The organism is Psychromonas sp. 14N.309.X.WAT.B.A12, from assembly GCF_030397575.1.
GTDB lineage: Bacteria > Pseudomonadota > Gammaproteobacteria > Enterobacterales > Psychromonadaceae > Psychromonas.
In genome coordinates this window covers 1-47,037 of the sequence record NZ_JAPNXS010000017.1, presented here as the reverse complement: position 1 = coordinate 47,037, position 47,037 = coordinate 1, and the positions used below count along the sequence as shown (strand labels likewise).

34 protein-coding genes and 9 tRNA genes are annotated in these 47,037 nt (G+C 38.1%); 25 read left to right on the top strand and 18 right to left on the bottom strand.

Annotated elements, in window-relative coordinates; translation table 11 throughout:
• Positions 1-249: 249 nt before the first annotated feature.
• From OW492_RS16515 to OW492_RS16490, 6 genes are all read right to left on the bottom strand, one after another.
• Positions 250-334 (bottom strand) — tRNA-Leu (locus tag OW492_RS16515).
• Between the two features lie 5 nt (positions 335-339).
• Positions 340-414: transfer RNA gene (locus tag OW492_RS16510), tRNA-Gln, on the bottom strand.
• A 112-nt stretch (positions 415-526) separates the two neighbouring features.
• Positions 527-601, bottom strand: a tRNA-Gln gene (locus OW492_RS16505).
• Between the two features lie 112 nt (positions 602-713).
• Positions 714-788: transfer RNA gene (locus OW492_RS16500), tRNA-Gln, on the bottom strand.
• A 56-nt stretch (positions 789-844) separates the two neighbouring features.
• Positions 845-929, bottom strand: a tRNA-Leu gene (locus OW492_RS16495).
• Positions 930-939: 10 nt separating this feature from the next.
• Positions 940-1,016: transfer RNA gene (locus OW492_RS16490), tRNA-Met, on the bottom strand.
• 245 nt (positions 1,017-1,261) lie between these two features.
• On the opposite strand from OW492_RS16490, the gene sbcD reads away from it, so the two are divergent.
• The 4 genes from sbcD (at position 1,262) to OW492_RS16470 (ending at position 8,013) form a co-directional block, all read left to right on the top strand.
• Entirely contained in the window at positions 1,262-2,488 is a 1,227-nt protein-coding gene (gene sbcD / locus OW492_RS16485; RefSeq protein ID WP_290041585.1) for an exonuclease subunit SbcD, read from the top strand.
• Positions 2,485-6,195: an AAA family ATPase gene (locus tag OW492_RS16480; protein ID WP_290041584.1), complete on the top strand. Its 3,711-nt coding sequence runs from the start codon at positions 2,485-2,487 to the stop codon at positions 6,193-6,195. The genes sbcD and OW492_RS16480 overlap by 4 nt, the downstream gene beginning before the upstream one ends.
• Before the next feature lie 111 nt (positions 6,196-6,306).
• On the top strand, positions 6,307-7,068 hold the full coding sequence (locus OW492_RS16475) for a DeoR/GlpR family DNA-binding transcription regulator (protein WP_290041583.1): 762 nt from the start codon (positions 6,307-6,309) through the stop codon (positions 7,066-7,068).
• 63 nt (positions 7,069-7,131) lie between these two features.
• A complete protein-coding gene (locus tag OW492_RS16470; RefSeq protein WP_290041582.1) occupies positions 7,132-8,013 on the top strand; it encodes a diguanylate cyclase in 882 nt (293 codons plus the stop codon).
• 83 nt (positions 8,014-8,096) lie between these two features.
• Here the strand turns inward: OW492_RS16470 and ychF are convergent, their stop codons facing one another.
• From ychF to lolB, 6 genes are all read right to left on the bottom strand, one after another.
• On the bottom strand, positions 8,097-9,188 hold the full coding sequence (ychF, locus tag OW492_RS16465; RefSeq protein ID WP_290041580.1) for a redox-regulated ATPase YchF: 1,092 nt from the start codon (positions 9,186-9,188) through the stop codon (positions 8,097-8,099).
• A 23-nt stretch (positions 9,189-9,211) separates the two neighbouring features.
• Positions 9,212-9,802, bottom strand: a complete 591-nt coding sequence (pth, locus tag OW492_RS16460) for an aminoacyl-tRNA hydrolase (protein ID WP_113820207.1) — start codon at positions 9,800-9,802, stop codon at positions 9,212-9,214.
• A 2-nt stretch (positions 9,803-9,804) separates the two neighbouring features.
• Positions 9,805-10,434: a 50S ribosomal protein L25/general stress protein Ctc gene (locus tag OW492_RS16455; RefSeq protein ID WP_290041577.1), complete on the bottom strand. Its 630-nt coding sequence runs from the start codon at positions 10,432-10,434 to the stop codon at positions 9,805-9,807.
• 234 nt (positions 10,435-10,668) lie between these two features.
• Positions 10,669-11,616, bottom strand: a complete 948-nt coding sequence (locus OW492_RS16450; protein ID WP_290041575.1) for a ribose-phosphate pyrophosphokinase — start codon at positions 11,614-11,616, stop codon at positions 10,669-10,671.
• Positions 11,617-11,692: 76 nt separating this feature from the next.
• On the bottom strand, positions 11,693-12,547 hold the full coding sequence (ispE, locus tag OW492_RS16445) for a 4-(cytidine 5'-diphospho)-2-C-methyl-D-erythritol kinase (RefSeq protein ID WP_290041573.1): 855 nt from the start codon (positions 12,545-12,547) through the stop codon (positions 11,693-11,695).
• A gap of 9 nt (positions 12,548-12,556) precedes the next feature.
• A complete protein-coding gene (lolB, locus tag OW492_RS16440; RefSeq protein ID WP_290041571.1) occupies positions 12,557-13,168 on the bottom strand; it encodes a lipoprotein insertase outer membrane protein LolB in 612 nt (203 codons plus the stop codon).
• A 411-nt stretch (positions 13,169-13,579) separates the two neighbouring features.
• On the opposite strand from lolB, the gene OW492_RS16435 reads away from it, so the two are divergent.
• Complete coding sequence (locus tag OW492_RS16435; RefSeq protein ID WP_290041569.1) at positions 13,580-15,451, top strand: sensor domain-containing phosphodiesterase; 1,872 nt, start codon at positions 13,580-13,582, stop codon at positions 15,449-15,451.
• A 253-nt stretch (positions 15,452-15,704) separates the two neighbouring features.
• Here OW492_RS16435 and recN read toward each other — a convergent pair whose 3' ends face one another.
• Positions 15,705-17,384 (bottom strand): DNA repair protein RecN, encoded by a 1,680-nt coding sequence (gene recN, locus OW492_RS16430; protein WP_290041567.1) that lies wholly within the window; start codon positions 17,382-17,384, stop codon positions 15,705-15,707.
• A 151-nt stretch (positions 17,385-17,535) separates the two neighbouring features.
• The gene (nadK, locus tag OW492_RS16425) at positions 17,536-18,435 is read right to left on the bottom strand and encodes an NAD(+) kinase (protein ID WP_290041565.1); all 900 of its coding nucleotides are present in this window, start codon (positions 18,433-18,435) and stop codon (positions 17,536-17,538) included.
• A 140-nt stretch (positions 18,436-18,575) separates the two neighbouring features.
• Between nadK and grpE the strand changes: the two genes are divergently transcribed.
• From grpE to OW492_RS16375, 10 genes are all read left to right on the top strand, one after another.
• A complete protein-coding gene (gene grpE, locus OW492_RS16420; RefSeq protein ID WP_290041563.1) occupies positions 18,576-19,169 on the top strand; it encodes a nucleotide exchange factor GrpE in 594 nt (197 codons plus the stop codon).
• A 324-nt stretch (positions 19,170-19,493) separates the two neighbouring features.
• Complete coding sequence (gene dnaK, locus OW492_RS16415; RefSeq protein WP_290041561.1) at positions 19,494-21,410, top strand: molecular chaperone DnaK; 1,917 nt, start codon at positions 19,494-19,496, stop codon at positions 21,408-21,410.
• A gap of 161 nt (positions 21,411-21,571) precedes the next feature.
• The gene (gene dnaJ / locus OW492_RS16410; RefSeq protein WP_290041559.1) at positions 21,572-22,696 is read left to right on the top strand and encodes a molecular chaperone DnaJ; all 1,125 of its coding nucleotides are present in this window, start codon (positions 21,572-21,574) and stop codon (positions 22,694-22,696) included.
• A gap of 412 nt (positions 22,697-23,108) precedes the next feature.
• Positions 23,109-23,753, top strand: a complete 645-nt coding sequence (gene uvrY, locus OW492_RS16405; protein ID WP_290041557.1) for a UvrY/SirA/GacA family response regulator transcription factor — start codon at positions 23,109-23,111, stop codon at positions 23,751-23,753.
• Positions 23,754-23,824: 71 nt separating this feature from the next.
• Positions 23,825-25,657 (top strand): excinuclease ABC subunit UvrC, encoded by a 1,833-nt coding sequence (gene uvrC / locus OW492_RS16400; protein ID WP_290041555.1) that lies wholly within the window; start codon positions 23,825-23,827, stop codon positions 25,655-25,657.
• 166 nt (positions 25,658-25,823) lie between these two features.
• Positions 25,824-26,387, top strand: coding sequence for a CDP-diacylglycerol--glycerol-3-phosphate 3-phosphatidyltransferase (gene pgsA / locus OW492_RS16395; protein ID WP_290041553.1), 564 nt, complete (start codon positions 25,824-25,826; stop codon positions 26,385-26,387).
• A 171-nt stretch (positions 26,388-26,558) separates the two neighbouring features.
• Positions 26,559-26,634 (top strand) — tRNA-Gly (locus OW492_RS16390).
• Positions 26,635-26,642: 8 nt separating this feature from the next.
• Positions 26,643-26,716, top strand: a tRNA-Cys gene (locus OW492_RS16385).
• 11 nt (positions 26,717-26,727) lie between these two features.
• A tRNA-Leu gene (locus OW492_RS16380) sits at positions 26,728-26,813 on the top strand.
• A 638-nt stretch (positions 26,814-27,451) separates the two neighbouring features.
• Positions 27,452-28,150: a PEP-CTERM sorting domain-containing protein gene (locus tag OW492_RS16375; protein ID WP_290041551.1), complete on the top strand. Its 699-nt coding sequence runs from the start codon at positions 27,452-27,454 to the stop codon at positions 28,148-28,150.
• Positions 28,151-28,266: 116 nt separating this feature from the next.
• On the opposite strand, the gene OW492_RS16370 is transcribed toward OW492_RS16375, so the two are convergent.
• Complete coding sequence (locus tag OW492_RS16370) at positions 28,267-29,142, bottom strand: DMT family transporter (protein WP_290041550.1); 876 nt, start codon at positions 29,140-29,142, stop codon at positions 28,267-28,269.
• A gap of 216 nt (positions 29,143-29,358) precedes the next feature.
• The gene (gene tesA / locus OW492_RS16365) at positions 29,359-29,964 is read right to left on the bottom strand and encodes a multifunctional acyl-CoA thioesterase I/protease I/lysophospholipase L1 (RefSeq protein WP_290041548.1); all 606 of its coding nucleotides are present in this window, start codon (positions 29,962-29,964) and stop codon (positions 29,359-29,361) included.
• Here tesA and OW492_RS16360 point away from each other — a divergent pair.
• From OW492_RS16360 to OW492_RS16330, 7 genes are all read left to right on the top strand, one after another.
• Positions 29,963-30,649, top strand: coding sequence for an ATP-binding cassette domain-containing protein (locus tag OW492_RS16360; protein WP_290041546.1), 687 nt, complete (start codon positions 29,963-29,965; stop codon positions 30,647-30,649). The genes tesA and OW492_RS16360 overlap by 2 nt on opposite strands.
• The gene (locus OW492_RS16355) at positions 30,646-33,060 is read left to right on the top strand and encodes an FtsX-like permease family protein (protein WP_290041544.1); all 2,415 of its coding nucleotides are present in this window, start codon (positions 30,646-30,648) and stop codon (positions 33,058-33,060) included. Before OW492_RS16360 ends, OW492_RS16355 begins: the two co-directional genes overlap by 4 nt.
• Before the next feature lie 301 nt (positions 33,061-33,361).
• Positions 33,362-33,631: a 30S ribosomal protein S15 gene (gene rpsO, locus OW492_RS16350; protein ID WP_028870486.1), complete on the top strand. Its 270-nt coding sequence runs from the start codon at positions 33,362-33,364 to the stop codon at positions 33,629-33,631.
• 757 nt (positions 33,632-34,388) lie between these two features.
• Complete coding sequence (gene amt / locus OW492_RS16345) at positions 34,389-37,430, top strand: ammonium transporter (RefSeq protein ID WP_290041542.1); 3,042 nt, start codon at positions 34,389-34,391, stop codon at positions 37,428-37,430.
• 263 nt (positions 37,431-37,693) lie between these two features.
• On the top strand, positions 37,694-38,653 hold the full coding sequence (locus tag OW492_RS16340) for an ABC transporter substrate-binding protein (RefSeq protein WP_290041540.1): 960 nt from the start codon (positions 37,694-37,696) through the stop codon (positions 38,651-38,653).
• Positions 38,654-38,665: 12 nt separating this feature from the next.
• Positions 38,666-39,571, top strand: a complete 906-nt coding sequence (locus tag OW492_RS16335; RefSeq protein WP_290041538.1) for an ABC transporter permease — start codon at positions 38,666-38,668, stop codon at positions 39,569-39,571.
• Positions 39,568-40,371, top strand: a complete 804-nt coding sequence (locus tag OW492_RS16330) for an ABC transporter ATP-binding protein (protein WP_290041537.1) — start codon at positions 39,568-39,570, stop codon at positions 40,369-40,371. The genes OW492_RS16335 and OW492_RS16330 overlap by 4 nt, the downstream gene beginning before the upstream one ends.
• A 94-nt stretch (positions 40,372-40,465) precedes the next feature.
• Here OW492_RS16330 and OW492_RS16325 read toward each other — a convergent pair whose 3' ends face one another.
• On the bottom strand, positions 40,466-40,846 hold the full coding sequence (locus tag OW492_RS16325; RefSeq protein ID WP_290041536.1) for a VOC family protein: 381 nt from the start codon (positions 40,844-40,846) through the stop codon (positions 40,466-40,468).
• A gap of 263 nt (positions 40,847-41,109) precedes the next feature.
• Here OW492_RS16325 and OW492_RS16320 point away from each other — a divergent pair, with 263 nt between their 5' ends.
• Positions 41,110-41,757: a TenA family protein gene (locus OW492_RS16320; RefSeq protein WP_290041534.1), complete on the top strand. Its 648-nt coding sequence runs from the start codon at positions 41,110-41,112 to the stop codon at positions 41,755-41,757.
• Positions 41,758-41,832: 75 nt separating this feature from the next.
• On the opposite strand, the gene OW492_RS16315 is transcribed toward OW492_RS16320, so the two are convergent.
• Complete coding sequence (locus OW492_RS16315; protein ID WP_290041532.1) at positions 41,833-42,498, bottom strand: glutathione S-transferase; 666 nt, start codon at positions 42,496-42,498, stop codon at positions 41,833-41,835.
• Between the two features lie 261 nt (positions 42,499-42,759).
• Between OW492_RS16315 and pnp the strand changes: the two genes are divergently transcribed.
• The gene (gene pnp, locus OW492_RS16310; protein ID WP_290041531.1) at positions 42,760-44,877 is read left to right on the top strand and encodes a polyribonucleotide nucleotidyltransferase; all 2,118 of its coding nucleotides are present in this window, start codon (positions 42,760-42,762) and stop codon (positions 44,875-44,877) included.
• A 1,149-nt stretch (positions 44,878-46,026) separates the two neighbouring features.
• Positions 46,027-46,884 (top strand): potassium channel family protein, encoded by an 858-nt coding sequence (locus tag OW492_RS16305; protein WP_290041530.1) that lies wholly within the window; start codon positions 46,027-46,029, stop codon positions 46,882-46,884.
• Positions 46,885-47,037: the final 153 nt, after the last annotated feature.

Genomic DNA, 47,037 nt, shown 5'->3' with positions numbered 1-47,037 from the left:
CCTAAATCTAGCGCGTCTTTCAATCCATTGAATTTTAGGTATAAAAAAACCAGCAAATTAGCTGGTTTATTTATTTCTTAACGTGTGGTTAAGCATGGTGCGGAAGGAGAGACTTGAGCTCTCAGAGCTTGCGCGTTCTTTGGGAGTTGCTGAGCCTAAATCTAGCGTGTCTTTCAATTCATTGAATTTTAGGTATAAAAAAACCAGCATATTAGCTGGTTTATTTATTTCTTAACGTGTGGTTAAGAATGGTGCGGAAGGAGAGACTTGAACTCTCACACCTTGCGATACTAGAACCTAAATCTAGCGCGTCTACCAATTCCGCCACTTCCGCGAATGTGGCTGGGATAAGAGGATTTGAACCTCTGAATGCCGAGATCAAAACCCGGTGCCTTACCGCTTGGCGATATCCCAGTTGTTATTTTAAGAGTTTACTTCTCTGTAATATTTTATAACTAAATAAAACATTATTTCAAGTTTAACCTTCTTCAAGGATTCTAATTCGTTAGAAACGCATTAGATAATGTGGCTGGGATAAGAGGATTTGAACCTCTGAATGCCGAGATCAAAACCCGGTGCCTTACCGCTTGGCGATATCCCAGTTGTTATTTTAAGAGTTTACTTCTCTGTAATATTTTATAACTAAATAAAACATTATTTCAAGTTTAACCTTCTTCAAGGATTCTAATTCGTTAGAAACGCATTAGATAATGTGGCTGGGATAAGAGGATTTGAACCTCTGAATGCCGAGATCAAAACCCGGTGCCTTACCGCTTGGCGATATCCCAATTATTGATTTTAAAGAGTTGAACTTCTCTGATTGGATTCTTTATAAAATAAAGAATGGTGCGGAAGGAGAGACTTGAACTCTCACACCTTACGATACTAGAACCTAAATCTAGCGCGTCTACCAATTCCGCCACTTCCGCGTAAAGTAAATGGTGGCTACACCGGGATTTGAACCTGGGACCCCATCATTATGAGTGATGTGCTCTAACCAGCTGAGCTATGTAGCCATTTTTACTTTAATCTTAACTTGCTCTGTAAAACAGTGCGTCGTTTCGATGGGGCGCATTATGCGGATATCGACGTACCTCGTCAACTAATTTTTAAGAAAAAAAAGGTTTTTTTGTTTATTTGCCTAAATGCTAGTCAAGTTGTTTTTATTTTGTGCAAACATAACTAAAAACAGCCTTGTTGTAGAGTTTTCTATCAATGAAAAAGTTAAACTGAAGGTAATTAAACTCAATGATAGTGAACTATGAAGATATTACATACCTCAGATTGGCACCTTGGCCAGTATTTTATGATGAAAACACGTGAAAGCGAACATAAGGGATTCTTATCTTGGTTAATTGAGGTGGTCAATAAACAGGAAATTGATGCGGTTATTGTTGCTGGGGATATTTTTGATAGTGCGTCGCCTGCTTCCTATGCTCGAAAGTTATATGCAGACTTCGTTGTGCAGCTACAACAGAGTTTTTGTTCACAGTTAGTTATTGTGTCAGGTAATCACGATAGTGTTGCTGTATTAAATGAAAGTAAATCGTTGTTAAGTGCATTAAATGTATCTGTTCTCGCGGGATTAAGTGATGATTTATCTGAACACCTTATTACGTTAAAAGATCAGGAAGGTAAACAGCAGGCATTAATGTGTGCTTTACCCTTTTTACGCGCTAACGATGTCATGCTCAGTGAGCAGGGCAGTTCTGCAGAGCAAAAGCAACAATCATTACAACAAGGTATTGCTGATACTTATCAGTCACTTTACGATTTAGCAGAAAATAAGATTAAAAATGACAAGTTGCCTGTTGATACTGCAATTATTGCCAGTGGTCATTTAACCACTGTGGGATGTTCGGTATCTGATTCGGTACGTGAGATTTACATTGGTACTTTAACTGCGTTCCCTGCGGCTTTATTTCCTAAGTTCGATTACATTGCATTGGGGCACTTACATAAAGCGCAACGAGTACAAAAATCTGATGTGATCCGTTACTGCGGGTCACCTATCCCATTAAGTTTTGACGAAAGTAAACACACCAAGAAAGTCAATATTATTGAGTTTACAGATAAAAACGATTTACAAGTAAGTGAGCTTGATATTCCGTCTTTTCAGCAGCTACATATAATTAGCGGTGATTTAGAATCGATCTCAGAGCAAATAAATGACCTTAAAGCTTCGCTAAAAGATGAGACGGTTTGGGTGGAAGTAAAATTAAAACAAGCACAATATATGTCTGATTTACACACTCATTTAAGTCAATTAGTGGAAGGAACTGCGATTGATATTTTAAAAGTAAGTTGCCCGCAAATTAATGAAACTAATCAATGGCAAGAAAACGATAAAAAAAGCTTAGAAAATGTAACACCTGCGCAGTTGTTTGAACATCGCTTGGATATTGAAGACAATATAAGTGATGAACAAAAGCATCAACTTAAAGGGCTGTTTGCTGAGGTGTTATCAGCAGTGGAGCATCAATCATGAAAATTTTATCGCTGCGTTTTAAAAACTTAAACTCCTTGAAGGGTGAATGGAAAATAGATTTCCAAGATCAAGCCTTTCAAGATAACGCATTGTTCGTCATTACTGGGCAAACAGGCGCAGGTAAAAGTACAATTTTAGATGCGATATGTTTAGCTTTATATCAACAAACACCACGTTTGGATAAATTAACACAAAGCAAAAATGAGTTGATGACACGCGGAACTGGCGATTGTTTAGCGGAAGTTGAGTTTGCTGTTAAAAATAAAGCCTATCGTGTTTATTGGTCGCAAAAACGTGCGCGTAATCATGCAGATGGCAATCTACAAGCTCCTTTGTGCGAGTTAAGTGAAGTAACAGGGCAAGTGTTAGCGACAAAAAGCAGTGATGTATTAAAACAAGTTACTGAACTAACTGGACTTGATTTCTCTCGTTTTACTAAATCTATGCTTTTAGCGCAGGGTGGTTTTGCTGCATTCTTAAATGCATCTAGTGGTGAGCGCGCTGAGCTATTAGAGGAGTTAACTGGGACAGAGATCTATTGCGAAATAGCACAATATGTTTATCAGCAAAATAAACAGATACAAGCAGAGTTAACTCTATTAACAGAGCAAGCAAAAGTGTTGAGTGTATTAGATGAAGCTGACCGAGAAGCCTTAGCAGAAGAGGTCAAGCAACTTGCAGCACAACAGAAAAGCTTAACTAAGGAAGCACAAACCTTAGACAAAGCATTAAGTTGGTTACAAGAAAATGCTAAATACGACCAGGCGATTGTCGATCAAAAACAAAAGATTGAAAGTATTGAAGCTCAAAAAAATGCTTTCAAAAGCAAAGAAATAAGCTTAGTCAACGCTGAGAAAGCTGAAAAACTGACGCCTATTTATGAATCGCAACAATACGCATTGGAACAACATACAAAAATTAAAGCACAACTAGCCAATATTATTGAAAAAGAAAAACAAAACAGTGTTGCTATCGAGTCTTTACAGAAAAAACAGTTACAACAATCAAGTAGTGTGTCGCTTCAACAGGAAGAAACAATACAAGCAATTGATGAGATAAATAAAGTATTAGTACCTTTAGATATTGCGATTACTGATAAAAAAACGCAACACCAAAGTTTACAATTAGAGTTGACTAGTAAACAAAAACAAGTTGATTTGAGTCAGCATGAGCTAGGTTTAATACAGGAAAAGGTCGAAGATTATCAAGCGCAGTTAAAAGAGATCCAAGTGCTGTTGCAGGATCAGGCTTATATACCCACCCTGAGTGAGAGCCTCTCTAGTGTTACGTTACAATTAAACCAATTGGATGAAACAAAAACTAAAGCTGTCAGTCTATCGGAGTCTTTAATTGAAGCTGAACAGGCCAAACAGTTATTTGTATCGAATAATCAGAAAGCGAATCAAGAGCTACAAACACTTCTAACAAGTACTGCCCCTTTACAGGAAAAATTACAGCAATTAAGTCATGATATAAGTACAGCAAACGATACTTTACCAGGGAGTTCTTTGGAGGGAGCTAATCAGCGACTGACATTATTGCAAAGTGAATTAAAACAAATACACAGTGGGTTGCCTATATCGGAGAAATTAGATCTGATTGAAGCGGAGCTATTTAAAAAGCACAGTGATCTAACCCGTTTAGAAAACAGTATTAATGATGACAGAATTCAGTTAAACAGTTTGAAGGACCAAGGTAAGCAATTAGCGGCTGATGTAACGAATACTGAAAAGCTATTAGAACAAGAACAAATTATTCAAAGCTTAACTGAGTTGCAGTTAAAGGTACAAAAAGACCAACCATGTCCTTTATGTGGATCATTAACTCACCCTGCACTAGTGAGTTATCAAAAAATTGATGTGCCTGAGCATCAATTACGTCTACAGCAATTACAACAGGCGTTGATCAAAGCGCGATCTGCTTACAGTGAATTAAATGGTCAGTTAAAATCTAAGCTTCAGCAGTTCACTGAATTGCAAGCCTCACAACAATTACTGTTAAATGATAAAAATGAAAAACAGCAGCTTTGGTTAAATCATGAGTATTTAAAAAGTCGCTCACATGATCCAAGCAGCAGCCAGCAGTTAATTGAATTGAGTAATGAGCTTGAAAGTCAACATGCTGCTATTCAACAACAGGTTGAAAATATAAGAGCATTGCAACAAAGTCATATTGAGGTAGAGAAACAGTTACAAAGTATCTCTGAGCAGCAGCATCAACTGTCACTAAAACAGCAGCAAAATAGCTATGAAGAAAATAGACTGGTAGAACAAATTTCGTCCCTATCACAAGAGTTTACAAAAGCTAAACAGAAAGTTGAAACATTACACTCAGCGATTACTGATGCTCTTCCTGAGCAGGCGATTACAGATAAAGTCTTAGGTAAATTGTTATTTGATGCACCACAACAATGGATTGAACAAGCGACACAACAAGTAGAACAATATAAAACACAATTGCAACACGAACAGAAGATAGCAACAGCACTAAACGAGTTAACCCAACAAATAAAGTTACAGGCTCAAGTGGTGCAGCAACAAACACTGGCCTTAGATGAAGTTAAGGTAAAAACGACAGCATTAACAGAACAGATAGATCACTTACAATTGCAAAGAGCAGAGCAGTTTGGCGATCAAAGCGAACAGCTGTTGCGTGACAATGCTAATGCTAAATTAGTCGCTAGCCAAGCACAGCTCGAACAGGTCAATAAAGCATTACAAGTACAATTAGATGTAGCGCAAGCAATGAAAGGTGAGATAGTGCAAATAACTGCTTCTGAAAAGCAGTACGCAGCCCAGAGTAAAACAAAATCAGAACAGTTTGAAAAAGCATTAGTGGCCTCTGCATTTACCGATCAAGCTGAATACATTAAGGCTCGTTTGGCGCCAGAAGAGATCAAAGTCTTGCTTTTACAACGTCAGCAACTTCAAGATGATGTATTGAAAGAAAATACACGATTGGAGACGTTATTGAATCAACAGCTTGAGTTGAAAGCCATTAAATTGACAGATAAATCATTACATCAAGTGAAAGATGAAATCTTGGCATTACAGCAACAGATGCAATTACATCAAACCACTTATGCGACTAAATTTGGCTTATTACAATCCGATGATGCTAATAAATTAAAACAGCAAGGTATTGTAAAACAGCAACAAGAAAAGCAACAAACAGCGCTCCATTGGGAGATGCTGAATAAGCTCATCGGGTCGGCTGACGGAGCGAAGTTTAGAACCTTTGCACAAGGGGTAACATTAGATAACTTGGTGTACCTAGCCAATAAAGAGATGGCTAATTTACATCAACGTTATCAGCTACAACGTAATATCCATCAACCTTTAGCATTACAGGTAATTGATTTATGGCAGGCTAATGCGGTTCGCGATGTGAAAACCTTATCCGGTGGTGAAAGCTTCTTAGTGAGCCTTGGTTTAGCACTCGCATTATCGAATTTAGTGAGCCATAAAACACAAATTGAATCTCTATTTTTAGATGAAGGTTTTGGCACGTTAGATGCTAGTACTTTAGAAGTAGCTTTAGAAGCGTTAGAGCGTCTAAATGCTAGCGGTAAGTTAATTGGTATCATTTCACATGTAGATGCTTTAAAAGAACGGATTAATCATCAAATTCATGTGAGCAAAGGGGCTTCTGCTGGCTTTAGTCGATTAGCAGACTGTTATCAATTTAAAGCTGCAGAAATCATTTAAGTATCTGAATTTAAAATACGAAATAATGAGACTCGGTGCAAAGCCACTGTATTTAAAAGTAGATATTAGTTGTTGCTTTAGTAAAATCAGAGAAAAAGTGTAAGGTAAATTATGTTACAGCAGGAAAGGCACAGTAAAATCTTAGCGTTACTCAGCCAATTAGGCCGAGTTTATGCGGCAGAGTTAAGTGTTCAATTAGGCGTTTCTGAAGATACGGTTCGCAGAGATTTAAAAACACTGGATGAACTCAAGCAGCTAAGACGTGTTCATGGCGGGGCATTGCCTTTACAGCATGAGAATCAAGAGTATCGTCAACGTCATGAAGAGATTGACCCGTTAAAGCAGCGCGTTGCGCTAGCGGCAATTCCATTAATCAAAGAAGGGCATACTATTCTTATTGATTCTGGAAGCACCTGCCTTCAGTTGGCTATGAATTTACCAACAGACTTTAGCTTTACGGTTGTCACGCCTAGTCCGCTAGTGGCAACTAAACTAATCCATCATAATAATATTGAACTCATTTTATTAGGCGGAAAAATATTTAAACCAGCTGTGATGGCATTAGGGGCAACTACCAATGCAATGCTCAGAAAGATTCATTTCGACACTTGCTTCTTAGGGGTCTGTGCACTTCACCCTAGTCAAGGCTTGAGTATTAATCATATTGATGAAGCTGAAACGTTAGCAACTATCATTGAACAGTCAGAACAAGTGGTGACCTTAGCTTCACATTTGAAACTTGGAAAAATGAGTACCTACAAAGTATGTGGTACACATAAAATTAACTATCTGGTAACCGATCCTAAGTCAGATCCTAAACTACTCAGTTTGTTTGCTGAGCAAGGGCTAGATATTCAACTTTGTGCAGAATAGAAATATAAAGCAATAGATAGCTTATCTATTGCTGTTAATTGGTTAAAAGGGAGTTATTACATAATGTCTAATAAGCAAATGGTGCTGATAGTTGATGACTCGCCCAGTATCTTAAAAATGTTAGCCTCATGCATCAAAGGCCTATGCGAAATGAAAACTGCGCATAGTGGACAAGAATGTCTAGAGGTAGCGGCACAAATTCCACAACCCGATTTAATTTTATTGGATGTATCTATGCCTGAAATGGATGGATATGAAGTGTGTGAATTATTAAAAGCAAATCCTGTGACTGCAGCTATTCCTGTGATTTTTGTGACAGGATTGCAAGGTGAAAAAGATGAAGAGAAAGGTCTGATGGTTGGTGCTGTGGATTACATCACTAAGCCATTTCGCCCTGCTATTGTCGCTGCACGTGTGAACACCCATTTAACTATTAAGTTACAACAAGATAAGCTAAATCAATTAGCTTTTTATGATCAGTTAACGGGTTTATATAATAGACATTATTTGATGGATGTTGCGAAGCAAAAAATACAGGCTGCACAACAAGAACAGCATCCATTATGGGTACTAATGATTGATGTCGATCACTTTAAATCGATCAATGATAATCACGGCCACTCTGTGGGTGATATTGTTTTACAACAAGTCGGCGAAGCACTAGCTGCAAGTGGAGAGCAAAGCGATGTCACCGCTAGATCGGGCGGCGAAGAGTTCGTAATTCTATTTGATTTGTGTGAGGATGAAGAAGCGTTTAATAAGGCGATTTCTGTTCTAGATGCGATTGAGAGTCTTAACCCACATGGCATAAATGTAACAATCAGTATTGGTATGGCAAAAATATCTGATCAAGATAAAGATTTTGATAGTTTGCTCAAACGTGCTGATATTGCATTATATAAAGCAAAAGAGAATGGTCGGAATAGGTTGGAATTAGCTTTTTAATCGCGTAAGCACTTTTTACAAAATAAAAAAACGGCAAACTAGGTTGCCGTTTTTTATCATTAACGTTGTATCAATTATACGAATTAAACGTTAAAGCGGAAGTGAATCACATCACCATCTTGTGTGATGTATGATTTTCCTTCTAAACGCCATTTACCAGCTTCTTTTGCTCCTGCTTCACCTTTGCATTCAACGAAGTCGTCAAAACCAATAATTTCAGCACGGATAAAGCCACGTTCAAAATCAGTGTGAATTTTACCAGCTGCTTGTGGTGCTGTTGCACCTACAGGCACTGTCCAAGCACGTACTTCTTTTACGCCAGCTGTGAAGTAAGTTTGTAAGTGCAATAGCTCATAACCACTATAGATAACACGGTTTAGACCAGGCTCTTCTTGGCCAATACCTTCTAAGAATTCTGCTTTATCTTCATCGTCTAATTCAGCTATTTCAGATTCAATAGAAGCACAAACAGGCACAACAACTGCATTTTCTTTCGCTGCAATTTCACGTACTTTGTCCAATAATGGGTTATCTTCAAAACCATCTTCAGCTACGTTAGCAATGTACATTGTTGGTTTCAGAGTTAAAAAGCTTAGGTATTGAATAGCCGCTAGCTCTTCTTTTTCGAAGTCTAAACCACGAACCATGCCATCTGCTTCTAAATGTGCCTTGATGCGTTCTAAAATAGGTAATTCAAATTTAGCATCTTTATCGCCGCCTTTTGCTTTCTTACCTAAACGTAAGATAGCACGATCACAGCTTTCTAAATCAGCTAATGCTAACTCAGTATTGATGATATCAATATCTTCTTGTGGATCGATTTTGCCTGCTACGTGAACGATATTTTCATCTTGGAAACAACGCACAACATGGCCGATTGCGTCAGTTTCACGGATGTTAGCTAGGAATTTATTACCTAAACCTTCACCTTTTGATGCACCTTCAACTAACCCTGCAATATCAACAAACTCCATTGTTGTTGGTATTACTTTCTGTGGGTTTACGATGTCAGAAAGTTGGTCTAAACGTGGATCAGGTACAGGTACGATGCCAGTGTTAGGCTCGATAGTACAAAAAGGGAAGTTAGCCGCTTCAATGCCTGCTTTGGTTAATGCATTAAAAAGGGTTGATTTACCAACGTTGGGTAAACCTACAATACCACATTTAAAACCCATGATTTTATCCTATTAATTTACTGTTATTGTGCTTTGAAGCTATGTAAGCGATTCATCGCTTTTTCGATACCATCGACACCTAAAATATGGGTGCAACGGGCTGCTTCATCGATACTTTGCTCGATCAAATTTTGTTCTGTACTCGTTGCTTTACCAAGTACATAACCGCTAACACGATTTTTATCGCCTGGGTGGCCAATACCAATACGTAAACGGTAAAAATTTTTGTTATTGCCTAGTTTTGAAATGATATCACGTAAACCATTATGCCCGCCATGACCACCACCGAGTTTAAATTTAGCGATACCTGGGACGATATCTAGCTCATCATGAGCGACTAAAATTTCTTCAGGTTTAATTTGGTAGTATTTTGCCATTGCGCTAACCGCTTTACCACTGAGGTTCATAAAGGTAGTTGGGACTAATAAGCGAATGTCATTTCCAGCAAACTGAATACGACCAGTGTGGCCAAAAAATTTAGCTTCTGGTTTTAGCTGGATATTTTCTTGAGAGGCGAGTTGTTGTATGTACCATTGTCCGGCATTGTGTCGAGTATTTGCATATTCGGGGCCTGGATTAGCCAGGCCCACAAGCAATTTAATCGTAGTTGACACGATTACTCAGCAGCGTCAGCTTCTGTTGCTTCTTCAGTTTCTTCTTCAACAGCCGCTGTTTTCTTAACAGTGATTGCTAATAGTGGTAAATCATGCTCTTCGCCTTTGCTAAGCTCAACAGATTCAACACCTTTTGGAAGTGTAACATCAGAAATATGAACAGTTTGACCAATTTCAACATTTGCAATATCAACTTCGATAAATGCAGGAAGATCAGCTGGTAAACAAGTTACTTCTAATTCATTTGCTAAGTGAGCAACTACGCCGCCGTTTTTAACAGCTTCTGCAGTTTCTTCGTTTAAGTAATGAAGAGGAACTGTAGTTGTGATTGCTTGAGTTGCATCAACACGTAAAAGGTCTAAATGTTGGATGCGTTCTTTGAAAGAGTGACGTTGAATATCTTTAAGCAACACTTGCTCTGCAACACCGTCAACTTCTAGGCTTAATACTGAAGAGTAAAATGCTTCGATACCTTCAACTTTCATTAATTCTTTGTGTTCGAAAGTTAGAGAAACAGGATCTTTTCCTGCACCGTATACAACACCAGGTGTTTGGTCTGTGTGACGTAGGCGGCGGCTCGCACCTTTCCCTAAGTCTGTACGGCTTGTAGCTACTAATTTAATTACTGACATGGTAAAACTCCATTAATGAGGATATTAATATTAATTCCTCAAATTAAAATAGATTATCGTTTGCGACCAGCGATAACCACCTTCCCCTTATTAAAAGGGTGTATAAAAAAGGCGCGCCATAGTAACTCAGTAAGTTGTTTTGTACAAATTAAATACGAAAAAAAAGCGTTTATTTCTGAGAAATAAACGCTTTTCTAAAAACTCACTAAGACCTTATAGCTATCTTATTGTTTTTTAGTAATGAAACATCGCTGAAATAGATTCTTCATTACTTACACGACGAATTGCTTCAGCCAGCATGCCACTTAATGTGAGTTGCTTCACTTTACCTGTCGCCATAATTTCATCTGTTAATGGAATTGAATCCGTTACGATGAACTCATCAATCACAGAGTTTTTGATATTTTCTAATGCAGAACCAGAGAATACTGCATGAGTTGCGTAAGCATAGACAGATAAAGCACCACGCTCTTTAAGAGCCGCTGCTGCTTGGCATAATGTACCGCCAGTATCGATCATGTCATCAACAATGATACAGTTACGGCCTTCAACGTCACCGATTAAGTGCATTACTTGTGCAACATTTGCTTTAGGGCGACGTTTATCAATGATTGCCAGATCTGCATCATCTAATAGTTTAGCGTGTGCTCGAGCACGAACTACACCGCCGATATCTGGTGATACAATCATTGGGTTTTCTAATTTTTTCTCTAACATATCTTCAAGTAGTACAGAGCTACCGAATACGTTATCAACAGGTACATCAAAGAAACCTTGGATTTGTTCTGCGTGTAAATCGACAGTCATAACGCGGTCAACACCTACGTTAGATAGGAAATCAGCAACTACTTTTGCAGTGATCGGAACACGACTTGAGCGTACACGTCGATCTTGACGAGCATAACCAAAGTAAGGGATTACCGCTGTAATTCGTCCTGCTGAAGCACGACGAAGTGCATCAATCATTACGATTAGTTCCATTAAGTTGTCGTTAGTTGGAGCACAAGTCGATTGCACGATGAAAATATCATCACCACGAACATTTTCATTAATTTGAACATGTATCTCACCATCACTAAAACGGCCTACATCAGCACTTCCTAATTTGATGAAAAGACGATCAGCAATTTTTTGGGCTAAATCGGGTGTAGCGTTACCTGCAAATAATTTCATGTTTGGCACTATGAGGACCTCTGTCATCCTGTTGATTTGGCTAATGGCAATTTGCCATTAACAAGTGTGATTAATCCAAAATCAATTAATCTAGTTTGGTAGTTAATAATTCACGTAATGGTGAAATATTTACGCCTTTAGTGGTGAAGCAATTTAACCAACTTGGCGATTTTTTTGCTAATAATTCAGCATCATCAGCGTGTTCAAATGTACTAAAAACACATGCACCTGTTCCGGTCATTTGAGTCGGAGCGTATTCTAGCAACCAGTCGATAGTCTTAGCAACCTCGGGATAATTTTTTTTAACACAAGGTTGGCAGTCATTTGTCCATTTATTGCTCATAAGTTGTTCATGTGAAAGCTTTTTTGTGTCTCTTTTTAAAGATGGATTTTTAAATACGTCGGGCGTGGAAATATGGCAACTAGGTACTGCAATAAGATAGTAAGGTTGCGCAGGGGAAACTGATGTCAGTTTTTCACCAACGCCTTCGGCAATAGCGGCTTTTCCATGCACAAAAATTGGCACATCAGCACCCAATTTAACACCTAGGGCTGCTAAGGTTTGATCGCTTAAGTTAAGTTGCCAATGATAATTTAAAGCAACCAAAGTGGTGGCTGCATCCGATGAACCGCCTCCTAATCCTCCCCCCATAGGTAGATTCTTTTCTAATTCGATATGTGCACCAAGGGAGCAGTGTGTGTGCTCTTGAAGTAAACGAGCTGCTCTATAAATAAGATTGCTTTCGAGTGGTACGCCTTGAATTTCTGGCGTTATGGTGATTTTTCCACTTTTATTTGCGCTAATGGTTAAGAAGTCGCAGTGCTCAATAAATTGAAATAGGGTTTGTAAATTATGGTAACCATCAGAGCGTTGTCCAGTGATATATAAAAATAGGTTTAGTTTCGCTGGTGCTGGCCAACGAATTTTTTCAATATGCATGATGAAACTCTATTGTTGTTGGGTATTCCATTGGCTAACCGCTATTTTAAGTTTGATATCATCGCGATTAAGGTCAATTTTTCGAGGTAGATAAAAGCCGGAAAAGTCTTGGTATTGTTGATATCTAATTTCCCATTGATTGCCACTGCTATCTGTACCCAATAAGTTACTCACTTGTTGTTGATCATTAAGTTGATAAGGAGCCTTTTCCGGGTTGCCTTTGATCCACTGTTGCAATGCTTGAATGGGGAGATCAAGTCCTGGAGCAAGCTGTTTAATTAAAGCATTTGTATCTTGCCCTGTATAAATTTGGTCGTCATTATCAATAATTTCAACACCTTGTTCATTTTTAGTGATTTGCAAAATTCGAGTGCCGATGAAAGTCGTTAATTGAATGGCATAATTATCACCTTGTTGTCGCCAGTAAATATTTGCTGTTTGGCGCTCTGATTCAAGGAAAATAGCCAACTTACCCGTTAAGATCCAATCATCCAGTTGTTGTAACTGTTTTTGGTGTTGTTGCCATGTAAGGTTGCTTGGCACGCTAATATCTTCTGATGTATTGAATTGCGAACACCCTGTTAAGGTGATCATTAAGAGTAGTGTTACTATTTTTTTCATTATTTAAAGCCTATCTATACAAATGCCCTCAATATAGCAAAATATTTTATTGATAGCTTTTATTCAGCAGTAAAAACCTAACAAATATATCTTGAGTGAGGTAATAAGAAAATACTCGTAGTTTATAGAGAAATGAATGGACTAATTTAATTCTTCTACTATTTTAATAGGTATCATTTTCACCATTTATTTGAATTTTGTAAAAATATGGCTATAAAGTCACTTATCAAGTAAATAAAATTACTCTTTAGGAGTAATTTTGTGTCAATCATAAGCTGAATCGTTATAAACTATGTTGATTAAAAGAAAAGTAAAATTTTAACTCGTTCACTGATTTATTTATATGAAGCATATCTTTTTACTGTTTCTTTCAAAATATTAAAAGATGAAGGTTGATTAAGGGTTATTGCCATGGACTTATTGGATAAATTTTTAACTTTACAGCAATCTTTAACAAAGCTTGGAGTGGAAAATAGTGATCCAGAAAAAGATGATTCTAAATGTCGAATAAAGGCTATATTAAAATCTTGTTGTGAATTGTTAAATGTTGCTCGTGCTAGTGTGTGGTTATTTAATAACAATAAAAGTAGCATTATTTGTCAGTTTCTCTATATCAAAAAGAATGACCTATTTGAAAGTGGGTTACAAATTGCAGAATCTTCTTGTCCTATGTATTTTAAGTCATTGAATACAAGCAGAGTCATCAACGCAGATAATGCTCGAACCGATCTGAGAACTAAAGAGTTTTTAGAAGGTTACCTCACCCCACTTAATATTATGTCAATGCTAGATGCACCAATCTTTAAAGATGGCCAGTTATCTGGCGTATTGTGTATTGAGCAAACAGAGACATTCCAGTATTGGGATATGGCTGAAATATCCTATGCTGTTTCAGTAGCGGACTGTATCTCATTGGTATATGCCCAATCTAAATGGCTTTGTGAAAAACAAAGAATACGTTACATGGAAAGAGTGGATCCATTAACCTGTTTGGAGAATCGTCTATTTTTTCAAAAAAGGATAGCCCAGAATATTGAACACTCATCGCTCAATGATAAATGTGCGGTTATATTAATAGGTTTAGATCAGTTTACTGGTATCAATAAGCGTTTTAGTTACGACTTCGCTAATAAATTATTGTGTGAAATAGCTCGTCGTTTAGAATCTATCTCAGCTAGTTCACCCTATAGTTTATCGCGAGTCGGTGGTGACTTATTTGCTTTGTGGTTAATTAATTTTAAGGAGCAAAACGAATTAGAGAGTGTGATATTAAAGATCCAAGCACAATTTACCGATGAATTTAAAACCTTTACTAATGAAGTCATTAACTTAACTGCTAGTCTGGGCGTATATAGTTGTTATATAAAAGAGTTAGTAGATAAAGATCCTCTACGTAAAGCCGAAATTGCTATGTTAAAAGCTAAAAATGCAGGTAACGGCACAATCTCTTATTTCAACCCAGTATGGTTAATCGAGTATCAAGAGGAAGCGTCACTAGAGCATGAATTTGTTGATGCCTTAAATAATGGTGACATCGTTCCCTTCTATCAGCCTATTGTAAAACAAGATTATCAGAGTTCTGGTTTTGCACTGGAAGCGTTAGTACGTTGGATACATCCAACTAAGGGGATTATTTCACCTTATATTATTTTACCTATTGCAAAGCGATTAGGGTTAATGGGGGAGTTAGGTAATGCTATATTTGAGCAAACCTGTACTGATATTAATGGATTTTTAAATGCAGGATTAGACCTACAGAGGATATCCGTCAATATTTCTTCCGAACAACTTTTTTCTTCTCAGTTAGTAAATAAAATTGATGACTGTTTAAAAGCACATCAAGTTGCAGCCTCTTTAGTTGAGTTTGAAATAGTAGAAGAGTTGATGGCAGGGGACTTTCAAGTGTTATCAACACAAATAGAAAAGCTAACTCACTTAGGTATTCAATTATCGATTGATGACTTTGGTACAGGCTATTCCTCACTTTCTCGCTTAAAGAACTTAAATGTTTCTAAACTAAAAATAGATAAGTCCTTTGTTGATGGTTTACCAAATGGAGAGGAAGATATCTGTATTGTTAAATCTATTATTGGTCTGGCTAAAGGAATGGGCTTAGATTTGGTAGCAGAAGGGGTTGAAACACAAGAGCAAGCTAATTGGTTATTTGAAAATGGTTGTGACTATTTACAGGGGTATTTAATTTCTAAGCCGATACATGCAACAGATATTATTAAGCTAATGTCGCAAAAGAATCACTTTTTTAATGTGGAAAATAGACCTTAAGAGAAGGGCTTTAGTTTGTTAATAAATGAATTGAAATAGTCTTTTTTATCTTGGCTTACTCTGAAATACTTATTATCCCTATTGCCATTATGGGCCATGCTTAGCATTACTGGGCTTTAATTAGCAATAAGCTCTATTAAAGTAATGCTAACCAAATTTATCTGTAATCTTAATCATTTTCTTATATCAACTATCAACATGTTAAGTCTCTCATTATAGCCTGGAGACTTAACTGCAACTTGTTTCAATATTCTCAAACAATTAATAGCTCTTTCGCATTTGCTAAAGTGTGCTCTGTAATGCTGTCGCCACCCAATAGTCTTGCTAATTCTCGAATACGCTGTGTTTCATCTAATAACTGCATATTGGTGTTAGTACTTTTACCGTCACTTTGCTTATTCACTATCATTTGTTGATGACCATTGCCTGCTACTTGTGGTAAATGCGTTACACAGAATATTTGTGTGCTTTCCCCTAGTTGACGTAATAGGTTACCAACAACAGCAGCCGTTGCACCACTAATACCCACATCCACTTCATCAAAGATTAAGGTAGGAGTGGAAACACGTTGGCTGATGATCACTTGAATTGCTAAACTAATGCGCGATAGCTCACCACCAGATGCTACCTTTCCTAAATTTTGTAAACCTTGCCCTGCATTTGCTGCAACTTGAAATTCGATTCCGTCAATGCCTAATGGGCTCAGGCTATCACTTTCATGTTGTGTCATCACAACTTCGAACTGGCCATCTTCCATATTCAATTTTTGGATGCTTTTAGTAATCTTTTTACTTAACTCTTTAGCGTAACGTTGACGGCTTTGGCTAAGTTTTTGAGCATGTTTAACGTAATCTTGTTTCGCTGTATTTAACTCTGCAGTGAGTTGTTCAATTTGTGCTTCACTGTTATTGAGTTGTTGATACTCTTTACTTAATTTCTGATGAAAATCATACAGCAGTTCAGGTTGCACTTGGTGTTTTCTAGATAATGTCATCGCCTCACTTAAGCGTGATTCAAGCTGCTCAAATTGTTCTGGATCTAGCTCCAGTTTTTCGCTGTATTGACGTAATTCATAACCCGCTTCTTCTACTTGGATGACTGCTTCTTGTAATGCACTAACAATTGGCTCTAGTTGGTTATCATGTTGAACCTGTGACTCTAGTAGAGAGATACTTTTTTGTAATAAAGTGAGCGCATCCACCTCATCGGAATCAGCTAATAAGTTTAAACTTACTTGGGTACTTTCTAATAATGCACCACTGTTTGCTAATTTTTTATGCTCACTTTCAATTTCACTGAATTCACCTTCACCTAGTGCAAATTCATCTAGCTCAATAATTTGGTACTCGAGTAATTGTTTACGCGCTTGTTTTTCTTGTTGGCTTAATTGTTGTTGCTGTAACTGCTTTTTAAGAAAGTGACAGCCTTGATAAGTGTCTTTTACCTTTTGCAGTAATTGCTGGTGATTTGCATATTCGTCAATAATGGATAACTGTATATCAGTGCGTAATAAACTTTGGTGTGCATGTTGCCCATGTATATTAACTAATAATTGTCCTAAGCTTTTTAGTTGTGACAAAGGAACTGGAACGGCATTAATATAAGCACGAGAACGGCCTTCGCGGGTGATTACGCGGCGTAACAAGCATTCATTCGGATTATCACTCAGAGTATTCTCAAGGTCGTTGTTTTTTAACCAAGCTAAAGCATTAGGCGTGTCAATTAAGTTAAAGCGTGCACTGACTTCTGCTTTATCAGTGCCTTGTCTAATCATGCTTGCATCAGCACGAGCGCCAAGACATAGCCCTAATGCATCGATAGCAATGGATTTACCCGCACCTGTTTCACCTGTAATAGTGGTCATACCTTGGTGGAAATCAAGTTCTAAGAATTTTACGATGGCAAAGTGCTGAACAGTTAATTGGCTTAGCATAAAATGGTTATCCTATGATGATATTAACAACGACAAAACTACTGTTTAAAAAAACAGTTTAGTACTGTTTATTTAAACAGTAAAGTGCTGTTTATCTTTTTTATGCTAATTATTTCATTTTATGCTGATTGCTCAATCACTTGGTGAGTGCCTAGAAAAGCTTGTTACCCCAACCAAATTTAGTGTGTAGTACATGGAAATAGTTGTAATTTTGTGGGTGTAATAAGGTTAACTGGTGCTTCGTTTTTTTTATAATCACTTCATCACCAGGTAATACAGACAAGTTTACATGGCTATCACAGCTGATTTGCATCTCTGTAACATTGCTTTGTGCCACTTTTAAGCGCACTGTACTATTAGCGTCAATTACAATCGGGCGGCTATTTAAAGTATGGGGAAACATGGGTAATAAGCTGATCGCATCCAGTTTCGGTGTCAGAATTGGGCCACCACCGGATAATGAATAAGCTGTAGAACCGGTTGGTGTTGATAAAATTAAACCATCGGCACGTTGATTGATCATGAAATTATCATTTACATAGATTTCAAATTCAATCATGTGAGCAATTTTATCTGGATGTAATACTGCTTCGTTAACTGCGGTACTGCTGCTTCTTAGATGTCCATGACTGTATACTTGTGCTTCTAGTAAAAAGCGATGCTCAGTTTGGTAGGTACCTTCTAATACTTCACTTAATGGCTTTTCAAAGTCATCTGGATCTAAGTCAGTTAAAAACCCTAGGTTACCTCTATTTACTCCAATAACCGGTAGATCAAATCGGGCTAATACTCTCGCGGCACCTAACATGTAACCATCACCACCAACGACAATGGCTAAATCACATTTTTGACCGATGCCCACTAAATCTTCGTGACGAACTTCTGGTAACTGTAGATCATCGGCAAGACGAATATCGATGATAATTGCATGGCCACGGGCCTTCAGAAAAAAGTACAGACTAGTAAGGGTTTGTAACGCTTCACTATGTTGAGGTTTACCAATGAGTCCAATGGTTTTAAATTGACTTTGTTTCTGATTGTCTTGCGTCATAAAATACATACTCGATAAAATGTGATGAATTTCAGTATACCTCTTAAAAATGTTTTTATTAACAGCCTTGAAACTATTATTACTATCCCCATAATAGAGCGTATATTATTGACCAAAATAAAATTAAGTAGGATTGAGCTATGAGCGAAGAACAGAAAAACACAGTTGAAGAAGCAATTGAAACGGTTTTAGGTGAGGAAGCTGTTGAACAAGAAGCGGTAGAAGGCACTCTTGAAACAGGCGATGAGCAATCAGCTTTAATTGAAGAGTTAACTAAAAAGCTAGCTGCAGCTGAAGAAGAGATTAAAGAGCAGAAAGATCTAGTGATCCGTGCTCAAGCTTTTTCTCAAAACGAAATCCGTAAAGCGGGTATCGATGCAGAAAACCGCCGTAAATCAGTGCTAAAAACGTTTGCGAATGCGTTAACACCTGTAGTTGATCACCTTGAGTTAGCAATTCAACATGCAGATAAAGAGAATGAAACACTCAAACCTATGGTTGATGGTGTAGAAATGACCTTAACTGAGTTACTAAAAGCAATCTCAAGCATTGGTATTCAACAAATTGACCCTATGGGGGAAACATTAAACCCAGAAAAGCATCAAGCAATGAGCATGCAAGTGGTTGAAGGCGTTCCAGCTAACCAAGTTGTTGCTGTAATGCAAAAAGGTTACGAATTAAGTGGCGGTCAAATTATTCGTCCGGCAATGGTTGTTGTGTCAAAAGAGGCATAGTTCTCAACATCAACATGACTTAATTAATCTGTTGATTGATTATTAAAAGGCACTTCGGTGCCTTTTTTGTATTTACAGGAATGTAAGGAAATCGGTTTTAGGGAGGTATATTCACCAAGCCATTAATAATAGACGCATAAAGGGCAAGATAATTCGCTGAACTGGCTCACCTTTTGAAATTAATTTTAAAAAAAATGATTTTTTTTACTTGTTGCCCTTGAAACCTAAAAATAGCCCCTTATATATGAAGTATGAAACGGACACTGCAATGCTGCAGAGAGTCAACTAAACAAATAAAACATTAATAAATGTGGAGAAAGTAAAATGGGTAAAATTATTGGTATTGATTTAGGTACTACAAATTCATGTGTTTCTGTACTGGATGGTGATGTAGCTAAAATCATTGAAAACGCAGAAGGTGAACGTACTACTCCTTCAATCATTGCTTACACAGACGGCGAAACTCTAGTAGGTCAACCTGCTAAACGTCAATCTGTTACTAACCCAACAAACACTTTGTTTGCAATCAAACGTCTTATCGGTCGTCGTTTTGAAGATGAAGAAGTACAACGTGATATTAAAATCATGCCTTACAAAATTGTTAAAGCTGACAATGGCGATGCATGGGTTGAAGCACACGGTGAGAAAATGGCACCACCGCAAATCTCTGCTGAAATTCTTAAAAAAATGAAGAAAACAGCTGAAGATTACTTAGGTGAGAAAGTATCTGGTGCAGTAATCACAGTACCTGCTTACTTTAACGATGCACAACGTCAAGCAACTAAAGATGCTGGTCGTATCGCTGGTCTTGATGTTAAACGTATCATCAATGAGCCTACAGCTGCTGCATTTGCTTACGGTGTTAACAATACTAAAGGTGATAGCACTGTTGCTGTATACGATTTAGGTGGTGGTACTTTCGATATCTCAATCATTGAAATTGATGAAGTAGATGGCGAGAAAACATTTGAAGTATTAGCTACAAACGGTGACACACACTTAGGTGGTGAAGATTTCGATAACCGTTTAATCAACTACATCGTTAAAGAATTTGAAAAAGAGCAAAGCTTCGATCTAACTAAAGATCCACTAGCAATGCAACGTGTTAAAGAAGCTGCTGAAAAAGCAAAAATTGAGCTTTCTTCTGCACAACAAACAGATATCAACCTGCCATACATCACAGCTGATGCATCAGGTCCTAAACACTTAAACATCAAAGTAACGCGTTCTAAACTAGAGTCTCTAGTTGAAGATATGGTTAAAGCAACACTTGAGCCATTACGCATTGCACTTAAAGATGCTGACCTTTCTGTTGGTGACATCGATGATGTTATCTTAGTAGGTGGTCAAACACGTATGCCATTAGTACAAGCTGCTGTTGCAGAGTTCTTTGGTAAAGCTGCACGTAAAGACGTTAACCCAGATGAAGCGGTTGCAATGGGTGCTGCGATTCAAGGTGCTGTACTTTCAGGTGACAAAACTGACGTTCTACTATTAGACGTTACACCGTTATCTTTAGGTATCGAAACAATGGGTGGCGTATTAACGAAAGTTATCGAGAAAAATACAACTATCCCAACGAAACAGTCACAAACATTCTCAACAGCTGAAGATAACCAAAGTGCGGTAACAATCCACATTCTTCAAGGTGAGCGTAAGCGTGCTGCAGACAACAAGTCTCTAGGTCAATTTAACTTAGAAGGTATTCGTGCAGCGACTCGTGGTACGCCACAAATCGAAGTAACTTTCGATATGGATGCGGACGGTATCTTACATGTATCTGCTAAAGATAAAGATACAAACCAAGAGCAAAAAATTACTATCAAATCAAGCTCAGGTCTATCTGACGAAGAGATTGAAAAAATGGTAAATGATGCTGAAGCGAATGCTGATGCGGATAAGAAATTTGAAGAAGTAGTAACAGCTCGTAACCAAGCAGATGCGATGGTTCATGGTACTAAGAAACAAATTGAAGAAGCAGGTGATGCATTACCAGCTGATGAGAAAGAGAAAATTGAAGCTGCAATTGCTGAAGTTGAAACTGCAAGCAAAGGCGAAGATAAAGCTGAAATCGAAGCTAAAACTCAAGCCTTAGCTGAAGCTTCTCAAAAACTAATGGAAATTGCTCAACAAAAAGCACAAGCAGGCGAAGCCGGTGAAGCACAGCCAGAAGCTGAAGCTAAACAAGACGATGACATCGTTGATGCTGAGTTTGAAGAAGTAAAAGACGAGAAAAAATAATTGGGTAACCCCTAATTAGCAGTATCGTATCAGCTCGCGGGTTATGGATTTATCTATAATCCGCGCGTTTGTTTTGAACAATACCAATTTCAACAACATGAAGCGCCTCAATAACGGAATCTGAGTTGAACTGGGTATAAAAAAAGGTTTGAGAACTGACCATGTCTAAACGTGATTGTTATGAAGTACTTGGTATCGGCCAAGATGCTACAGAGAAAGAGATTAAAAAGGCTTATAAACGCCTGGCGATGAAGTACCACCCAGACCGTACTAAAGGTGATACTGCGCTAGAAGAAAAATTCAAGGAAGTAAAAGAAGCTTACGAAATTCTTAGCGATCCTCAAAAAAGAGCAGCATTTGACCAATACGGTCATGATGGCGTTAATCAACAAGGCCATGGCGGCGGCGGTGGTTTCGGCGGTGGCGGTTTTGACGATATATTCGGAGATATCTTTGGCGGTGGTCGTCGTGGTGGTGGCCAACGTGCACAGCAGGGCTCTGATCTACGCTACAACATGGAGCTGACTTTAGAAGAGGCTGTTAAAGGTATCTCTAAAGAGATCCAAATTCCAACGTTAGTGCATTGTGAACAGTGTAATGGTTCGGGTGCTAAAAAAGGCACTGATAGTAAAACCTGTGGTACTTGTCATGGCCAAGGCCAAGTACAAATGCGCCAAGGTTTCTTTGCTGTTAATCAGACATGTCCAACCTGTCGTGGTAAAGGTAAAATCATTACAGATCCATGTAACAAGTGTCATGGTGAAGGTCGTTACGAGCGCAGTAAAACATTATCAGTTAAGATTCCTGCTGGGGTTGATACGGGCGACCGCATCCGCTTAAGTGGTGAAGGTGAAGCTGGAGAGCACGGTGCACCTGCTGGTGATTTATATGTGCAAATGAATGTACGTCCACACGATGTATTTGAGCGTGATGGTAACGACTTATATTGCGAAGTGCCAATTAGCTTTACAGAAGCTGCATTAGGTGGCGAAATCGAAGTCCCTACTTTAGATGGGCGCGTAAAATTAAAAATACCAGCAGAAACACAAACGGGTCGTATGTTCCGTATGCGTAATAAAGGTGTTCAATCGGTACGTAGTCATTCTACTGGTGACTTGATGTGTAAAGTAACTGTGGAAACACCTGTGAAACTTTCTATCAAGCAAAAAGAGTTATTAAAAGAGTTTGAAAACTCCCTGTGTTCAAGCAGTAGTAAAAAACATAAACCTAAGTCAGAAGGTTTTTTGAATAGCTTAAAAACATTTTTTGACGATATCAGTAAATAATATCGGTCATATTTGAATGTAATCGATACTATTTTTCGTATTTTTAAAAAAGGTCACTTTCGAGTGACCTTTTTTTTTGTATTTTATTGGAAATAGTTTGCTATGATGTCGCGCTAGCTAAATTGTATTATGAAAGATAAATGCTTTAAATTTGCATTTTTATTCATTTCATATGCATTGTAAGCATAAAAACTAGCAGAGAGTGGCAATAGTTTACTCTGGCTCTATAAGTGAGATAAAAAATTAGGTAGAGTTGCTCGTTGCAAAATTGATGCTCAACAATATTAGTAAGTTATTCAGGATATTATGTTTGTTAACAAAGTACATGAACAACAGAAAGTGGCAGTATCAAACATATTAGTATTAACCTGTTTAATTTATGAGTTAAATTTTACTCATACGGAGAAGTTTAGTGATAAATATCCTGCTGGTCGATGACCATGAATTAGTACGTACAGGGATAAGCCGTATCATTGATGATGTTCGAGGCATGAAAGTAATTGGCGAAGCTGAAAGCGGAGAAGAAGCTGTAAAGTGGTGCCGTAGTAATGAACCAGACGTAATTTTAATGGATATTAATATGCCTGGTATCGGTGGATTGGATGCAATGAATAAGATTTTACGTATCAACGAAGATATTAAAATCATTATGTTAACCATGCATACTGAAAATCCATTTCCAACAAAAGTAATGCAAGCAGGTGCTGCTGGTTATCTCAGCAAAGCTGCTTGCCCAGAAGAAGTGTTAAATGCAATCCGTGCAGTCAATTCAGGTCAGCGTTATTTAACGCCTGAAATTGCCCAACAGATGGCGTTATCACAACTGGCACCAAGTAACGAAGATCCATTCCGTGTTTTATCGGAACGTGAGTTACAGATCATGATTATGATCACCAAAGGGCAGCGTGTTGTCGATATATCTGATCAACTTAGCTTAAGCTCTAAAACGGTTAACAGCTACCGTTACCGTTTATTTGATAAATTAGGGGTTCAGGGAGATGTTGAATTAACACATCTTGCCATCCGTTACGGCATGTTAGATGCTGATACGCTTTAAACTTTCCATTTTGAAATGATATATTAGGCATCTATTTAGATGCCTTTTTATTATATGCAGTGATCTCACTTATGACTAAATTCGATTCAGACGCTTTTCTAAAAACCGTGACCACCGAACCTGGTGTATATCGGATGTTTGACGATAAAGATGAAATTATCTATATCGGGAAAGCTAAAAACCTTAAAAAACGTCTGAGCAGTTATTTTAGCCTGACTCAAAAGCATCCTAAAACCCTAGCTTTAGTTAGTCATATTGTACGTATCGAAGTGACGATTACGCATACAGAAACCGAAGCTTTGATTCTTGAACACAACTTCATCAAGCAACACAAGCCTAAATACAATGTTTTACTGCGCGATGATAAATCTTATCCTTATCTATTCTTAAGTGACCATAAGCACCCGCAGTTGACCTTAGTTCGCTCACAAAACAAAAAACGTAAAGGCACCTATTTTGGCCCTTATCCAAGTGGCGGTGCAGTTCGTGAAAGCTTGCATTTAATGCAGAAATTATTTCCTATCCGTCAATGTGAAGATAGTTATTATAAAAATCGTTCTCGACCTTGTTTGCAGTACCAACTAAAACGTTGTTTAGGGCCTTGTGTTAATGCAATGCCTGAACAGGAATATACACACCAAGTTGAGTTGGCGACGGCATTTTTGCAAGGTAAAAGCCAAGGTGTTATTGAGCAACTAGTAACCGAGATGGAAGATGCTAGTGTAAGTCTAGAGTTTGAAAAAGCCGCGGTAAGGCGAGATCAAATTCAATCCTTGAAAAAAGTACAAGAACAACAATGGGTGAGTGGTGAGGTAGAGCAGCTAGATGTATTAGGTTTTGCTTATCAACATGGTGTCGCCAGTATTCACATGTTGTTTATTCGACAAGGTCGAGTGTTAGGCAGTCGTAATTACTTTCCTAAGGTACCTAAAAACTCGACTCAAGAAGAGGTGTTAAGTAGCTTTTTAAGCCAATTCTATTTATCGGGCCAAAATGGCCGAGCAATACCACGAGAAATACTGTTAACCGATGACTTTGCAGACCGTGAAATATTCGAAGAATTATTTTCGGAGCACAGTGGTTATAAAACTAAATTAAAAATAGTAATGCGTGGTGAGCGTTTACGCTTTACTAAGTTAGCTAAAACCAATGCTACAGTCGCGTTAAGTACGCATTTAAGCCAACAGAAGTCGATTCTACAACGTTATAACCTCCTAGAAGAAAAGCTAGAGTTAACTTCTCCTATTCAACGTATGGAGTGTTATGACATCTCTCATATGATGGGCGAAAAAACCGTAGCGTCTTGTGTTGTGTTTAATCGAGAAGGCGCCAAAAAATCTGATTACCGTCGCTTTAATATCACCGGTATCACACCCGGCGATGATTATGCTGCAATGGGACAAGTTTTAGCTCGCCGATTTAAAGACGTGCAAACTGCAGAAACCACTCCTGATATCATTTTTATCGATGGCGGGTTAGGGCAGTTAAGCCAGGCAGAGACTATTATTAGCTCTTTAGAGCATAATTTTCCTGAGAAGTACCCATTACTTATTGGTATTGCCAAAGGCGTTGCCCGTAAAGCAGGTGAAGAAACATTAATACTTGCTGATAGTCATGAAATATTAGAAGTTGAAAGTGACTCTCCGGCATTACACCTTATTCAACAAATTCGTGATGAGTCACATCGCTTTGCGATTATGGGACATAGACAGCAGCGAGATAAAGTTAGACGTACGAGTACGTTAGAAGGGATTGCTGGCGTTGGCGCGAAACGCCGGCAAATGTTGCTAAACCACTTTGGGGGCTTACAAGGTGTGAAGTCGGCGAGTATTGATGAATTATGTAAATTAAACGGTATTAGTAAAAGTTTAGCTGAAACTATTCATGAAGCTTTACATCATTAATCATATTTAAAAGCTGGTTTTAAATAATCATCGGCTAATAAAATATAAATTATATTTCTCATAACAAGTAGTGAGTTCATTTTATTACTTATTTTATGAGTTAAGCATTTGCAAAAGCTAAGCATAAAGTGCCAAAATAAGCAGGCATAGCCTAAAGGATATATCAATGCTTAACATACCAAATATACTAACCTCTTTTCGAATTTTATTAATCCCAGTTTTTGTCATTATTTACTATCTTCCAAGTGTATGGGCAGCTGCTGCCGCTGCATTTGTATTTTGGTTAGCAGGTGTCACAGATTGGCTCGATGGCTATTTGGCACGTCGTTTAAATCAACAAACACCGTTTGGTGCCTTTTTAGATCCCGTTGCCGATAAAATAATGGTTGCCGTTGCATTGGTGATGATTGTTGAGCATTACGCTGTTATTTGGATCACTATCCCCGCGATGGTGATGATTTGTCGAGAAATTATTATTTCTGCTCTGCGTGAGTGGATGGCTGAATTAGGGGAACGAGGCATTGTTGCCGTTTCTTGGATTGGTAAAGTGAAAACCGCATCACAAATGTTAGCGTTATTTTTATTAATATGGCAATACTCTGTGGCAATGGAGTGGGCTGGTTTTGCATTCTTGTATATTGCAACAGCATTAACTCTTTGGTCTATGATCGTTTATTTAAAAGCAGCTTGGCCATTACTAAAAAAAGGTAATGAAGTAAAAGGTGATTAATTTCACTTATATTGATGAATATCTCGCCGCTTAGGCTAAAAAAGCGGCGAACAGAGTAAAAGAAGTAAAAAAGTCGATAAATAGTATTGACTCATTGTGAAGAATCATTAGAATGCGCACACATCGAGAGGGGAAACAGTTACTGCTTCTTCTTGAGATAAGCATAGTGATGCGGTACTAGCTCAGTTGGTAGAGCACAACCTTGCCAAGGTTGGGGTCACGAGTTCGAGTCTCGTGTACCGCTCCAAATGTTTTGGCGGAATGGCAGAGTGGCCATGCAGTGGATTGCAAATCCATCCACCTCGGTTCGACTCCGGGTTCCGCCTCCATTATAGAATTTGCCCGGGTGGTGAAATCGGTAGACACAACGGATTTAAAATCCGTCGCTTAATAGGCGTGCCAGTTCAAGTCTGGCTCCGGGCACCAATTCTATAAATAAACCAGCTATAGGCTGGTTTTTTTATGCCTAAAATTTGAGTTAAATAGTGCTAAACTTGTTTTCCTCCTAGTCCCTTATTACTTCAAAAATTATTTACTTGCATTTACTTTGAACACCATTAGCAGCTAGCAGTATTTTTATTTGAAATATACGTTCAATTCAATTTATACCCGTAACATTAAATAATGTGATCTAAATTTTCTCAGAAAAATAACTTCGTTAATAATCTATCGGAGAATAAAAATATTCATTCTTTAATAGTTGTTCTATCTACTAAAATTACAATAAAGAAATAAGTATTTTAACAAGTAAAATAGATAAGCTCATTAATGTAACTGGTATTACCTCACCCTTGGCTAGTTGAGCTTTGATCTGTGCATTAAAGTAATTATTGTTTTCTATTGTAAGATTAATTAGGTAATTTATTATTTATAAAGGGATAATTGTCGGTTTTTTTTACATCCATTTATAGGTACTTATTTCTTTTTTTGTATCTAATTGAAACTAAAGAGGTATTAATTTTGGCATAGATTGTGCTTTGTTTAGTCATTAAATAAATATTAATGGATTAGCCTAAGTGAAACCAATATTGGTTAGGTTAGGTAAGTAGCAAAAGGAATAATTTATGATCAATTCAAAGAAACTGTTAACAACTATTTCAGCAGGCTTATGCTTAATGTCTGCATTTATCTCACCAATTACACAAGCAACTGTTATTAGTTCTTCACCAGATACTATTGTGAGTGTTTCTGCTGATGGCGATGAGAATTCGGTAGGTACAGTTAACAGCGGGTCTTTAAGCAGTTCTGAGTTAATTGTACGTGAGCGTAAAAATACCTCTCAAGAATCATTACGTATTGCTACTTTTTTTGACTTTGACTTAAGTTACCTAACGGCAAGCGATGTTAATAATAATGCCTTTTCTGCTGTATTCAGCATCGATTTTGTTTCTACTGTCAATAATAAAAACGCAATGGGTGTATTGTTAGGTGAAGTAGAAAGTGCTTGGACTGATACTGCAGGCTCTTTACCATTATACGAATGGGCTGACTTATCAACTAACCAAACAACAGTGGTTAATAACGTTAAAACAGCGTCATTTGATACTTATACGTTAGATGTAACAAGCACGATTCAAGATTGGATAAATGGTGTGTCGGATAATTACGGCTTTGTATTATTTGCAGATTCAACAGTTTATCAAGGTGCTGGTTTTAATAACGCTTCATTAGTAGTTAACGTACCCGCTCCTTCAACTATTGCTATTTTCGGATTAGCGTTAGTAGGATTATCATTAGCCCGTAAAGCTAAAAAACAGTCTTAACTAGACAAGTTTACTTTATTGAAAAAGCACTGATCATTAAGGTCAGTGCTTTTTTGTTTTACAAATACTAAAAATATTTGTAATGGGGATTGTCGACTTTTCTATTATCTGTGACATTAATTTTTTTTCTGAATAAATAAACCAACAATAATTAATATGAGTCCGATAATCGTTGCCGGATAGATAGTCTCTCCAATAATAAAGTTGAGTAATAATAGAGAAACAAAAGGCGAGATAAAAATAAGATTACTGATCTTACTGGTACTTTCCGCATATTTAAGTGCTGTTAGCCAAGCTACAAAAGCTAAGCCCATTTCAAATAATCCAATGTAGGTCGCACCTAACCAACCTTGCCAAGAAGTCATGGTTATGTCGTCAAATATAATGACAGAGACTAAGATCATCGGCAAACTACACAGGAAGCATAGTGACAAAGAGGCGATAGGATCTGCATCATTCTTGCTATTAAATATCCAATAGCAAGCCCATAAAATAGTACTTAATAAAGCTAAGCCAACACCTAAAGGGCTTACAAAATCGAGAGTTAATAAGTCGCCCTTAGTAGCAATAATTAATGCACCCAGATACCCCAAAGTAATCGCTATTATGTCATTCCTACGCAATTTTTGCCCTAACACTGGTACCGCTAATAGGGATAAAGTAATGGCCCAAGTGTAATTGAGTGATTGCGCTTGTTGTGCAGGTAGTAGGTCATAGGCTTGAAACAATAGGGAGTAATATAAAAATGGATTGATTGCGCCCATCAGTAGGTAAAAGTATGGGGCTTTTAAAAAACTCTCTTTTAATAAGTTAATTTTACCTTGTTGGTAGCAAATAATTAATAATACTAAGCTACTCACTAAACTTGCCACTGACAGCATTTGTAAGGCACTAAAATAGATAAGTGTGACTTTAAATGCAGTAGCAACGGTAGACCACATAAGCACAGCTAATAGAGCAAAAAGAGTCGCTGTTTTTTGATTTTTAATCATCCTTGATCCCCGCGAAGGTGAGTGTCGTATCTATTGGTTATATTATTTTTTTGTGTATTTTTGACTAGATTAAGTTTTTGATATTAAATCTAAAATCTTTTGTAGGCTAGTTATTTTATTTTCATTCACTTTAAAGTGAAATTATTCAGATAGTAGGACGGTCGATTAATACTGTTACCGAAAAAGTAACTGTATTAATCTATTTTATATTGCAGGTTATTTGATTATTTTACCAAGTTCTGTCGCAATAAACTCTGCGATCCAGCTTTGCGCTTTAACATTAGGATGTAAACCATCATTTTGCATCCATTCTGGTTTTGTGATGACTTGCTCTAAATAAAATGGCATTAATGGAGTGTCTGTTTGTTCACTTAACCTTGGGTAGATGTCTGCAAAGGCTTGCCCATAACGTTTTCCATAATTTGTTGGGACACGAATTTGCATTAATATCGGTTTAGCATTTTGCGCTTTTATTGTTTCAATTATCGCATTTAAATTTTTACTAATAATCGTTGGAGAAAATCCACGTAATCCATCATTAGCCCCTAATTCAACTAATACATAATCGGGTTGATGTGTTGTTAATAGACCTGGTAATCGTGCGAGACCATTACCACTTGTATCGCCAGAAATACTGGCATTTATTACATTAATTTTTTGATTTTGCGCGCTGAGCTGTTCTGGTAATAATACAGGCCAGCTTTCTTCAACTGGTATTTTATACCCGGCGCTTAGGCTATCTCCAACAATTAGTAACGTGTTACTGTTGGCTGCAGATGAAAAAATAAGCAACGAAAATATTAAGGAAACGAGTTTAATCATGAGTCAATCCATTATAAATGTTGAAAATATTACTAAATCGGTGATTAGTAATGATAACGAACTGTCTATCCTAAAGGGGATCTCCTTTAACATCAATGAAGGAGAGTCTGTTGCTATTATGGGAACGTCTGGTGCGGGTAAATCAACCATGATGAGTCTATTAGCTGGATTAGATCTGCCAAGCTCAGGTTCAATCAGTCTACTGGGCTCAATTATTTCCGATATGGATGATGAACAACGAGCTAAAATGCGAAGTGAATCAATCGGGTTCGTTTTCCAAAACTTTTTACTGATACCTTCATTGAATGCATTGCAGAACGTTACTTTGCCGATGTTATTACGTGGCAACGAAGATCAAGAAGATAATGAACGTAAAGCAAAAAAATTACTAGCAGAGGTAGGTTTATCTGGACGAGAAACTCATTTACCAACCCAGTTATCTGGTGGTGAGCAACAACGTGTCGCATTAGCTCGCGCTTTTGTTACCCAGCCTAAAGTCTTATTTGCTGATGAACCTACTGGAAATTTAGACCAAAAAACGGCAAAGACCATTGTTGAGCTGCTATTTGCGATGAACAAAGAGCAGGGGACAACATTAGTACTAGTGACACATGATCCTGAACTGGCGAAAAGGTGCCAACGTACTTTAATTATGAATGCAGGCCAATGTCAGGAAAGCGCATGAAAACAAACAAAATGATAATTAGCTGGAGCTGGCGAGAGATCTGGTCTGGTCAGTTATGGCCTGTGATGGTCGCGTTAACCTTGATCATTGCTTGTGTTGTTGCCTTATCAACTTTAGCGTTACGTGTTGAAAAGGTCATGACCAATCAAGGACGTGATCTGTTAGCTGCAGACTTAGTACTAAGATCTTCTAATCCTATTCCCGAATTATTAGTAGAAAAAGCGCAAGATGCTGGTTTAACTATTTCATCTCAAAGTCGTTTTCAAACCATGGCGTTTAGTGATGAAAAATTACAGCTAGTCACGGTGAAAAGTGTTGAAAGCAGTTATCCATTGCGTGGTTCATTAACCCTTAGAGATGCAAATCAATCGGCTAAAAACCAAGTCAAAGCCGGTGAATTATGGCTTTCTCCTCGTTTATTTTCAATCTTAGAAAGTAAGGTGGGAGACATCATTGCCATTGGTGATGCCGAACTCCCGATCACTGGTGTGATAGAAGAAGAGCCAGAGTTAGCTTACAACCCATTTAACAGCATCCCTAATGTGTTTATTCATAGTAGCGATCTAGATAAAACCGGGGCGATTCAGATCGGCAGCCGTGTACGTTATCGCTTATTTATTAATGGAGACCCTACTTCATTAGCTGCTTTTCAAGAAAGTTATGAATTACAGCCTGGAGAGTCGTGGGTCGACCAAAATAGAGAAAGTCGTGCCGTACGCTTAATGGATAAAGCCAAGCAATATTTATCTCTCACCATTTTAATGGTGATATTGATGGCTGCGGTGACGCTTATTTTAACTTGTCTACATTATGTACGAAACCGCAGTGAAACTGTGTCGATGTTAAAAAGTATGGGCTCAAGTCGTGCATGGTTACGCACTTGGTTAACCACACAAGTGTTGATCATGTTTATTAGTGCATTTGTGGTTGGTAGCACATTAGGGCTGTTACTAGAATATTTATTACGAGTACCTTTGGCGGATATTCTCCCTCAGGAGTTACCTAATGTAGGTGTGCAACCTTTCTTATTCGCTTTGGGTGTTGCACTGTGCATTGGATTACCGGCGTTATTGATTCCATTAACACGTTTATTGGATGCGCCTGCGATTAATGTTATTCAAAAGCAATCTGTAACATACAGTAAAACGAGCTGGTGGTTATTGTTACTTCCTTTCACTGCGTTAGTCGTGTTTTATGGTGGTAATAAATTAGTATGGATGGTGTTAATCGGTTTATTAGTGCTATTTGTTGTGTTGGCTGGCTTGAGTTATGGTTTTCTACAGTTATTGAGCAAGCTAAAGTGGGGAGCCGCCTTTAGTCTTGCTTTAAGTCGTATCAGCCGCTCGCCAAAAAATAGCATGATGCAGCTCGCTGCTTTATCTGGTTCATTGATGTTAGTCGCATTGATTTGGTTGGTGAAAAGCGATTTGTTGGGGGATTGGCAGCAAACCCTAGCACCAGATGCACCTAATGTATTCTCTATTAATATTAGCCCAGAACAACAGCAAAATTACTTACAAGAGCTGGATAAATCAGGGTTACCACACAGCGATGCTTTTGCCATCATTCGTGGACGTATTACTAAAATAAAAGGTCAGGAAACTAACGAGTTAGCTGCTTACCAAGATCCAGAAGTGCGCATCTTAAAACGAGAAGTAAACTTTACATGGATGGATCAGCTTCCTATTTATAACGAGGTGGTTGCTGGTGATTGGACCGGTGAAAAAACCGTATCGGTAGAACAAGAAGTAGCTGAAGAGCTGGGTTTACAAATTGGCGATACGATGACTTTTGAAGTCAATAGTCAGCCTTTTACTGCTACGGTTAATTCATTAAGAGCGGTAGAGTGGCAAAGCTTAAAACCTAACTTTGTATTTATCTTTAGTAAGGATGCTGTCGCTAATTTACCGTCTACTTGGATGGTTAGTTTCAGAGCGGAAGAAGATCAAACTCCTTTGGTTAATGAATTAGCGCGAGCTTACCCAACTGTTACCTTATTGGATTTACGTACCATGGCGACTAAGGTGCAAAGTCTGCTAAGACAAATATCTTGGTCATTAACTGGATTGGCTGCATTAGGGGTAGTGGCAGGTATTCTCTTAATTTTTACTTTATTACGTTTGAGCTTAAGCGAACGTAAAAGAGAGATAACGCTTTACCGCACACTAGGAGCAAGTAAAAAACGCATTAGCCACACATTATGGGCCGAGTATGGATTATTGGCGTTAAGTGGAGGTTTTGTTGCTGCGATTGCTGCAGAAGTCATTTTATCTGCATTAATGATTTGGGGATTCGAGCTATCACCACAGTGGCATCCAAGTATGTTTATTGTACTGCCGGTACTGGCTATGATTGTGGTATTCGTTAGCTTACGCTCAGTGATTAAAAGCTTAATGAAACCATTACGTTAAGTGCTTCAAGATTAGCTATAAATAAATACGGTTTTTACTTTTGTAAAAGCCGTTTTTTATTACCAGTAATCAAATGTTTGATAATAATGGTCATGACGAGTGTGTCTATTTTGATTTGCTTTAGATACTTGTTTGAGTAGAGGAATAGTAGCGGATAAATAACCTGTAAATAACCGCTTTTGTAGTTGCACAGAAGACTAAAAGTCCGTAAACTTCGGCCTTCACTTTATCGCTGAATTAGTGATCGGCGATAATAATTAAAATAGGTTATCCACATAACCGCAAAATATCGGAGTACGTTATGTCACTAAGTGCAGAACAGAAAGCTGAGATTGTAGCAAAATTTGGTCGCGCAGAAGGCGATACTGGTTCACCTGAAGTTCAAGTTGCATTGTACACAGTACAAATCAACCACCTTCAAGGTCACTTCAAAGAGCACATCCATGATCACCACAGCCGTCGTGGTCTACTACGCATGGTTAGTCAACGTCGTAAATTACTTGACTACTTAAAGCGTAAAAATGTTGCAGCTTACACAGCATTAATCGCAGAATTAGGTTTACGTCGTTAATTCGATTTCAAACTTAATTTCAAAAAGAGCCTAAGGGCTCTTTTTTTGTATCTATTGAATAGTGCTATTGCTATCCATGTAGTTTTTTAACGATTATTAATCGCAGAATTAGGTTTACGTCGTCTATATAAAACCCGCGACCTCAAACTTAATGTCAAAAAGAGCCTAAGGGCTCTTTTTTTTGTTTGTGGGCTTTAAAAATTAATACTCACAAGTAAAAATGTTGCAGCGAGTAATAAACGGCATTAATCTCAGAATTAGGTTTACGTCGTCTATATAAAACCCGCGACTCCAACTTAATGTCACAAAGAGCTTAAGGGCTCTTTTTTTGTGGGCTTTAAAAATTAATACTCACAAGTAAAAATATTGCAGCGAGTAATAAACAGCATTAATCGCAGAATTAGGTTTACGTCGTCTATATAAAACCCGCGACCTCAAACTTAATGTCAAAAAGAGCCTAAGGGCTCTTTTTTTGTGGCTGTTGAAAATGAGTTTACAGATAGATTTGTTTATTCATTTTTTTCTGTTTATTAGTTCGCTTTGATTTATTTCTCTTAACTGAGCAAGTAAATGGTAATAAATCTCATTTAAAAACCATTTATTCACTCTTTGCTATTGTTAAATTGATATTATTCATATATTTATAGTACTAAAGGAGTGCTTTAATGAATTACTGTTCATTATATTGTGTTTTATTTAACGCAAAGGGATCGCACTTAAAATAAATATAAATATAAATATAAAAAGGTTAATTTAAATGGATTTTTCTTGGCTACTTATCTGTGCGCTATTAGTATTTTGTATGCAAGCAGGTTTTTTATGCTTAGAAAGTGGCAAAATTCGCAGTAAAAATAGCATCAATGTAGCTGCTAAAAATATCTCTGATTTCATCCTCTCTAGTGTTATTTTTTGGATCTTTGGTTTTGCCATTATGTTTGGTGATTCATTTTATGGTGTCTTAGGCTTTAGCGAATTTTTTGTTGGCGAACAACAGTCGGCTTACCAAATTAGTTTTTTCTTATTTCAGATGATGTTCTGTGGAACTGCAGCAACGCTTTTATCTGGCGCTGTGGCTGAAAGGATGACTTTCGTTGGCTATCTCTGCATTGCCTGTATTTTATCTGCTGTAATTTATCCTGTTGTAGGACATTGGGTGTGGGCTTCTGCTTATCAAGCAGGGAATCAAGGTTGGTTAGAGTCCATAGGTTTTATTGACTTCGCTGGTTCAACTGTTGTTCATTCCGTAGGGGGGTATGTAGCGCTCGCTGCGATTATCATTATTGGACCAAGGCTTGGGCGCTTTAGTGGCGAAAAGGCATTTTCAATAGGTAATAACGTCCCATTGTCAGTATTAGGGGTTTTATTACTCTGGTTTGGTTGGTTTGGTTTTAACGGAGGTAGTACACTTCAACTAACAGATCGAGTCCCTTTAATTATCTTAAACACCTGCCTAGCTGCTTCTTGGGGCGGCATTATCTCTTCCATTTTACATTATTATTTTAAACGTTTTTTTGATGTGGGGTTTCTTCTTAATGGTGTCATTGCAGGGTTAGTGTCTATTACTGCTAACTGCCATGTTGTATCTCCTTTTGAAGCCATGTTAATCGGTATCGTAGGTGGCATTATTTTGTATTTTTCTACTTTATGGTTGGAAAAATTAAAAATAGATGACGCGTTAGGTGTGGTGCCTTCGCATCTATTTGCTGGGATATGGGGAACATTAGCTTTAGCCATATTTGCAGACTTGTCATTACTGGATACTGGGTTAACTCGTTGGGGACAAATCCAAGCGCAATTAATCGGGGTGGTAAGCATAGGTGTTTATTGTTTTACGCTAAGTTACCTGCTGATATCTCTACTGAACCGCTTTGTACTTCTTCGGGTTAGTGAAGACAGTGAGACCAAGGGAATGAATGTATCGGAGCACCAAGCTTCAACCGAGTTAATCGACTTACTGAGTACTATGCATCGACAAAAAGAAGCGGGGGCATTTAATGATCCAGTACCGGTCGAGCCATTTACAGAGGTTGGGCAAATTGCCCGCCAATATAACGAAGTTATTGCTCGTGTAAATAGTGAGATGTCCAAACGTGACAATGCGATCAATGATTTTAAAGCCAGTGAAAAACGTAAAAGCGCAATTCTTGAATCCTCTATGGATAGTATTTTAATTATTAATTTATCTGGGGAAATTATTGAGTTTAACCCTTCTGCAGAACGTAACTTTGGGTGTGTAAAACAGCAAGTAAAGGGGAAAAATTTCATTGATCTCTTTATTCAAGATGCTGATCGAGATGTTATTCAAGCGAGTTTAGATTGTAAGTTTTCTGGCTCTGAAGGTATTTTACGCAACATTCGTAATAGTATTACTTTGATGCGTAATATGAGCGAACCTTTTTCTGCCGAAATAACTGTAACTAGTGCTAATTTTGGTGATTCGAAACAGAACGAATTTACACTACATATTCGAGATGTTACTCGTCAACTCAAACTACAAGATAATTTACGTCAACTTGCATACAGCGATCCCCTCACTGGTTTATATAATCGAACATACTTAATGGGTTCACTCACTAAAGCAATCGAATTAAACCAATATAAAGACAGTAATGTTTTACTGTTTTTCATGGACTTAGATAAGTTTAAAAAAATCAATGACACCTTAGGGCACAAAGCAGGAGATGATCTACTCTGTGAAGTTGCTGAGCGGTTAATCCATGTTACACATGATAACGACATTATTGCACGTTGGGGAGGAGACGAGTTTGTCATTTTAATGACCGGTCATTTCACTCCTGAAGTCGCTCATAAAAAAGCAAACGCTGTGTTAACCGTGATGCGTAATCCGTTAACCTTAGCCGGACGCAAGTTAACCATTCCTACCAGTATTGGTGTCGTGATGACTGAAAAAGGCAAACAGTACAAAGCTGAACAATTGATTCAACATGCTGATATCGCAATGTATCATGCTAAAGAGCAAGGCCGAGATAACTATCAAATATTTGAAATGGAAATGATACACAGTGTCCAACGAAGCTTTAATTATGAACAAGAGATGCAAGTAGGTATTAATTCTGGCAAACAGTTTAATTTGGTTTATCAACCTAAAGTAACCCAATTAGGAGAGTTATTAGGTTTTGAGGCTTTGATGAGATGGCATCACCCTAAAGAAGGCTTTATTTCACCCGTTGAGTTTATCCCGATTGCCGAAGAGTCAGACCTTATTATCAATATTGGTGAGTTTGCGTTGTTAGAGGTTGTTCAACAGTTAAGTGATTGGCAAGCAAAAGGTTACCAAAATGTACCAGTTTCAGTGAACATTTCAGGTAAACACCTTGTATCAGAACGTTTAGTGCCATTCATAGAGACATTGCTGATTGAGTACGCGTTAGATGCAAACTTATTAGAAGTAGAAATTACCGAAGGAGTTTTGTTAACTGATATCGATCGGTGCATCGAAGTGTTGTCTCAACTCAAGGGCCTTAATATTAAAATATCCATTGATGATTTTGGTACAGGTTACTCCTCTTTAAATTACTTAAAACGATTACCGATAGACGTATTAAAAATTGATAAATCCTTCGTCGATGACTGTGCCACCTTAATAGAAGATGGTGAGATTTGTGCCACCATTATTAACTTAGCCAATAGCTTGCGATTAATGACAGTGGCAGAAGGAGTTGAAGATCAAACTCAATTAAACTTTTTATTAGCGCATGGATGTCAAGTTTTTCAGGGTTACTTATTTTCAAAACCACAAATAGCGCAAGAGATAGAACAGCTCTATTTCAAACAGTAAAATGGTTTAATCAATGATAATGGTTAAGCATAGATTGATTGAAAAAGAGGCTATTTATCAAGGCTGCTCTTAATTTTTATACAAGAAATGAAACATTTTTTGATGCAACAAGGATCTATTGATAATTTTAATAATAGGCGCTTGGTAATATGAAAGTTAACTGGTAACGTTAAGCGATTAAAGCCCGATACATACTGTGTGACAGGCTCTAGCCATACGTCAAACCTTATATCTTTAAAATAGCTTACCTAAAGGATTATATTATGAAGCTAAATTCAATTGTTAAAACCTCTCTTCTTGCTGCGGCACTTATCTCTTCTGGTTTACAAGCAAAGCCTGTTTATGTTGCGACTACAGCGATTGTTGAACATCCTGCTTTAGATGCTGTTCGTGACGGTATTAAATCGGTATTAGACGAAAGTAAATATAAAGGTGATGAACTAAAATTTACCTATGAAAGCGCACAAGGACAACCGGCGATTGCAGCACAAATAGCTCGAAAATTAGTGGGGGAGCAGCCTGATGTCATCGTGGCAATTGCCACGCCATCTGCACAAGCAGCCGTCAGTGTAAGTCGCGATATTCCTGTTGTATTCTCAGCGGTAACCGATCCTATTGGTGCCAAGTTAGTACCAACACTTGAGCAACCAGGTGGTAATGTGACTGGGTTATCTGACATGGTCAATGTGAAACAACATATCGAATTAATCAAAGAGTTTATTCCTAATCTGAAAACATTAGGTGTCCCTTATAATCCAGGTGAAGCTAATTCTGTTTCAAGTGTTGCGGCACTTAAAGCGGCCGCTGCTGAAATGGGCATTAAAGTAATTGAATCAGCTGCGCCTAAATCATCTGATGTAATGATTGCGACTAAACAGTTAGTGGGTAAAGTTGATGCGATTTACTGCCCAATTGATAATACAATTATCAGTGCTGTAGAGTCTGTGATTAAAGTGGGTATCGATGCACAAATCCCTGTTTTTGCTGGTGATACAGATACCGTTTCCCGTGGTGCTGTTGCTGCTGTCGGTTACAACTACTTCGATTTAGGTCGCCAAACAGGTGATATCGTAGTGAGTATTTTAGACGGTGAAAAACCTGGTGCTATTGATGTCAAACTAGCAAAAGGGACTGACTTATTTGTTAACCCTAAAATGGCTGCGCGCATGGGCGTAACTGTACCAGAATCTGTATTAACACGTGCTACTAAAGTTATTAAATAAGAACGGAACACTATGTCACTTTTTTCATTTTTAGGTACCTTAGAAATTGGCCTCATTTATGGTTTAGTTGCCATTGGGGTCTACCTTACTTTTCGTATTTTAGATTTTCCCGACCTGACCGTTGATGGTAGTTTCACTTTAGGTGCAGCGGTAACTGCAACACTGATCGTGATGGGGGTTAATGTTTTATTGGCAACTGTCATTGGAACATTAGCTGCTGCTTGTGCAGGTTTAGTAACCGCATGGTTGAATTTACGTTTTGATATCTTGCATCTCTTAGCGAGTATCTTAACCATGACTGCACTCTATACCATTAACTTACGTGTAATGGGGAAACCGAATGTTGCGTTGATTATGGAACCAACCATCTTAACGCCATTTGAAGGGATCTTTGGGTTACCTGATATGTATATGCGTGTGATTTTTGTTGCCATTTGTGCAGTGGCTGGTGGGTTACTCGTTGCATGGTTCTTAAGAACGCAGTATGGATTAGCAATGCGTGCCGTTGGCTCAAATAAACGTATGGCGCAAGCAAACGGGATTGTTGTTAAACAAAAAGTATACGCAGGTTTAGCCTTATCTAACGGTCTTGTTGGGTTGGCCGGGGCATTGTTTGCACAAACTAATGGGTTTGCTGACTCAACCATGGGTATTGGTACCATTGTTGTTGGTTTAGCAGCGGTGATCATTGGTCAATCATTATTCGCAAGTCGTTCAATGTATGTCATCGTATTAAGTTGTATTGTGGGCTCTGTGTTATACCGTTTAGCAGTTTCTTTAGCACTTAATGCTGACTTCTTAGGGTTTAGCGCCTCAGATCTTAATTTAATTACGGCAGTATTAGTTGCGCTAGCATTAATATTTCCTAAGTTACGAAATGAATGGAAGGCCAAACAAGCTGCGAGGAATGAAGCATGATTTGTTGTAAAGATTTACACGTTACCTTTAACCGAGGTTTACCGACGGAAAAGCTCGCATTACGTGGTATCGACTTAACCATCCCAATGGGTGAGTTTGTTACTGTCATTGGTTCAAACGGCGCAGGTAAATCGACACTGTTAAATACTATTGCCGGTGATATTAATAGCACTAAAGGGCAAATTTTATTTGGTGACCGTGATGTGACTAAATTACCTGCTACAGGTCGTACTGCTGATATCGCGCGAGTATTCCAAGATCCACTGGCAGGTACCTGTGGTGACTTAACTGTTGAAGAAAATATGGCACTAGCTTATGGCCGAGGTCAAAAAGGGCGTTTATCTTCTGCTTTAAATAGTAAAATGCGTAACGTGTTTCGCGAACAATTAAGTCGCTTAAACTTAGGGCTTGAGAATCGTCTTGAAAGTGAAATGGGGCTGCTTTCAGGTGGGCAACGCCAATCTGTTAGCTTATTGATGTCAGCGTTACAGCCAAGTACAATTCTATTATTAGATGAGCATACCGCTGCCCTTGACCCAAAAACAGCTGCGCTGATCATGGATATCACTTCACAAATTATCGCTGAAAAGCAATTAACAGTGATGATGGTTACTCACTCAATGCGTCAAGCACTAGACCATGGCTCACGGACTATCATGCTACATGAAGGTAAGATTATCTTTGATTTAGCTGGTGAAAAACGAGCCGGTTATGAAGTAAAAGACCTATTAAACCTATTTGCTCAAGCAAAAAGTGACGGTGAAGAGTTAGATGACGATAAGTTGCTACTAGGCGCTTAATTGCCAGTAACTTTGTGATTTAGTTTTACCTTCATTAACAATAAAAAAAGAGCCTAAGGGCTCTTTTTTATATGTATGAACTCTTAAATAAAGATTAAGCCGTAGAATGTAAGCCAATCATATTTCCTTCAGAATCAACCACCAAGCAGATAAATCCATATTCACCAATATCCATTTTAGGTCTTTGAATTGAACCACCTGCCGCTTTTACTTTTGCAGCTTCGTTGGCGCAATCATCACATGCAAAATAAACCAGCGTACCACCTCCACCTGCAATAACATGCTCCATTTTAACCAGAGCGCCAGTCGCACCATATCTTTCCATATCAGAAGGGAATGCGAGCATTTGTATGCTGCTATCATTTGGATCGCCAATACTCTCTAACGTCACTTCAAATACGGTTTCATAAAATGTTTTAGCGCGCGCTAAATCATCTACATAAATTTCAAACCAGCCGATAGGATTCTTAGACATGCTTTTCTCCTCAATAATGACTTACTTTCAAATAATAGAAATAACGTTTTAGTTGATTAGTACATGACCTTTATGACAATTCAAGTTGTATAGGGTGAGTTAGATTATAAAAGCCAAATTTCTAGCCTTTATAGGTAGTAAAATAAGGGGATTAAAATAAAGGTAACTTTAAAAGTAGAAGAGAATTTGTAAAGTAAGGTGACAGCATATTTAAAACAATAGTATTGTTTACCTTTCTCTCCATAAACCAATCAGGAAAAATAATGCGTCCAAGTGAACAATTAAAACAAAGCTGTATTGAAAACTGGTCAGCTGCAACAGCTCATCCTTTTTGTATTGAACTAGCTGATGGAAGCTTACCATTAGAAAAAATGCGAGTGTATTTGGCTCAAGATTATACCTTTATTGATAACTTTGTACGTTTAGCCGCTTCAGCAATACATCATGCACCAGCGTTACCTGATCGTTTACCATTAGCACATTTTCTTGGGATTATTGCAGGCCCTGAAAACACCTATTTTCAACGCTCCTTTGACATGCTAGAAGTCGCTCAATCTGAACGAGTTTCACCTTTGCTATTACAGCCAACGAATGACTTTCAAGCATTAATGTTAAAAGCGGCAAATAGCGGTGAATATGGCAACATGGTTGCGGTATTGTGTGTCGCTGAATGGGTTTATTTAAGCTGGGCTGAGCCTGTTGTTGCTGCTGTAGAGTCATTACCTTTTTATTTTGGAGAGTGGATTACCTTACATGCTGGCGAGTATTTTGAATCAGTCGTTGAGCATTTACGCTCTCAGCTCGACACCGCTTACAATAAAGCCGATGCAAGCCAACAAGAAACCATCAAAGAGTACTTTCAACAAGCCGTATTATTAGAAAAGCAGTTTTTTGATGCTTGTTATGAATAAAGAACAGTAGCCAATATACAAAGGTGTGTTGGTTACAGGTTGAATGAAGCTCAGCCTGAACTTAGGTATTGAGCTTTACTTCTTTATATCACCAAAAACAATATCTTGATGTCCATCAACCCATAACTCATGTTTTGCCATCACTTTAGTAAACATTGTACTTTGTAGGTAACCGCTTAACCAAGCTCGCAGTTTAGGGTAGGGGGACTGTTGATACCATTGACGTTCAACTTTTGAAAATTGGCGTACAAAAGGCATGAGAGCAATATCTAATAACCCCTCACGCTCTGAGGCTAAAAAAGCATGTTTAGATAACCGATCCTCTAATTTTTGTAGATAAACCTCACAGGCCCGACGACACTCAACAATATTGTTTTCTTGGTAACGTTTGGCACATTTATAGGCTTCAACGGCAACAAAAAAGTGTTGTTCAAACTCATCAATAATAGCAATTATGTCGGAAAGTGGCTCTTCACCTTGAGAAGACAATAAGTGACTCGGATCATTATCTTTTAACACCTTCAACATAATATCGAGACTTTCTTCAATGACCTCGTTGCCATTTAATACCAACATAGGCACCGTGCCTTTTGTGGATAATGTGAGCATCTCTGGTGGCTTATTATTAAGCTTGATCGCGCGAATTAATATCGGCTGTTGCGACTTAAAAATAGCAATACGAGCACGCATTGCATAAGGGCAATGTTGTAGTGAATAGAGAACAGGTAAATTGCTTAGCATTGTCAACTCGCATAACAGATGTAAATACGTCATATATTACCTGTACAGTAGCAACGGAGCCAGTCCAGAAAACGATTGTAGATTTGATCGGCTTATTTTGTACACTTTTTAGAAGATTCATTGTTTAGCGGTTAATTTTTGATGAGACTGATTGTTTTCTCTTAAAATTTTTATCTAAAAAATGTTAAAACTTATCTGCATCACGTATACTGTCGGCGCGATAAAAAGCAAAATGAAAATAATACTATTAAAGGAAAAAAAATGACTCCTATTGTAAAAAGTTTCCAGTATGGCGAACATACGGTAACACTAGAAACTGGCGTAATTGCACGTCAAGCAACTGCCGCTGTAATGTGTAGCATGGACGATACATGTGTATTCGTTTCAGTTGTTGGTAAAAATGCAGATGATCAAGAGCGTGATTTCTTCCCTCTTACTGTTAACTACCAAGAAAAAACATACGCTGCAGGTAAAATCCCAGGTGGTTTCTTCAAACGTGAAGGTCGTCCATCTGAAGAAGAAACGTTAATTGCACGTCTTATTGACCGTCCAGTTCGTCCTCTTTTCCCTGAAGGTTTCAAAAACGAAGTACAAGTGATTGCAACTGTTGTTTCAATCAACCCAGAAGTTAACCCAGATATCGTTGCTATGATTGCAACTTCTGCGGCACTATCTATCTCTGGTATGCCTTTTAACGGTCCTATCGGTTGTGCTCGTGTTGGTTATAAAGAAGGTCAATACCTACTTAACCCAACTAAAACAGAATTAGAAACAAGTGATCTAGACCTAGTTGTATCTGGTACAGACAACGCAGTATTAATGGTTGAATCTGAAGCGGGTATCTTAAGCGAAGACGTAATGTTAGGCGCGGTAGTATACGGTCACGATGAGCAACAAGTTGTTGTTGAAGCAATCAAAGAATTCGCAGCTGAAGTAGCTCGTCCTAAATGGGATTGGACTGCTCCAACACGTAACGATGCATTAGATGCTGCTGTTGCAACTGAAGCGCAAGCACGTTTTGAAGAAGCTTACCAAATCAGTGATAAAGGCGAGCGTTACGACGCAATCAAAGCTATCACTGCTGAAGTTAAAGAAAAATTATTAGCCGCTGACGAAGCACTAGCAGCTAAGCAAGTAGGTGAATACCTACACGATTTAGAGAAAACGGTTGTACGTACTCGCATCATCAAAGGTGAGCCGCGTATCGATGGTCGTGATCCTGAAAGTGTTCGTGCACTTGACGTTCGTACTGGTGTATTACCACGTACTCATGGTTCTTCACTGTTTACACGTGGTGAAACGCAAGCACTTGTTACTGCTACATTAGGTACACAACGTGATGCACAAATCATCGACAGCCTAATGGGTGAGAAGAAAGATCACTTCTTATTACATTACAACTTCCCTCCATACTGTGTAGGTGAAACTGGTTTTGTTGGTTCTCCTAAGCGTCGTGAAATCGGTCACGGTCGTCTAGCGAAACGTGGTGTATTAGCAGTAATGCCTACGGTTGAAGAATTCCCATACACAGTACGTGTTGTATCTGAAATCACTGAATCTAACGGTTCATCTTCAATGGCTTCTGTTTGTGGTTCTTCTCTAGCACTTATGGATGCTGGTGTTCCACTTAAAGCATCTGTTGCGGGTATCGCGATGGGTCTAGTTAAAGAAGGCGAAGAGTTCGTTGTTCTTTCTGATATCTTAGGTGATGAAGATCATCTTGGTGATATGGACTTTAAAGTAGCGGGTACAACTAACGGTATCACTGCTTTACAAATGGATATCAAAATTGAAGGTATCACTCGTGAAATCATGCAAATTGCGTTAAACCAAGCAAAAGCTGCACGTTTACACATTCTATCTGTAATGGATGAAGCGATTTCTGAAGGTCGTCAAGATATTTCACAATTTGCACCACGTATCCACACACTGAAAATCAACACGGATAAAATCCGTGATGTTATCGGTAAAGGCGGCGCAGTTATCCGTGCTCTATGTGAAGAAACAGGTACAACTATCGAAATCGAAGATGATGGTACTGTTAAAATCGCTGCAACATCTGGTGAGCAAGCTGACGATGCAATCAACCGCATTAAAGCACTTACAGCTGAAGTTGAAGTAGGTACTATCTACACTGGTAAAGTTGTTCGTTTAGCTGATTTCGGCGCATTCGTTAACATTCTTCCTGGTAAAGACGGTCTTGTTCACATCTCACAAATCTGTGAAGAGCGTGTTCAAAAAGTATCTGATTATCTGAAAGAAGGTCAAGAAGTTAAAGTTAAAGTACTAGAAGTAGATCGCCAAGGTCGTGTACGTCTTTCTATGAAAGAAGCAGCAGAGAAGAAAGAAGAAGTTGCAGAAGCGCCAGCAGCTGAGTAATTTTTCTTAAGGTTTGCTTTTAGTTAAGTAAACTTTTGCATAACTTGATAGAGCAAGCTTCGGCTTGCTTTTTTTGTGCCTGAAGGAAAGTGGTGGATGTTATTTTTTGAGGCTGGGCTCGTCTTCGCTCGTCTTCGCTCGTCGGGGCTTGTTGATTTTTATTAGCGGTGGTTTCGCCCTGTCGGCGACCTCCTTTCTTTTACCAGAAAAGAAAGGAGGCAAAGAAACTGGCCACCGAGTCGCTTTCTGACCCAACCAATGAAGAACTTTCTTAACGCACCAGTTCATACGCACATCCATGTGCTAAATGAACTTACAGCAAACGTCCTGTTTGCTGTTGCTGAAAGTACTTAATTGTTAGGGAAAGCTTGACGGTGGGGGAGTTGTAGCTGTCTTGATTTTTGATTCGCTTGCGCTCGTTGTGGCTGGTTTTTCCGTGCCTGAAGGAAAGATGCTGTTTTGGTTATGTTGTTTGAGGCTGGCTCGTCTGCGCTCGTCGTGGCTTGTTGATTTTTATCCACTGTGGTTTCGCCCTGTCGGCGACTTTACTTTCTCTCTGCCAGCAGAGAAAGTAAGCAAAGAGACTGGCCCCGATCGTTTTTTAATCTGAATAAATGGCTACCTTCTTAACGCACCGCTCATACGCCACATCCATGTTGCGAACTGAGCTAGCAACGGCATCCATGCCTTAGCTTACTAAAGGCAGCCATTGATTCAGGAAAACTCAACGGGGGGGATTGGCCTAGCCACGATGTGGTTCGTTTTTTAATTAGCTATTTTATGTTGTTAGCTTGAATGTGCAGCAGATCTTTTATCTTTATCTTTTTCTTTTTCTTTTTAGTTTTTCATTCGCATATTTTCAGGAACAGCCATTAAAAATGGTGATTTCATAAAATACCTCAGCAAATAAAATACATGTTTATTTACACCGTGTGGAGCGTTTGCCACCTTTCTGTCGTAAATATTGCATTTTGTCATCTTTCTACATGACTTATATTTCATATTTTATTTTAAATTGTTGATTAAATTGATGATTGCAGTAATCTAACTCTATTATTAATCATTAGATGTTTGCCATCTTTCCGCTGGAAAGGTGACATTTTGTTATCTAATAAGATGTTAAATTTGCCTTATCATCTACGGAGTATTATGAATATATTTAATTACTCACCAAAAGCAGTAGGAATAATTTATTCATTATTAATACCTATTTTTGGATTGATTTATTGGAGCTTTCCTTCCTTCTGGGAGTGCCCGCTTAGTCTTGTAGAGAGTATGTATTTTAGTGTCGTAACTATCACAACTCTTGGATATGGAGAAATTACTCCTGCTACTGACATAGCGAGGGTGCTTACTGCCCTTGAGGCATTATCTGGTATTTTTCTAATAGGTCTGTTCTTAAATTCACTTGCACATCGCTATTCAGAGAAAGAGACTGAGAAAGCTAAAATAAGAGAAGATGAGCAATGGAGACCAGCAAGAATACTTGTAGCCAGACATATATGCCGTGTCCATCAAATGCTATTCAATTCGTGCAGGTTCGTGTTTGATCCGGATTACCATATAGATACTAAAAGTCATGGGTTTCCCGCGAACATCACTCAAAGGCAAGCAGACTCTTTGGCAAAAGAACAACAAATAAAACACTTGGATTATCACTATAATGACTTAAAAAAAATGATTGAATATAACAATGTGGCTTTAGATTCTTCATTACAACCAAGAGTTATAACTTACATTGTTTTAGCAAAAGAGCTTCTTAGTACTTGTAAGTTCGTAGTTGATGCATACAAAGACACGAATGGAAGCCAATTTCATAGTAGCTATAATGATCAAGATGTACATGATATGGAAAATATATTTCAAGAAATGTTAGCTCTTTTTCCTGAAATAATTGAACTTGAAAAGCCGATTGGACCCGCTCCTATAACAGCTGATAGCATGTTAAAGCTTGTAACTTCTTCGAATAAAAAGTGTCAATTCATTAAACTAAGAATAGTTGATTAAACCGGCAAACTTAACAAGGCGTTTAAACGGAACTAAAACAGTTGGTTAGGTTTCGCTTCGCTACACATTATAACCAACAATTTTAGTCCGCTTAACGCGGCGTTGAGGCTGTAGAATTTCTCCAAAAAAGAGCGTTTATCACTCTTTTTTTCA

What these genes read in the sequence shown, in the direction of transcription:
- sbcD (WP_290041585.1), top strand. Translation starts at nt 1,262, where the DNA reads ATGAAGATATTACATACCTCAGATTGGCACCTTGGCCAGTATTTTATG.
- OW492_RS16480 (WP_290041584.1), top strand. Translation starts at nt 2,485, where the DNA reads ATGAAAATTTTATCGCTGCGTTTTAAAAACTTAAACTCCTTGAAGGGT.
- OW492_RS16475 (WP_290041583.1), top strand. Translation starts at nt 6,307, where the DNA reads ATGTTACAGCAGGAAAGGCACAGTAAAATCTTAGCGTTACTCAGCCAA.
- OW492_RS16470 (WP_290041582.1), top strand. Translation starts at nt 7,132, where the DNA reads ATGTCTAATAAGCAAATGGTGCTGATAGTTGATGACTCGCCCAGTATC.
- ychF (WP_290041580.1), bottom strand. Translation starts at nt 9,188, where the DNA reads ATGGGTTTTAAATGTGGTATTGTAGGTTTACCCAACGTTGGTAAATCA.
- OW492_RS16455 (WP_290041577.1), bottom strand. Translation starts at nt 10,434, where the DNA reads ATGTCAGTAATTAAATTAGTAGCTACAAGCCGTACAGACTTAGGGAAA.
- ispE (WP_290041573.1), bottom strand. Translation starts at nt 12,547, where the DNA reads ATGCATATTGAAAAAATTCGTTGGCCAGCACCAGCGAAACTAAACCTA.
- lolB (WP_290041571.1), bottom strand. Translation starts at nt 13,168, where the DNA reads ATGAAAAAAATAGTAACACTACTCTTAATGATCACCTTAACAGGGTGT.
- OW492_RS16435 (WP_290041569.1), top strand. Translation starts at nt 13,580, where the DNA reads ATGGACTTATTGGATAAATTTTTAACTTTACAGCAATCTTTAACAAAG.
- recN (WP_290041567.1), bottom strand. Translation starts at nt 17,384, where the DNA reads ATGCTAAGCCAATTAACTGTTCAGCACTTTGCCATCGTAAAATTCTTA.
- nadK (WP_290041565.1), bottom strand. Translation starts at nt 18,435, where the DNA reads ATGACGCAAGACAATCAGAAACAAAGTCAATTTAAAACCATTGGACTC.
- grpE (WP_290041563.1), top strand. Translation starts at nt 18,576, where the DNA reads ATGAGCGAAGAACAGAAAAACACAGTTGAAGAAGCAATTGAAACGGTT.
- dnaK (WP_290041561.1), top strand. Translation starts at nt 19,494, where the DNA reads ATGGGTAAAATTATTGGTATTGATTTAGGTACTACAAATTCATGTGTT.
- dnaJ (WP_290041559.1), top strand. Translation starts at nt 21,572, where the DNA reads ATGTCTAAACGTGATTGTTATGAAGTACTTGGTATCGGCCAAGATGCT.
- uvrC (WP_290041555.1), top strand. Translation starts at nt 23,825, where the DNA reads ATGACTAAATTCGATTCAGACGCTTTTCTAAAAACCGTGACCACCGAA.
- pgsA (WP_290041553.1), top strand. Translation starts at nt 25,824, where the DNA reads ATGCTTAACATACCAAATATACTAACCTCTTTTCGAATTTTATTAATC.
- OW492_RS16375 (WP_290041551.1), top strand. Translation starts at nt 27,452, where the DNA reads ATGATCAATTCAAAGAAACTGTTAACAACTATTTCAGCAGGCTTATGC.
- OW492_RS16370 (WP_290041550.1), bottom strand. Translation starts at nt 29,142, where the DNA reads ATGATTAAAAATCAAAAAACAGCGACTCTTTTTGCTCTATTAGCTGTG.
- OW492_RS16360 (WP_290041546.1), top strand. Translation starts at nt 29,963, where the DNA reads ATGAGTCAATCCATTATAAATGTTGAAAATATTACTAAATCGGTGATT.
- tesA (WP_290041548.1), bottom strand. Translation starts at nt 29,964, where the DNA reads ATGATTAAACTCGTTTCCTTAATATTTTCGTTGCTTATTTTTTCATCT.
- OW492_RS16355 (WP_290041544.1), top strand. Translation starts at nt 30,646, where the DNA reads ATGAAAACAAACAAAATGATAATTAGCTGGAGCTGGCGAGAGATCTGG.
- rpsO (WP_028870486.1), top strand. Translation starts at nt 33,362, where the DNA reads ATGTCACTAAGTGCAGAACAGAAAGCTGAGATTGTAGCAAAATTTGGT.
- amt (WP_290041542.1), top strand. Translation starts at nt 34,389, where the DNA reads ATGGATTTTTCTTGGCTACTTATCTGTGCGCTATTAGTATTTTGTATG.
- OW492_RS16340 (WP_290041540.1), top strand. Translation starts at nt 37,694, where the DNA reads ATGAAGCTAAATTCAATTGTTAAAACCTCTCTTCTTGCTGCGGCACTT.
- OW492_RS16335 (WP_290041538.1), top strand. Translation starts at nt 38,666, where the DNA reads ATGTCACTTTTTTCATTTTTAGGTACCTTAGAAATTGGCCTCATTTAT.
- OW492_RS16330 (WP_290041537.1), top strand. Translation starts at nt 39,568, where the DNA reads ATGATTTGTTGTAAAGATTTACACGTTACCTTTAACCGAGGTTTACCG.
- OW492_RS16325 (WP_290041536.1), bottom strand. Translation starts at nt 40,846, where the DNA reads ATGTCTAAGAATCCTATCGGCTGGTTTGAAATTTATGTAGATGATTTA.
- OW492_RS16320 (WP_290041534.1), top strand. Translation starts at nt 41,110, where the DNA reads ATGCGTCCAAGTGAACAATTAAAACAAAGCTGTATTGAAAACTGGTCA.
- OW492_RS16315 (WP_290041532.1), bottom strand. Translation starts at nt 42,498, where the DNA reads ATGCTAAGCAATTTACCTGTTCTCTATTCACTACAACATTGCCCTTAT.
- pnp (WP_290041531.1), top strand. Translation starts at nt 42,760, where the DNA reads ATGACTCCTATTGTAAAAAGTTTCCAGTATGGCGAACATACGGTAACA.
- OW492_RS16305 (WP_290041530.1), top strand. Translation starts at nt 46,027, where the DNA reads ATGAATATATTTAATTACTCACCAAAAGCAGTAGGAATAATTTATTCA.